Source organism: Sinorhizobium sp. 7-81 (genome assembly GCF_030124405.1).
Classification (GTDB): domain Bacteria; phylum Pseudomonadota; class Alphaproteobacteria; order Rhizobiales; family Rhizobiaceae; genus Sinorhizobium; species Sinorhizobium psoraleae.
This window is the reverse complement of sequence record NZ_JASKLT010000007.1, coordinates 111,990-169,660: the sequence shown is the minus strand read 5'-3', so window position 1 is coordinate 169,660 and position 57,671 is coordinate 111,990. Positions and strand designations below refer to the sequence as shown.

Sequence of the window (57,671 nt, the reverse complement as noted above, 5' to 3'; positions counted from 1 at the left end):
GAAGGGCCAGGAGCCCCTGCCCTTCGACCTGCTTTACTGGAACTCCGATTCAACGCGGATGCCGGCAGCCAACCACTCCTTCTATCTTCGCAACTGCTACCTGGAGAACAAGCTCTCCAAAGGGGAGATGGTCCTGGCAGGCCGGAAAGTATCGCTCGCTGACGTCAAGATCCCGATCTACAATCTGGCGACGAAGGAAGATCATATCGCGCCCGCCAAATCGGTATTCCTCGGCAGCAGCTGCTTCGGCGGCAAGGTCACGTTCGTCCTGTCAGGCTCCGGCCATATCGCCGGTGTCGTCAACCCCCCGGACAGGAGCAAGTATCAATACTGGACCGGTGGGCCCGCCAAGGGCGATATCGACGAGTGGTTGAGCAAGGCGAAGGAAACACCTGGCTCCTGGTGGCCGCATTGGCACAGCTGGGCAGAAAAGCTCGACAGGAAACGCGTTCCGGCCCGAAAGCCCGGCGGCCCGCTTAACTCGCTTGAAGAAGCGCCGGGTTCCTACGTACGCGCCCGCGCCTGATCGGATCACTCGTGAACTTCTCCCGTCCGCTCGTTCCAGCAACGCTTGTGCAGCGCTACAAGCGCTTTCTTTTTGACGCCATTCTTGCCGATGGAACGAAAATTACCGGGTCATGCCCGAACACCGGCTCGATGCGCGGATTGACGACGCCGGGATCGGCGATCTGGCTCTCCGAGCATGACAGTCCGACACGGAAATACCGCCATATGCTGGAGATCGTCGAAGCAGCCGGAACGCTCGTCGGCATCAACACCGGATTGCCGAACCGGCTTGCCGAGGAAGCGATCGCCGCTGGACTCGTCGGCGATCTTCACACTTACGAGACACGTCGGCGCGAGCAGAGATACGGCCGCAATTCCAGGATCGATATCCTTCTCAGCGACCCGACGAAGGGTCTTGCCTATGTTGAGGTCAAGAACGTCCACTTCAGCCGTGACCGGGGTCTCGCCGAATTCCCCGACAGCCCGACTGAGCGCGGCGCCAAGCATCTCGAAGAACTCGGCGACATGGTGGAGGCCGGCCACCGCGCAATCATGCTCTACCTTGTCCAAAGACCTGACTGCGATGTGTTCCGCATATGCCGCGAACTCGATCCGGTCTATGCTCGTGCATTCGAACGGGCGACCGTGCGAGGCGTCGAGGCCTATGCCATCAAATGCGCGATATCGCCCTCGCAAATAGTGCCGACGGGAGCGATGACTGTGGACGAACCCGCCTTCGCTGATTTATGACATGCGCTTGAAACAATGAAAGTTCTGGAATGGTAACTTATATCGAGGCTGGCGCTGCCCCGTACAAGAACACCGGCGTCATCCGGCTCTACGGACCGGATGGTTTCGAAGGCATGCGCAAGGCCTGTCAGGTGACGGCGCGTTGCCTGGACGAACTCGTGCCCCGCGTACGGCCGGGCGTGACGACAGAAGAGATCGATCGTTTCGTCTTCGAATTCGGCATGGATCACGGCGCGCTTCCCGCGACGCTGAACTATCGCGGCTATACGAAATCTTCGTGTACGTCGATCAATCATGTCGTCTGTCATGGCATTCCGAACGAAAAGCCGCTACGCGACGGCGATATCGTCAATATAGACGTCACCTATGTCGTCGATGGCTGGCATGGCGATTCCAGTCGCATGTATCCTGTCGGCGAGGTCAAGCGTGCTGCGGAACGGCTGCTCGACGTCACACACGAATGCCTCATGCGCGGCATCGCGGCCGTGCGGCCCGGCGCACGCACCGGTGCGATCGGCGAGGCCATCCAGGCCTACGCGGAGTCGGAGCGCTGTTCGGTGGTGCGCGACTTCTGCGGCCACGGCGTCGGCCGACTGTTTCACGACGCCCCGAACATCCTCCACTATGGTCGCGCCAACGAAGGCCCCGAACTGCGCGAGGGCATGATCTTTACGATCGAGCCGATGATCAATCTCGGCCGTCCGCATGTGAAGGTTCTCTCTGACGGCTGGACTGCCGTCACGCGCGACCGTTCGCTCTCGGCGCAATATGAGCACACGATCGGCGTCACCGCGGACGGCTGCGAAATCTTCACGCTTTCGCCGGCCGGCCTGTTCAAGCCCGGCGTTGCTGCAGTGGGCAACGCGTGACAAGAACTCCGCCCCTCTCTGACGGCGAGTTGCAGCCGACGGACGAGCGGCAGTTTTTTGCGCAGCCAAAACCGCGCGTCGGCGACGCCGAAGTGAACGCTGCTACGCCCGCAGAAGCACATTATCACGGTCACCGCGATCGTTTGCGAGACCGCTTCCGTGAACATGGCGATGCGGCGCTGGCTGACTACGAGATCCTCGAACTCATTCTGTTCCGGCTCATCCCCCGTCGTGACACGAAGCCGATTGCCAAAGCGCTGCTCAGCCGCTTCGGAACGCTCGCCGGCGTTTTCGGAGCGCCGCTCAACCTGTTGCAGGAGGTCAAGGGCGTTGGAGAATCCGTCGCTCTCGATCTCAAGCTCATCGCCACGGCCAGCCACCGAATGCTGAAGAGCGAACTGCGCGAGAAGCAGGTCCTGTCATCCTGGAGCGCCGTTATCGACTACTGCCATGCGGCGATGGCGCACGAGACCAAGGAGCAGTTTCGCATCCTCTTCCTTGACAAGCGCAACGCGCTGATCGCCGACGAAGTGCAGCAGCGAGGCACGATCGATCACACGCCGGTCTACCCTCGGGAAGTGATCAAGCGTGCACTCGAGCTATCCGCGACCGCGCTCATCCTCGTCCATAACCACCCCTCCGGCGACCCTACGCCTTCTCGTGCGGATATCGAGATGACCAAGCTGATTGCCGAAGCCGCAAAGCCGCTCGGCATTGCCCTGCACGACCATATCATCATCGGCAAGGACGGCCACGCGAGCCTCAAAGGGCTTCGATTGTTCTAGACTTGGCCTACTGCGCGATTCCTTAGGGTCTGCTCACAGCCATCTCGCACGCCGGAAGAACCGGTAGAGAGTGACGCACAGTCCGACGATTATGGCCAGAACGACAAAATAGCCGTAGCGGAACCTGAGTTCGGGCATGTCCTCGAAGTTCATGCCGTAGATTCCGGCGATCGCCGTCGGGACCGCGAGAATGGCGGCCCACGAAGCGAGCTTGCGCGAGATTTCCGTCTGCTCCGACTGGCCGATCATCAGGCTCGCTTCGAACGTGAAGGCAAGCACTTCGCGCAGCGCATCGATGTCTTCCTGCACCCGTCGAACATGATCAGTCACATCCCGGAACAGATGCTGCATCGCCGCGTCCATGCCTGGAAGTTCCAGGTGCTCGTGCCGTCGGCACACGTCCACCAGCGGCACGACCGCATTGCGCAGGCGCAGGAGGTTTCGACGCAACAGGTAGAGCCGTTCTATATCGGCCTTATCCAAGCGGTCGCGCAGCAACCGGTCCTCGAGTTCCTCGACCTCGCTGTGGATTGCCTCGACCACCGGCATATAGTTGTCAACGATGAAGTCGAGGATCGAATAGAGGATGTAATTCTCACCGTGAGCGAGTGCCGCGGGTGATGCCTCGCATCTCTGTCTGACCGCCATATAAGAGGTCGACGCGCCGTGACGAACGGAAATGACGTAGCCGCGTCCGACGAAGAGATGCGTTTCGCCGAATGAAATCTGGTCGTCCGCCATATGGGCGGTGCGCGCCACGACGAAGATCGCATCGCCGTAGATTTCCAGCTTCGGACGCTGATGTGCCTTTCCAGCGTCCTCGATTGCCAGGTCGTGGAGATTGAATTCGGCCTGAATCTGGCGCAACAGCGTCTCATCCGGCTCGTGGAGGCCGATCCAAACAACGACGTCTTCGCGGCCCCGCCATTGTCCCGCCTCTTCGATCTGGATGTCGCGCAGACGCTGCCCGTTCTGGTATACCGCGGCAGCTACGACGCCCGGGCGAGCCGGAATTGCCACTTCCGCTTGGATCGCTCCAGTCACCTGGTGGGGGGTCGCCGTCGCCTCTGATGCCATTTCTAGACTCCACCGCAATTCGCCGCGCGAGAAAACCGAAAGGCGGGTGCCGCCGATACCCGACGCCTAATGCGCCAACATAGCCGTATTTCCGCACAGGCGCATCCACGATAGAACAGTGCGCATCGCGCTTCATCAAACTGCGCAATTGACGCTATAAACGCGTGCGGGTGAAATTTGCCGCATCGCACAACGATTCTCTTTCGCATACGGGAAGCGTTCATGAACCAGTTCGATCTCATCGTCATCGGAAGCGGCCCAGCGGGGCGCAGGGGTGCCATCCAGGCCGCGAAACTCGGCAAGAAAGTACTTGTCATCGAGCAGGGCAAACGCGTCGGCGGCGTCTCCGTCCATACCGGAACTATCCCGTCAAAGACGCTTCGCGAGACTGCGCTTAACCTCTCCGGCTGGCGCGAACGGGGCTTTTACGGCCGCTCCTACCGGGTGAAGCAGGAAATCAGCGCAGAAGATCTGCGCCGTCGCCTCATCATCACCCTCAACCACGAGGTCGAGGTGCTCGAACACCAATTCGCGCGGAACCGTGTCCAGCACATCCGCGGCCGCGCAAGTTTTGTGGATCCGACGACGATCGAGGTCGTCAAGGAAGACGGCGAGAGCATTCCTGTCTCCGCGACGAGCATCTTGCTTGCTGTCGGAACGAAACCGTTCCGCCCGGACTACATCCCGTTTGACGGCAAGACCGTCGTCGACAGCGACGAATTGCTCGACATCGAGGAACTGCCGCGTTCGCTGGTCGTAATCGGCGCAGGCGTCGTCGGTATCGAATATGCCACGATCTTCAGCGCCCTGGACACGCAGGTGACGGTCATCGATCCCAAGACGACTATGCTCGATTTCATCGACAAGGAGATCGTCGAGGACTTCATCTATCAATTGCGCGACCGCAACATGAAGCTCAATCTCGGTCAGAAGGCCGAGAAGGTGGAGCGGCTCGAAGACGGTAAGGTTCTGCTTACACTCGACAATGGCCGCAAGATCACGACGGAGATGGTCTTGTTTGCCGCTGGCCGCATCGGTGCCACCGATGCTCTCAACCTGCCTTCCGCCGGGCTGGAAGCGGACAGCCGCGGGCGACTGAAGGTGAACCCTGAAACATTCCAGACCTCGGCTCCCAACATCTATGCCGCCGGCGACGTCGTCGGTTTCCCGAGCCTGGCTTCGACCTCCATGGAACAGGGGCGTGTCGCCGCCCGCGTCGCCGTCGGCGCGATTGCGAAGGAGCCGCAGAAATATTTCCCCTACGGTATCTATGCCGTGCCGGAAATCTCGACCTGCGGCCTCTCCGAAGAAGAGGTCAAGGAACGCGGCATTCCTTATGAGTGCGGCATTGCGCGGTTCCGGGAAACGTCGCGCGGACACATCATGGGTCTCGATTCCGGTCTACTGAAAATGATCTTCTCACTCAAGACCCGGCGTCTGCTCGGCGTCCATATTATCGGGGAAGGCGCGACCGAACTCGTGCACATCGGCCAGGCAGTTCTCAATCTGAAGGGCACCGTCGAGTATTTCGTTGAAAACACGTTCAACTATCCGACGCTCGCCGAAGCCTACAAAATCGCTGGCCTCGACGCGTGGAACCGAATGGGCGAGATCAAGACGGTTTAAACCGTCCTCCGGGTTCCCATCTCAGCCGCCGTTTCGGCTGTTCCTTCCCAAAGAAAAAGGCCGCCTTGGGAGGCGGCCTCTTAAATTCTGTTCGACGGCAACCGGTTATTCGGCGCTCTCGTCAGCGGCCTTCTTTTTGGCCGGAGCCTTCTTCTTCGGTGCAGCGGCTTCCTCGCCTTCAGCAGCTTCGGCCTTTGCAGCAGCCTTCTTCTTGGCTGACGCCTTCTTGGCGGCCGGCTTGTCTTCGGCTTCCTCGTCGTCAGCCATCAGCTCTTCCTTGGAAACCGACTTGTCGGTTACCGAGATTTCGGAAAGCAGGTGATCTACGACCTTCTCTTCGAACAGCGGTGCGCGCAGCGAAGCGGCGGCGCCGGGGGTGTTCTTGAAATAGTCGAGGATCTGCTTTTCCTGGCCCGGGAACTGGCGCAGCTGTTCGAACAGCGAGCGCTGCATTTCGTCGTCGCTCACCTGAACACCGGCCTTTTCGCCGATTTCGGAGAGAACGAGGCCGAGGCGGACGCGGCGTTCGGCGAGCTTGCGATACTCGGCGCGAGCTTCCTCTTCGGTCGTGTCTTCATCGGCGAAGGTCTTGCCGGCCTGCTGCAGGTCGGTGTTGATCTGGCGCCAGATGTTTTCGAATTCGGCATCGACGAGGCGCTCCGGCGACTCGAACTGGTAGAGTTCGTCGAGTTGGTCGAGGATCTGGCGCTTGACCTTCTGACGGGTAACAGAGCCGTACTGGCTTTCGATCTGGCCGCGAACGATTTCCTTCAGCTTGTCAGCCGATTCGAGGCCAAGCTTGGTGGCGAGTTCGTCGTTGATCTCGAGCGGAGCGGCGGCGGCGACGTCCTTCACTGTGACGTCGAAGGTCGCTTCCTTGCCAGCGAGGTTGGCGGCCGGATAGTCGGCCGGGAAGGTCACGGTGATCGTCTTTTCGTCACCGGCCTTGACGCCGACGAGCTGCTCTTCGAAGCCCGGGATGAAGCGGTTGGAACCGAGCACCAGTTCCGCATCCTCGTCCTTGCCGCCGTCGAAGGCAACGCCGTCGACCTTGCCGAGATAGTCGATGGTGACGCGGTCGCCATTGGCAGCCTTGCCCTTCTTGGATTCGTAGGTGCGGGCGCTTTCGGCGATGCGCAGGATCTGGTCGTTGACTTCGTCTTCGGCGATGTCGACGACTTCGCGGACGACCTTGATGCCGCTCACATCCTTGAGTTCGATCTTCGGGATGACCTCGTAGGCAACCGTGAATTCGAGATCGGCCTCGGCATTGAGGATCTTGTTGGCTTCGGCCTCGTCCTCGGTCATCGCGATTTCCGGCTGCGTTGCCGACTTCTCGCCACGCTCCGTCAGGATTTCGGTCGGCTTGTCACGAACGATCTCGTTGACGAGATCAGCCATGATCGACTTGCCGTAGACCTTCTTCAGATGCGCAACCGGCACCTTGCCCGGGCGGAAGCCGTTGATGCGGACGCGGTCCTTCACTTCGGCCAGGCGCTCATTCATCCGAGCTTCCATGTCCTTGGCCGGGATGACGACCTTGAGTTCGCGCTTCAGCCCTTGAGCGAGCGTTTCGATAACCTGCATGTTCAAACCTTCATTTCACGTTGACAGTGCTCTTGCCTCGAAAGGTTTGGCGAGCACGTGAGCCGATCCATTTGCCGGGAGTGGCTTTACGCAATTCCTTGACCGTTTTGCAAGCAAAATGGCACTCCGCCAACCCTCTTCACCGTCGAATTCCGACGTTTGGCAACCGTATTGTCCTGGTGCGGGTAGAGAGACTTGAACTCCCACGCCTTGCGGCACCAGAACCTAAATCTGGCGTGTCTACCAATTTCACCATACCCGCGTTCAGACAACCACACCGCCTGATCGCATTTCCCGCAAGACAACCAGCGGGAGCACCGCGGATATTCTGGACATGCGAAGGGTTCGGGCTTTCCCGAGCGCGGCGTCTCTATATCACTCGTTTTTGCCGGATCAAAGAGAAAATGCGCGCCAATGCACGCCCGTGTCTTCACCTTCTCCTAATTATTCTGGACCAAGAAGCCGGCAAGAAAATGAAGTTCCTTCATGCTACAGCGCCGCGCGTCTTGTGAGACGCGCAAAGAACGCTGTAGCACTTGATTTGCTGCATGTATTTATCCCCAAATCGGCTACGATTTGAACACGCAGCAGCAAGCACCATCAATATAGCGGCTCCACATAAAGCTGCGCACCATTCACGGAAACCTGCCTGATCTGTGCACGCCCATCCGCGTTCACCCGCACGTTGACCGAAAGCGCATGGGCGTCGCGGGCGGTTTCAAGAACACGGCCCTCGCCTTCCGGCACGTAATAGCGCTCAATGCCGTAGTTCGGCTGCAAGGTTTGCGGCGGTGTTCCAAGTGGCGGATAATAGGAGAACGGCAGCGATCTGATGACGACGCTGTCCGGCGCTTGCGCCAGCGGCCCGAACGATGCCTCGACCGGTCCCCAGAAACCGTCCGCCTGCTCTCTGAGCCGCACGAAAAGCACCGCCCTCGTCGTCTCCTCGGGCAAGTCGCCAGCAACGATATCGGGCGAGATGCGGGAGATGTCGTAGGTCAGGATCACATAGTCGCCACGCAGGAGGTCTCGCGGATCGACCGGCGCACTTCTCAGAAGCACGTCCTTGCCGTTGCGCAGGATCGAAGCGCGGCTTTCGATCATGTATCCGAGCACGGCCGTCTGGAGCGCTGCGACCGCAAGTGCCGCGACAATGGGACTGCGCCAGCGGGCGCCAGGCAAAACAGCGTTCATTGAGAAGCCTCCCCCACTCGTCCAAGCCGTCGTTCAACTCGGATGACGAGCCAAGCCACAAGCGCGACGACCATTCCGGAAATCAGGAAGAAGCCGGATGTGCCGAGGATCGATCCGAGCGTCTCGAAGGCCAAATACAAGATCTCCAGAGCAAACACCGTGTAGCCCAGATAACGAACCGCACCGTTGCGCGCGCCCACAATTCCAATACCCATGAGGGCAACGGCAAGCAGGCCGACGCCAACGGTTGTCTCCGCCAAAACGCCTTCCGCTTCACTTTGCAAGGCGACAAGGCCGATGACAGAAACGGCGAAAGAATAGAACGAAGGCGCGGAACCGGCCTGGCAAGCGAGACCATACAGCGGCGATCGCGGCAGCGACGCGAGGAGAAAGGCGATCAAACCGGCGGCAAAGAAGGAGATTGCGAGCCAGAGTCCCGGGTTGTCGACGTAAAGCGCGCCTAGCCAGGCGACGCAGAGAAGATAAGCCAAATGGCGCGTGCGCCCTGCATTGGTGTAGCGGACCAGCGTGAGCACGATAACCGCCAGCACCGGCACGACCCAGAAATAGGACTCAATCGCCGGAACAAGTCCTCCGCTGTCGAACAGCGTGATCAGAAACGCCCAGGCAAGGCATGCGGCGATCGTCGTGACGGCGGCCGACGCGAAGGCCGCTGCCGACAGGCATGCCCCGGCGAACCAGAGAAGCATCGCATCCGCTGCGTCGCCTGACAGATGATACATTTGGCCGACCAGAGCGATGCCGGCGCCGAAGGACATGGTGCCAAGAATAAGCAGAGCGGCGCCAATCGCCTTGGCTCCGCTCCCGAAGAAATAGGCACCGAGAAAATGGAAGAGCCAGATCAATGCGACGACGCCCGAGACTCTGACGAGGCGCGGCAACACCTCCCAATTCGCCGCGATGAGCAAAAGCAGCGAGGCCGAAAGCAACAGTGCTGCCAGCGCCAACAGGACACGGCCGACGCTGAAAGTGGATTCGCGTGCGTCATATTCCGCCAGCATCGCGCTTGCCGACGACTGGGGAAGCAGGCCGAGGTCCACCCAACGCTTCAGATCCCGCTCAATGCGTCCTCGATACATCTCACCTCCGGACCGTCCTCCCGGCCATATCGGGCCTTCCCGACGCCGCGACCCGGCTTCAGAGAATAGCAAATCAGGAAAAATGGCTACTGCATGTTTCCTTAAGTCGTCGCCGATTCAAGGATAAAAACATCCAGCAATTCAAAGTGCTGCGGCGTCCTTCCCGCGTCTGATACGACACGCGGCGTTTTAGAGAAAAACAACGGGCTTCTTCCGCCCGGTAGCGTGAACGGCTTATCCGCAATGGAAATGCGCCACGGGAGTTGCGCGAGCCGCATATCTTCCATGCGGATATTGCACTGCACAAATCGATTTAAAGCGACTATATTCAAACCATCGAAGGCGACGCGAGGTGACGAACCGAACCGACGCCAGCGGGATTGGTCGCCCGCTTCCGGGACCCCGGAAAGACCCGAGCGGAAGCTCGAAGAATTCGGAGCAGCGTACTCCTCCTCCCAACGCTTCTCCGATAAGATTGGCAACACTCCTCCTCCCGGTTGCCAATCACTTACACGACGCCCGCTGGACCTCCTCCCCCAGCGGGCGTTTTGCTTTCTGCCGCGCTGAACTCGCAAGAGCGCCAGTTGCACAATATTCGAGCAATTTCTCCGCATTTGCCACATGGCCATGCATAATATGCATAGGTGCCATTCGGTATCGCCTCTACACAAAGTGCGTCCCGAGACCTATTTTTCAACCATCGATCGGGGCGGCGCACTCCTCCTCCCAGCGCACCCCGATACGGATTGGCGACACTCCTCCTCCCGGTTGCCAATCAGAACAAAGCAACGCCCGCCGGACCTCCTCCCCCGGCGGGCGTTGCTTTTTGTGCATCTCTGCCCCCAAGCGGATCCATCCTCTCGCCACAGCCGGCACGTATCGGCGACGCGCCGGAAAAGGTTGGAGCTAAAGGTGAATTAACGCGAAGGCGAAGGATTGCACACCATGCATGGGTGCGATGCAGCATTGTCTCTGTATATGCCGATCAAATCGATTATATTTGAGACCATCAGATGACGGCCAGCAAGAGAGATAGAGCGCTGGCAAACGACCCTAGAAAGGATAGGATCATGAACCTCGCACGTTCTTTCACCAACTGGCGCAAGTATCGTCAGACCTGCAACGAACTCGGCCGCATGAGCGACCGTGAGCTGAACGACCTCGGCATCGGCCGCGGCGACATCCCCTACGTTGCTCGTCAGGCGATCAAGTAATCCAAGCAGCGAATACCTGCTTCTGAAAACGCCTTCCAGTCCCGCTGGAGGGCGTTTTTCTGTTTCACAAGCCATCCCGCTCAAGCTCGCGCAGTGCCGTGATTTCGCACCTGCGAAAGCTGTGACCGCACCTGAAGCCGGCGCTCTTCGCCAGGACGTCGTCAGCTCCCAAGTTCGAACGAAAGTTACTGGAATACAACATATTAACGGCAGCCGAGCAGCTCAGCCAATCCTTGACCTGTGGCGAACTTTCGAGCTGCGCTCGCCTTGTGCTTACAAAACTGGCGATGCACTGCACAAATGCATAGCAGATGCATTTTCTTTGCACTCCATCTGCCAATTAGACAAGCGTATAAGAACCTCAACGGCGCAGACAAATCACTGTCGCGACAAACAGATCTTGAGGACACGACCATGAACCCGATTCGCATTGCAAAAAGCTGGATGAACTATCGCCGCACCGTTGCCGAGCTCGGCAGCCTCTCGAACCACGCGCTCAGCGATATTGGGATTACCCGCTACGATATCCGCAACATTGCGGCTCGTTCCTTCCGCTAATCGGAACGAACATCCAAACATTCAAGACGGCGCCTGCTGCATGTTTCCTTAAATCGTTGCCGATTTAAGGATAAAAACATGCAGCAATTCAAAGTGCTACAGCGTCCTTTGCGCGTCTGATAAGACGCGCGGCGCTGTAGTGGCGCCGTTTTCGTTTCTGCAATTGGAACCGGAATGCGCCTGTGATAGGAAGCCGCCCATGACAGCGAACACTTCCTATTCCCCCATTCATGTCGTCGGCGGCGGCCTTGCCGGATCGGAGGCCGCGTGGCAGATCGCCGAAGCCGGCGTGCCAGTCATCCTGCACGAAATGCGCGGCGTGCGCGGAACCGATGCCCACAAGACCGACGGCCTTGCCGAACTCGTCTGCTCCAACTCATTCCGCTCCGACGATGCGACCAGCAATGCTGTTGGCGTGCTGCATGCGGAAATGCGGCTTGCCGGCTCGCTGATCATGCAGGCTGCGGACCGCAACCAGGTGCCCGCCGGTGGAGCGCTCGCCGTGGATCGCGACGGCTTTTCAGCAGCCATCAGCGCCGCGATCGACAATCATCCCTTGATCACGGTCGTCCGTGAGGAGATCACCGGACTGCCGCCGAAGGAATGGGATCTTGCGATCATCGCCACCGGGCCCCTCACCGCGCCGGCGCTCGCTGAGGCGATCCGCGAGGAAACCGGCGCCGACGCCCTCGCCTTTTTCGACGCGATTGCTCCGATCGTCTACACCGACACGATCGACATGGATATCTGCTGGCACCAGTCGCGCTACGACAAGGTCGGCCCGGGTGGCACTGGCAAGGACTACATCAATTGTCCGATGACCGAGGAGCAGTACAACGCCTTTGTCGACGCCCTGATCGCCGGCGACAAGACCGGTTTCAAGGAATGGGAGGGCACGCCTTATTTCGACGGCTGCCTGCCGATCGAGGTGATGGCCGAACGCGGACGCGAAACGCTGCGTCACGGTCCTATGAAGCCGATGGGGCTGACCAATGCGCACAATCCCGCAGTCAAACCCTATGCCGTCGTACAGCTTCGACAGGACAACGCGCTCGGCACGCTCTACAACATGGTCGGCTTCCAGACGAAATTGAAATACGGCGCGCAGGCGGAAGTCTTCCGGATGATCCCTGGACTCGAAAAGGCCGAATTCGCCCGTCTCGGCGGCCTGCATCGCAACACATACATCAATTCGCCGACGCTGCTCGACTCGACCTTGACGCTCAAGTCCCGACCGGGCCTGCGGTTCGCCGGCCAGATCACCGGTTGCGAGGGCTACGTGGAGAGCGCCAGTATCGGCCTGCTTGCCGGCCGCTTCGCTGCGGCCGAGCGCAAGGGCGAAACGCTGGCGCCACCGCCGCCAACAACGGCCTTCGGTGCGCTGCTCAATCACATCACCGGCGGGCACATCGTCTCCGACGACGAGCCGGGCAAGCGCTCATTCCAGCCGATGAACGTCAATTTCGGTTTGTTTCCGCCGCTGGAGCCGGGGGCTTTAGCAAAGCCGGATGGCGCGAAGCGCTTTCGCGGCAAGGAGAAGGCCTTGGCAAAGAAGCAGGCGACAGCGGCGCGGGCTCTCAGCGACTGCGCAAACTGGCTCGGCGTTCCCGCTCAGAAGACGGCGTAGGCTATTCGTTCGCCTGGACTGCCTGCGGCGTCCCGGCTTCGTCGGTGAATTCCGACTTCGGGCTGAAGCTGCCGAGCAGCCAGACCGAGACCTCCGCTGCCTCGGCCGCGGTCCGGAACTCGAATGTGTTGTCCAGATAGGCAAAATCTGGAAAGTGAACGATCAAGCCGCGCCCGCTGTCGGACGTGTTGACCCGCACCTTGCCGGGATGAATGACGTGGCAGACGTAATGCGTGCCGTGCGATTGGATGAAGCCGGCCTTGCCGTCATGCAGACGGAGGAAGATCGCCTTCCTGTCGACGGTTGAATGCAGGGCGCGGATTGCTTCGTCGGGGAAAGCGCGGCCGAATTCGACCATCGCCGAACCCGCGTCGGGATTGTCGAAATCCCGTTCGGCACGGGCGTTCATCCTGATGTAGAACGCGCCGACGGCGACAACCACCATGATGAGCAAAAGCCACAACATCACACGAGCCCCTTTCGGACGGCATGAATCCGGTAGCTCCTGCCTATACGATATGAGACTTGCGCCAGCTTGACCAAATTCAACTCCGGGGCCACTTCGCCTGACGGCGCATCGGATCAGAAGCGCTTGCGCCGGCTCGCGCGCCACATTCGCCACTGCCGCTGCCACTGGGATGGCTGGATGGGTCGCTGAAGGAGGCGCGCTCCCGCCGCCTCCGCCCGGTCGAACACCGGTTCGGCCAGAGCCACGGGGGTAAAGGCGAAGAAATTCGCCGAAGAGATCGAGCCTATGCCTTGACGCGCCTTGGCAAGATGATCCCGGCCCAAGCCACAAAATGCACGGATTGCCCTATCGATGGCTTCAGTGTCGCTGCCGGCAAGCAACGTTTCACGGTCGAGCCCGGTCGCGCGCAGGAGTTCCGCCGGAAGGTAAACCTGCCCACGTCGGCAATGAACAGGCAGCAGCAACAAGAGGCCGGCGATCGTCTGGGCGACGCCGGCATGTCCGGCGGCCTCCGCCGATTTGGCGGCATTCAATGGATCAAGGATCAGCGACGAAAGCTGAATGAGAGCTGACGCGGTTTCACCGGCATAGCCCTCCAGCGCCGACCTGTCCTGCATCGGATCGTCGTAAAGATCGAAAATCCGCGCATCGATCATGTTCTCGAGTACTGTGACGGGCAGATGATGTTCGCGAACACATTGCAGAAGCGCTTCCGCCAGCGGATGCCCCTCGCCGCCCGATTGCTCGTTTCCGAGAAGATCGCGCCACCATTGCAAGCGGATTTCGCCCGGAAGCGGCTCATGTATCAACTCGCGCACGCGGGCGATTTCCGCGTAGAACACATAGAGCGCCGCAAGCGAGCGCCTCTTTTCAGGTGGAGAAAGCAGGCAAGCCAGATATCGATCGCGATCTGTGTCCCGCAATGTTGCGAGGATCTGGGTATCGGCCTCTTGCACGCGCAGTTTCCTTCGAAATCACACCGCGATCAGGGCCGCGGCAACGGCGCGCGATTCGGCGAGCATCACATTATAGGTTCGGACCGCCGCCCCGGTGCTCATCGGATCGGAGGAGATGTTCTGCGCCCTCAAGGCCGCTTTCAGTTCGGCGGGCAGCGGCCGGATTTCGCGCCCTGTCCCCACGAGCAGGACCTCGATATCACGCGCCTCCTCCAGCGCACGTTCGAATTTGTCCACCGAAAGCGGGTCACCCTCGACCACGTCCCATGCGTAAATGCCGGACGGCAGCATCAGGACGGAGCCGCGGTGAGACATATCCGCGAAGCGGAAGCCGCCGTTTCCATAAGCGTCTATCGGCGCCCGTCCGGGAAAATGCGCTTCGCGGATTTCGATGCCTTTTGCCATCGTCAGGCTGTCCCTGTTGCGGTGTTCGCCGGCTTGTCATCACCGCTGGCAGAATCCTGCCCGCCCCTTGCTCGGCCGCCTCTGCGGTTGAAGAGTATGAGAACCGGGCCTGCGATATAAATCGACGAGAGCGTTCCGACAACAACCCCGAAAAGCAACGTCATGCTGAAGGAGCGAATAAGGCCGTTTCCGAACAGATACAGCGCCGCGAGCGCCAATATTGTCGTGACGGCCGTCAACACCGTACGCGAAAGCGTCTGGTTGATCGACGCGTCGATCAGCACCGAGAGGGACATCTTTCGATAGCGCACGTAATTCTCGCGGATGCGATCGTAAACCACGACGGTATCGTTCAGTGAAAAGCAGACGATGGTCAGCAAGGCGGCAATGGTCGCAAGGTTGAACTCCGTGCGCGTGACGACAAGGAAGCCGATGGTCAGCAATACGTCGTGCAGGGTGGCTATCATCGCACCGAGAGCAAATCGCCATTCGAACCGGATCCAGACGTAGAGCAGAATGGCTAGAACCGCTGCGCCGATGCCGAGGCTGCTGGCTCGTATCAACTCGCCGGAAACGGCTGGTCCGACAACCTCCACCCGCCTGAATGTGTACTGGTCCTCCAGTTCGGCGCGCACCAATCCGATCGCTGTCTGCTCGGCATTATCACCCGCCTCCTGGGAAGGAACGCGGACGAGGACGTCTCGTTCCGTGCCGAGTTCTTGCACCTGGACTTCCCCGAGGTTCAACTCGTCGAGGCGAGCGCGGAGATCCGCACTGTCGGCCACACCAGACTTCGCCCTCAATTCGATTATCGACCCGCCCTTGAAGTCCGCGCCGAAGTTAGGTCCCAGGCTGACCAGCAAGATGAGCGAGGCAAGCGACAGCGCCGCCATCAGAATAAAAACCGGATTGCGGATCGCCATGAACCGAATATCCGCCTCGCTGAAGAAGCCGGTGCGAATGCCTCTCGGCAACCGCAAGGGTCGACGACGACGATACCAGCCGCGAACCAGACGGCGTGTCAGGCTGTGCGCCGTCAGGATAGTCGTCACGCTTCCGATCGCCAGCGTCACGGCAAAGCCGCGAAAGGCGCCGGAACCGAAATAGAACAGAATGGCACCGGCGATCGCCATGGTCAGATTGGCATCGACGATGCTGCTGAAGACGCGTGAAAAGCCTGTATCGAGCGCCTTTCGCAACGGTCCAGCGCCGCGCGCCTCCTCGCGAAGGCGCTCGTAGATAAGAACGTTCGAGTCGACTGCGACACCGATCGTGAGAATGATCCCGGCGATTCCCGGCAAGGTCAAAGTCGCGCCGATCAGAGAGAGCGCCGCAATGATCAGCACCACGTTCACAATGACCGCAACCACCGCAATGGCGCCAAAGAAGCCATAGAAAGCGATCATGCACGCTGCGACCGCGAGCGCGGCGATCATACCAGCCTTCCACGCGCTTGCGATGGCGTCGGTTCCGACACCGGGGCCGACCGTGCGCTCCTCGACCACCGTCAGGGTCGCAGGGAGTGGCCCGGCGCGCAGCAAAGCGGCGAGGTTCTTGGCACCGTCCTCGGACAAGTTTCCAGAGATCCGACCAGTGTCGCCGCTAATCGCATCGGCGAGCGCGGGTGTCGACACCACCTGCCCGTCAAGTACAATCGCGAACTGCCTTCTGGAGTCTGCCTCCACAAGCGGCGAGATGCGCGCCAGCGCGTCGGCGTCGAGCTTGAAGCTGACAACAGGCTCGCCGGTTGTGGGGTCGTAATCAGGTTGCGCCTCGACAACATCCCTGACCGCGACGAAGGCTCGCCTTTCGACTAGATACGGAACCGGCGGATCGTCGAGCGAATAAAGCACCTCGCTTGCTGCCGGCGGTTTCGTGTCGACCGCCTGTTGCACCGGCATCGATGGATCGAGCCACCGGAACGTGAGCTCTGCGCGCTGGCTGAGGAGATCCTTCAGCCGCTGCGGATCGTCCAATCCGGGTACTTGAACGACGAGACGATCGTTACCGCTACGGCGTATCGATGGCTCCGCGAAGGCGACTTCACCGATGCGCCGGCGCACCACTTCGATAGCTTCGGTCACCGCCGAGGCCACCCTGAGATCTATACCCTCGTCGGTGAGCCGCAGATGAACCGCCTCGCCCTGCTCCGCTCCTTCCGAAACCAGCTCCTGAACCTGGTTTCGAATGAGACCGGCGCTGTCGACGGGAGCGGTGAGTTCACGCAATGCGTCGCGCGCGGCGGAGACCTTCGTCGCATCACGAACCCGGAACTGAATTGCCTGCCCGCTGCCCGACAGGCCCGTATAGGCGATATCCGCGTCCCTAAGCGCCTTACCGATCGCATCGATCGTGGTCTCGAGCCGCTCGGAGATGATATCGTCGCGGACCAACTTTAGCGTGAAATCGGAACCGCCCTGAAGATCAAGGCCGAGCGGCACCTGCCGCTGCGGCACCCAGGCGGGCCATTCCGCAAGTTCTTCCTTGGAAAAGAGGTTCGGCAGAGCAAGAACAAAACCGGCCAGGACGACGAGCCAGATGATCGCGTTTTTCAGCGGCGAGAACTTGGGCATGCTCTAAATGCTCCATTCGCCGGCTCTGCCGGTTGCGGTTCGTGCCCGAGTTATTCCTTGACCGGTTCGCCCTTCACGCGAACCTCGGAGACCCCGCTGCGGACGACGCGAACCTTGATGCCGTCGGCGATCTCGACCTCGAGTTCCGCATCATCGACCACCTTCGTGACCTTGCCAACGATGCCGCCGCCGGTAACGACCTGATCACCGCGGCGAATGTTCTTCAGCAACTCCTCGCGACGCTTCATCTGCGCGCGCTGCGGGCGGATGATCAGGAAATACATGACAACAAAGATCAGGAGGAAAGGCAGAATAGACATCAAAATGTCTGCACCGCCCGCGCTCGGGGCACCAGTCTGCGCAAAAGCTTCGGTAATGAACATCGATCACTCCTTAAGTTCAAATTGCGCGGATCCCCGCGCGAAATCCGCCGGAATATAGGAATGCGGCGCCGCGACGCAAATCGGCCGCCCCTATCCGTTTCTCCTGCCTCTGACACAAATTCCGCGGGAGGAGAACCCCCCGAGCACTCGCGCCTGGCCTTTTCCAGCGCAAACCGTCGTGCTACCGGAAAAAAGCTGCCGCGCGGCTTTGTCTACGGATAATTCCAGCAGACCAAACCTGCGGCAATTCAAGGAATTACAGATGCACGAAGCGCCAGCGCCGCGCGGTACCGGAGACAAGCAGATGCAGGAAAACAAGATCGATGTTCTGATCAACGAGATGCAGAAGCTTTCGGCGGCTATCGAGCGGATCGCGGGACCGGCGCCTGCCGTGAACGATTGGAGCGAGGCAGAATGCTTCGTCTGGGCGCCGGCCAATCGCCATCTGCAGCCGGTGGCGAAGCCGAACCGAATCGACCTCGCGCTCATTACGGGCGTCGACCACGTGCGCGACATCCTTTTCGACAACACACTTCGTTTCGCGGAAGGCTATCCCGCCAACAACGTGCTTCTTTGGGGCGCGCGCGGCATGGGCAAGTCTTCGCTGGTCAAGGCGGTCCATGCACGAGTCGCACACGAAACCGGCAGTGCATTGAAGCTTGTCGAAGTGCACCGGGAAGACATCGCAAGCCTGCCGGTTCTGATGGAGATCCTTAAAGCGGCGCCGATGCCGGTCATCGTCTTCTGCGACGATCTTTCCTTCGACCATGACGATACGTCTTACAAGTCGCTGAAAGCGGTTCTCGACGGTGGCGTGGAAGGCCGCCCCGCCAACGTTCTGCTCTACGCAACCTCGAACCGCCGGCACCTGCTGCCTCGCAATATGATGGAAAACGAGCAATCGACAGCGATAAATCCATCGGAGGCGGTTGAGGAGAAGGTCTCGCTGTCGGACCGTTTCGGCCTCTGGCTAGGCTTCTACAAGTGCAGCCAGGATGATTATCTGGCGATGGTCGACGGATACGCCCGCTACTACGACCTGCAGGTCGAACGGGAGACGCTGCATGCGGACGCGCTGGAATGGGCAACGACGCGGGGATCGAGATCCGGCCGCGTCGCTTGGCAGTTCATTCAGGATCTGGCCGGCCGTCTCCGCCGGCAACTCGGCGATCCCGCATAATTTCGGAGGCCCAACTCTTTGAAATCACGCAATTCCGGACGGAAAACCGTTACACACTTTTCCTGGAATTGCTCTATTCGAGATAGGTCGCCGGGTTCACCGGGGTAGCGTTCTTGCGCACCTCGAAATGCACCTGCGGCTGGGTCGCCTTGCCGGTCATGCCCGAGGCAGCGAGTGTCTGGCCGCGCTGCACCTTCTGTCCGCGCTGCACCTTGAGCTCGGAGGCATTGCCGTAGACCGTAACAGTGCCGTCGTCGTGGCGGACCAGAACGGCATTGCCCAGTTCCTTCAGGCTGCTGCCGGAATAGATGACCACACCATTTTCGGCCGCCTTGATCGGCGTTCCTTCGGGCGCAGAGATGTTGATGCCGTCGTTGCGGTTGCCGTCGACATTCGCACCGTATCCGGCAACGACCGCGCCGCGCACCGGCCACCGATACTTGCTGATGCCGGTCGACTTCGGCAGGTCCTCGTCGATATCCGACTTGATCGCGACTTCCGAAACGCTCTCCTTCGCGACCGGCGGCTTGTATTCGGCAGGCTTGCCCTGCTCGAGCGAAGCGACCTTGGTCTCTGCCTTCTTGGTCGGCACCGAAGCCGTCGCCAGCGCATCCGTCGCTGTGGGAGCCGCGCCCGGCATCTTCAGCTTTTGGCCGATGCGGATCCCCTCGGCCGTCAGGCCGTTCGCCTGCTTCAAGGCGCTGACCGACACACCGTTCGCCTTGGCAATACGGTTCAACGAGTCGCCCGGCTTGACCGTGTAGAGGCCGTCACCGCCGCTGCCTTCTCCCTTGGACGAAAGCTTGCCTGCGGCGACATCGCTGCGGCTTTCGCTCTTTTCACGCGTCTGCGATTGGCCGGGAAGGATTGCCGCCTCGCGTTTTTCCGTCGGCAACGGCGACGGCCGTTTGTTACCGCCATCGAGATCGGGGATCGAGCTGGAGGCGGCCGCCTTCGCAGCGCTGCTCGCAACACCGAATGTCGGGATCACAAGGCGCTGGCCGGTTTCTACCTGACCTGCCGACTTCAAGCCGTTCGCCTTCAGGATCTCTCTCTCCGGCACTCCGAAACGCTTGGCGAGGGTGGCGACCGTATCTCCCGGACGAACCATGACCGACGGTGCGTTCTGGGTGCCCCAACCACCTTTGCTTGCCGTCTCCCTTGCCGTCGCAGACAGAGTCTCGGCCTTGGCGACAGCCACCGGCTGCGCCTGCCGTTCGGCGGGAAGCGCCTGCGGTTGCGACCGCGGAGCAGCCACGGACGGGTCCGCCAGTACAGTACGCTGAACACTCATCGGCGTTGAGGCGACGCGCGCGCTGGAAACGGGAGCCGGTGCATAAACGGTGTTCTGGCTGGCCACCGGATACGGCTGACCGAAAGTCGCGCCGCCCCCACCAGACGGAGCCGCCGCAAGCTGGCCGGCCGCAACATCGCCCCGCGGGACCGGCATGGTATTTTGCGGGATGGAACTGGTCGTTATATCGTCAGATCTTGAAAAAAGTCCGCTGAAGCGGCTGACATCCGAGCTGCAACCGGTGGCAGCGCCTGCCAGCAAGATCGCCGCACACAGGCGGATCGTGGACTTCCCTGCACTGGGAGATACAAATTTACGCATGACGCTTACCCACTCCGAACGCAACTCGCTGTGGAATGATTAAAGCGCATTAGAGTTACCGGCCGGTTAAGGACGGCACCCAATTTGACGAAACGCTAACCATAGCCGCCTACGTCCTTCCTTGCCTGGCAGGGAAAGGCATGCACCCGGCTAGAAGAGCTCGGAATAGAGCCGCTCGATCTCAGACACGGTTCTCTGCTCAGGCGGTTGATCTTCGTAATTGATATTGGATTTGTCCCAATCAAACGGACCGCCTCCTGTCCGAGAAGACGAGCGCGGGATTTCGGGCTGGGCGACCTTATCCTCGTCCAGGAAAACGCTGACCAGGGTTTGGAAATTGGCCTCGACATCGAGACCGCTTTCAGCGTCGTATTCAAGCGACCGCAAACCGGCGACAGCCGCCTCGCGTGTCCCGAAATAGCGCAGGCTGTGCTGATCCTCTGGACGGAGACTGTCGTAATATTCGATGAAGGCTCTGTAATAAGCCTTGTAGTCGCCGGTCTCGGCGAACCTCCCGAAGGCTTGGTATTCACGTGACGCCAGTTGCGGTGAAAGCTTGTTGTCCCATTCCTCCCTGGTGAGAGGCGGCAATCGCTCCGGCGATTTTTTCGTGCGGCTGAGATAGAGGAGGGCATCGACCGACAGCGAGATGCGCGGTGTCGGATCGAAGAAGCCCGCTTGCGAGGCTTGCGTTCCGCTCTCGTCCTTGCTCCCGGCAACAACCTGGTCGGCCGGACGTCCAGCGAGGTTGCCCAAGCCGTCGCCGGCCGTTGCCGCAGTCAACCTGTTCGCAATCTGCATCCGCCGTCTCCGTCATTTGCACGAGCAAAACGAAAAACGCAGAACACGCGCATACCGCGCCCAAATCCGTCGTGCCTTTCTGGCCTATGGCGACAAGCTTGCGCCAGGCTGGATTCCGTTAAGAATCCATTAACCGTCTGTTTGGGGAAAGCCGGAGATGCAATTCGGCAGTGGCAACTTACAGCACCACGCGTCCTTCCAGACGCGCAACGCTCGCTGTAGCACTTTGAATTCCTGATTATCGTAAGGGCGCGTCAGAGGAATGATGCAAGCTGCGGCACGATTGGAAGGTACGGGGCGTCGAACAGGTCCTCGCGATCGAACCGGCTGCCGGTGCGATTGACGCGAACGATCCGGCATAGCGTCTCGCTCATCATGATCGGGACCAGCAAGGTTCCGCCGGAGACCAGATGGTCGGAAAACATGCGAGGCAGGCTGTTGAATGCCGTCGTGATCAGGATGCGGTCAAACGTGCCCTCGCCCGGCACGCCCGCGCTGCCATCAGCCTGCCGGACGACGACGTTGCGAATGCCGGCTTTTTCCAGGTTTTTCTGCGCCGAACTCACCAGTGTCTGATATCGATCGACCGTCAATACGCGCTCGGCGATACGCCCCATCACGCCCGCTGTGAAGCCGCTGCCGGCGCCGACCTCGAGAATGCGCTGCCCCGGCTTGATGTTCAGGCAATGCAACAGCCGCACGGCGAAATCATAGCCTTCCATGAACGACCCGCAATCGAGCGGTATCAATCGTTGGGAATAGGCCTCGGCCTGGTATTGCGGCGGAGCAAAATGGCTGCGCGGCGTCTGTTCCACCGCCTTCAGCAGATCGTGATTCGCAATTCCTTCGCCGCGCAGTCGCAGCACCATCGCTGCAAATCCCTCCTGCTGGGAAACGCGTCCGTTCAAGCGACAGTCCCTTCTCGCAATGCGCGCGCTATACGATCCTGGACGGTATAGTCGGTCAAATCCAGTTTAAGCGGGGTTACCGAGATCTTGTTCTCGCGCAAAGCGTGAATGTCGGTTCCGTCACGAAAATCGCCGGCGCGCTCGCCGAAGCGCAGCCAGAAATACGGAAAACCGCGGCCGTCGGTGCGCTCGTCGATGGTGAGCCCGAACTCAAGCTTGCCTTGCGAGGTGACTTCCACCCCCGCGACGGCTTCGGCGGCGCAATTCGGAAAGTTCAGGTTGATGAGCGTACCAACCGGCAACTCGACGTCCAGCAAAGTGCGGATCAATGCCGGCGCGTGGGTCTCTGCCACGTCCCACGGAACGTCCCTGCCGAGCGTGTGCTGGTAGGCCTGACTGAGCGCGATCGACCGGATTCCCTGAAGCGTCCCTTCGATGGCGCCGGCCACGGTGCCGGAATAGGTAACGTCATCCGCAAGGTTGGCGCCGACATTGACGCCCGAAAGGACCAGATCCGGCTTGCCGTCGAGAAGCTTCTTGGCCGCCATGATCACACAATCGGTCGGCGTTCCCCTCAGGGCAAAGCGCCGTTCCGAGACCTGGCGCAGACGCAGCGGTTCGGAAAGCGTCAACGAATGGGCAAGGCCGCTTTGGTCCACTTCCGGCGCGACCACCCATACGTCATCCGAAATTGTCCTCGCGATCCGTTCCAGCACCGAAAGTCCTTCGGCATGGATGCCGTCATCGTTCGTCAGCAGGATCCGCATTCCGGTTCTCTTCCGCTTCTCGCGCTCAGGCTGTTTTCTCGATGCGCCGTTGGCCGCCCATGTAGGAAACAAGGACGTCCGGCACCGCGACGGAGCCGTCCTCGTTCAGATAATTCTCGAGAACGGCTATCAGCGCGCGCCCGACGGCAACGCCCGAACCGTTCAACGTGTGAACGAATCTCGTTCCCTTCTCCTCTTTCGTGCGGTAGCGCGCGTTCATGCGGCGTGCCTGGAAATCGCCGCAGACCGAGCAGGACGAGATTTCGCGGTAGGTATCCTGACCCGGCAGCCAGACCTCAAGGTCATAGGTCTTGCGCGCACCGAAGCCCATGTCACCGGTCGAGAGTGTCATGACCCGATAGTGCAGCCCCAGGCGCTTCAACACTTCCTCGGCACAGGCGGTCATGCGCTCATGTTCGTCGATAGAGCTTTCCGCATCGGTGATCGAAACCAGCTCGACCTTATTGAACTGATGCTGACGCAGCATGCCGCGTGTATCGCGTCCGGCGGAACCGGCCTCCGAACGGAAGCTCGGCGTCAAGGCGGTAAAGCGCAGCGGCAGCTTCTCTCCGTCGAGGATCTGCTCGCGAACCATATTCGTCAGCGGAACTTCCGCCGTCGGGATCAGCCAACGTTCGTCCGTGGTGCGGAAGAGGTCTTCCGCAAACTTCGGCAGTTGCCCGGTGCCGTACATCGCGTCGTCACGGACGAGCAGCGGCGGCTGCACCTCGATATATCCGTGCTCCTGCGTGTGCAGATCGAGCATGAACTGGCCAAGCGCTCGTTCGAGGCGGGCAAGTTGCCCCTTCAGGATCGTGAAGCGCGATCCGGCAATCCGCGCGGCGCCTTCGAAATCCATGAGCCCCAACGCCTCGCCAACTTCGAAATGCTCGAGCGGCTTGTGATTCCAGGTCGGCTTCGCGCCGACAACCCGCGTCACAACGTTGGCCGCCTCGTCGGCACCGACCGGGACATCTTCGAGCGGGATATTGGGAATGCGCGAGAGTGCATCCGAAAGCTCAGCTTCTATGCCACGGCTTTCCTCTTCCAGGGGCGGCATGGAATTCTTGAGCTCAGCGACCTCCGCCTTGAGTCTTTCCGCCAGTTCGCCGTTCTTCTGCGCCATCGCCGCGCCAATCTCCTTGGAGGCGGCGTTGCGGCGCGACTGCATGTCCTGCAGCGATTGAAGAATTGACCGGCGGCGCTCATCCAGCGCAATCAACGACGCAGACAACGGCTCCGCGCCCCGTTTCGCCAGGGCATCGTCGAGCACGTCGGCATTATCACGGATCCATTTGATATCGAGCATAATCGTTCCACGCGTTGGTTGCCCCATGCTCCTCAAACCGGCTTCGATCCAAGAAATCATGCAGCGATTCAAAGTGCTACAGCGGCCCTTGCGCGTCTGAACAGACGCGCGGCGCTGCAGGTCACGGCGCGAGAACGTCAGACAGTCAGCCCTTCGCGGGTCCGGTCGTCTCGGAGGAACTTTCCTGCGAAGAGGCGATCTCGCTTGCGAGTGCGTCTCTCGCGCGCTGTCTTTCGACGAGTCGCGCCGTATAGATGGAAATTTCGTAGAGAAGGATGGCTGGCAGTGCAAGACCGATCTGGGAAACCGGGTCGGGCGGCGTCAAAACGGCCGCGACGACAAAGGCGATGACGATCGCATATTTGCGCTTCTCGGCGAGCCCCTGAGCCGTGACGAAACCGACGCGCGCAAGCAGCGTCGTAACCACGGGCAACTGGAAAACCAAGCCGAAGGCGAACACCAGCGACATGATCAGGCTCAGATATTCCGACACCTTCGGCAGGAGCTGGATCGCCACCTGCCCTTCGCCGCCGCCCTGCTCCATGGCCAGGAAGAACCACATGACCATCGGCGTGAAGAAGAAATAGACCAGCGCGCCGCCGAGGAGAAAGAGGACCGGCGAAGCGATCAGGAACGGCAGGAAGGCTGCGCGTTCGTTCTTATAAAGACCGGGCGCAACGAACTTGTAGACCTGCGAGGCGATCACCGGAAAGGCGATCACCAGAGCGCCGAACATCGCAACCTTGATCTGGGTGAAGAAGAACTCCTGCGGAGCAGTGTAGATGAGCTCGACATTCCGATGGCTGAGGCCGGCCCAGCTCACCGCCCATTTGAACGGCAGGACGAGAAAGTTGAACAGCTGCTTGGCAAAATAAAAGCAGACGAGAAAGGCGACGAAAAATGCGCCGACCGCCCACATCAGCCTCGTGCGCAACTCGACGAGATGCTCGATCAGCGGCTGCGGCCGGTCCTCGATATCGCCGCTCATGCGTCACCTTTCTTGCGCGAAGCCGCGCGCGCCTTCTGCGTCTTGGTCTCGGCCTGCCCTTCGGCGGTTGCGGCTGCCTTTTTTGCGGGTGCCCTACCCGCGGTTTTCTTTGCCGTTGCGGCGGCAGGCTTCTTGGCCGGTGCGGCTTTGGCCTTGACGGCGCTCTTCGCCTTCTTCTCTTCTATCTTCGGCTCGCTTGCAGTTGCCGCGGCAACTTCGGCCGGCTTCGCCACGGCCTCCACGGGAGCTTCGGCTTTCACCGGTTCGGCCGCAGGCTGCTCCGGTGCCGGTTGCGCCGGCTTATCGGGCGTCGTCGCCTTCTGCAGATCGGACTTGATCTCGTTTCCGAGCTGGCGCAACGGATTCATAGCGTCCCGCAACGCCGCGGTCGGATTGAGACTTTGCGCATCGCTGATCGTCTTGCGCACTTCATCGAGATCCGCCTCGCGCAAGGCCTCGTCGAATTGATGGCGGAAGTCCGCGGCCATCCCGCGCAACTTCGTCGTCATCCGACCGAAGGCCCGCAGCATCGGCGGCAGATCCTTCGGCCCAACGACGACAATCAAGACGATTGCGATAACAACAAGCTCGGTCCAGCCGATATCAAGCATCCAACGTGCCCTACAACCCGTGACGCGGTCGACCGGGCATGTATCCGCCCGGTCTCGCCAGCTTCTGCTCGTTAGCGGACTTCGTCAGACTTGTGCTCGACGGTCTTGCCGTCGATCGTCTTGTCGGTCGGAGCGGTGTCGTCTTCGCCCATGCCCTTCTTGAAGCTCTTGATGCCCTTGGCCACATCACCCATCAGTTCCGGGATCTTGCCGCGGCCGAACAGCAGCAGGATCACCACCAGGACGATCAGCCAATGCCAGATGCTAAAGGAACCCATGCACTTACTCCCTAGGGCCTCGTTCAACCACAGCCCATTACGTTGTCAATTTTCAGGCGTGCCGTCGGCAAGCCGTCATTCTCGACGGACCCTAAGATGTCGAGACGTCTTTTTCAAACAGCAATATGTCGCGCTCGTTAACCGAAAGCGTGACATCACGCAATCCTTGCGGCAACAGATCGGCGCGGATACGTGCCCGCACTGTACGCTCGAATTGCGGCACAGCAAGCTCCAACAGTTCGACAACGCCCAGAAAGCGTCTCGACAGGATGCGCGCGGGGATGTCGCCGCCCTCCTCCTTGAGGTGAACGCCGGAGAGCCTGACCGCGACGCTCAAGGGCTGCCCCTCCTTGTATTGTCCCGCGGGCACGGCTCCGAGCGGCGTTTCGACGCGGCCGCCCCGCACACGCGCGTCAAAGACATTTATCTCGGAAAAGAACCCGGCCGCAAAAAGATCGCGCGGCTTCCGATAGAGCTCGTCCGCCGTGCCGACCTGAACCAGGCGCCCGTCCTTCAAGAGGGCGATCCTGTCCGCCATGCGCATAGCCTCTTCCGCATCGTGGGTCACGACGATCGCCGTTGCGCGCGTCTCGCGCAGAATGGCGAGCGTATCCGCGCGGATCGAATCCTTCAGGCGAGAGTCGAGGCCCGAAAAAGGTTCGTCCATCAGCAATACCGCCGGACGCGGCGCAAGCGCGCGGGCAAGCGCCACGCGCTGCTGTTCGCCGCCCGAGAGCACATGTGGGTAGCGGTCGGCGTAATGCAATAGGCCGACGCGTTCCAGCGCCGCATCCGCCTGCACCAATGCCTCCTTCTTCGGCAAGGCCGTCAACCCGAAGCAGACATTGTCGCGGATCGTCATGTGGGGGAAAAGGGCGAAATCCTGGAACATCAGCCCGACACCGCGCTTTTCCGGCGGGAGAAAGACGGATGGGCCGGAGATTTCCTGGCCGTTCAGGAGGAGACGGCCGCCGGTCTGCATCTCGATGCCGGCCGCAATGCGAAGCAATGTCGTCTTGCCCGATCCCGAAGGACCGAGCAAACAAAGCACTTCTCCGGCTTTCGCCGTGAGTGAGACACCCTTGATCGTTTCCTTGGAATGATATCGGTGGCTGATATTCTCGAATGCCAGGCTCGCCGCGAACGACACCCCGGACCGTCGCGTTGCCATGACGGCGCCGTTGTGTGGGTCTGAAACCATGCTCAGTCATTCCTCGAACCGAAGGCTTCGCGGCAAAATGCCCGTGCCCGGATCTAAAGCCGATATTCCTAGTCAGGATTTTTAATCGTCTTCTTCAGCCTTCGGTGTCAAGAGGCCGAGTTCTTCGAGGTCCATTTGCGTGATGGGATCCTCGTTCTCGGGGAGCTCATCCTCGCCGGCAGGAACCGGGATGTGCAGGTTCGAGGGAATGCGCCCGGACAGGAGACCGGCACCCTTCAATTCTTCGATACCGGGAAGATCGCGAATTTCCTCCAGGCCGAACTGATCGAGGAAATCCCGCGTCGTCCCGAAAGTGACAGGCCGTCCCGGAGTCCGCCTGCGTCCACGAAAGCGCACCCAGCCGGCCTCCATCAGAACGTCGAGTGTTCCCTTCGATGTCTGTACGCCGCGTATGTCCTCGATTTCCGCGCGCGTGACCGGCTGATGATAAGCGATGATCGCCAGCACCTCGAGGGCTGCCCGCGACAGTTTCTTGACCTCCTGTTCGTCCGTCTGAACGACGAAGGAGAGATCGGCGGCCGTACGGAAGGCCCAGTGGTCTGCGACCTGGACGAGATTGACACCGCGCGGCGCGTAAAGTGCCTTCAGCCGCGACATGATCCGCCCGACGTCGGCACCGCGGGGAAGCCGGCTCGCGATATAGGTTTCGGAAACAGGCTGAGCCGATGCGAAGACCAGCGCCTCAGCGATCCGTTCGGCTTCCCGCTCTAGCCTGGGATCGAGGGTAACCGCTTCGTGCTCCATCTCTTCGTCGGGCATCCCCGGCAAGTACTTCTGCGCTTCAGCCACGCGCTGCCTCCATTTCCGCCAGGGTTGCCGCATCGATCGGCTTTGGTCCACGCCGTAGATAGATGGGCGCGAAGGCACCCTCCTGGCGTATCTCCAGCCTTCCCTCGCGAACCATTTCGAGTGACGCGGCAAAGGAGCTCGCGATCGCCGTTGCGCGTTCTTTCGGGCTCGTCATGTAGCGGAGGAGAAAATGATCAAGCGCCGTCCAATCGTCGAGATTGCCGATCATCCGCGCCAGGATCAGGCGCGCATCGGACAACGACCAGACGTGGCGCTTCTCGATCGTCACCTGCGTTATCGCCTGGCGCTGCCTGAGGCTCGCGTAAGCGGTCAGCAGGTCATAGAGGGACGCGTCGTAACCCGATCTCTTTTCGGCAACGATATGTTCGGGCGCCCCGCGGGGGAAAACGTCGCGGCCGAGGCGGTTCCTGTTGACGAGCCTTGTCGCTGCATCGCGCATGGCTTCAAGGCGTTTCAGCCGAAACGCCAGTGCCGAGGCCATCTCCTCGCCGGAAGGACCTTCATCCTTGGCCTGTTGCGGAAGCAGCAGGCGGGACTTGAGATAGGCAAGCCACGCGGCCATGACGAGGTAGTCGGCCGCGAGCTCTATGCGGATCGAACGGACGCGCTCGATGAAGGCTATGTATTGTTCCGCGAGCGCCAGCACCGAGATGCGAGAAAGATCGACGCGTTGACTGCGCGCGAGATGGAGAAGCAGGTCCAGCGGGCCTTCGAAACCGGCGAGGTCGACGACGAGGGCCTCCTCATGCAATCCGCGATCGGCAGCCTCCTCCTGCCACAACGGCTCCATCGGTGCCTTTGCTCCAGGTTGGCGCTGCCATTCACCCGTATTGCTCACCAAGTCGCCTTTCCGCCGCTTTCTCGCCTAAGCCAGGGCGAACATCGCGTTGAACTCCGTCCTCAATGCTTCCTGGTCCGCATCGTCCGGCTTCCCGAAGGCCGCCTGCGCAGCTCTCGCCCGACGCAGCCGATCGCCCGACAGAACCGGAACCGCATCCGCAACGGCCCTCATTTCTTCCATTATGCCATGACAATGCAAGACGAGATCAAGGCCCGCGCCAATAATCCCGCGGGCGCGAGCGGCCATATCCCCGGCAAGCGCATTCATCGAGACATCGTCCGACATCAAGAGCCCGTCGAAACCGATATGGCCGCGAATGATTTCGCGCACGACCTTTGGCGAGGTCGTGGCCGGATTGTCGGGATCGATCGCGGTAAAGACCATATGCGCCGACATGGCCATGACTTCGTCCTTCATGGCGATGAAGGGGAGGAAATCGCTTCGCCGCAACTCCTCGAGACCGGCTTCCACAACGGGCAGATTGTGGTGCGAATCCACGAACGTGCGGCCATGACCCGGCATGTGCTTCATCACCGGCAGCATGCCGCCTGCCTTCAACCCCTCGCTCATTGCGCGGCCGATCGCGGTCACCGTCTCCGGATCGTGGCCATAGGCCCTGTTGCCGATGACATCATGGCTGCCAGGCACGGGTACATCGAGAACCGGCAGGCAATCGACCGTGATCCCAAACCGCATTAGATCAAAGGCATGGAGACGTCCCATAAGCCATGCGGCGCGCAAGCCTTGCTCCGGGTCCCGGCGATATATCTCACCGATGGCGGCACCGCTCGGGTATTGCTGAACCAGCGGCGGGCGGATGCGCTGGACGCGACCGCCCTCCTGATCGATCAGCACCGGGGCATTCGGATTACCGATGCTGTCGCGCAACTGAGCGACAAGATCGGAGATCTGATTTTCCTCGCCGATGTTGCGGCCAAAGAGGATGAAGCCCCATGGGCGCTCACCGTCGAAGAACCTCCGCTCTTCTTCGGTCAGGGAAAGGCTTTTGCAGCCGGAAATAAATGCTTTTGATTCGCTCATCCCAGAATCATAGTGCGCGCACCGTTCGGCGCGAAGTCACAAAGCCACAGTTCCTCGGTCATTCACAGACAAAGTGTCGTCCCGCAAAAGAAAAGAGCGCGACATTTCTGCCGCGCCCCGTCTTGTTTCATTCCCGGACTTACTTCGTCACGAGGCAGCTTCCGCCTGCGCTCTTGTAACGAGAGCAAAGGGCATTGGCCTCCTCCCGCGTGCCGGCCGGAATACGCACCCGGTAATAGGTGCCCTTGCCGCTGATCTCAGCCTTGCGAATATCAACGCCGCGGCCACCGATCACGCCCGCGAACTTCGCGGAGAGATTGTTGTAGCTCTTCTGCGCTTCTGCTTCCGAGGGCAGCGAGGCGATCTGGATCACGTAGCTGCCTGCGGGCACGGACGCGGTCGCGAGCGGCGCGGCCGGTGCGGCATTCGCCGTTTCCGTCACGGCTTCTTTTTCCGCCGGCGTTTTCGCTGCGTTAGTTGAAGCAGTGGCATCGTCCTGGCCTGTCGGACGCGTCTGCGGCACAGGTGCCAGCTGACTGCCAACCGCTGTCGTCTTCACACTGCGAACCGGAGCGAGCTCCTCAACGGAAGCATCGCTTGGCGCGGCAAGGGCGACCTTTTCGGCTCCGCCGGCCGGTTGTTCCCCGGCGCGCAGTTCAGAGCCCGCATCGGCGACGGTTGCCGCCCCCTTCGAACCGGAGGCCGCGGCCTGACCGGAAGCGGTCGCGGGAATGGATTGATCGTTGCCGCTTGCCGTCACGTCATTCGCCGGCGGAGCCACCGGCTCTTCGCGAGCGACCAGCGTGCCGTCGGGCTTGACGATCATCGTGCGGACCTTGCGCGGCGCAACCGCAGGAGCTTTTTCCTCCTCGGCCGACGCGGCATCGCTTGTTTCTTCGTCAGGCAGCAGGCGCGCCACTTCCTCGTCTTCTGCCGGCAAGGCGGCCGTCAACGCCTCCTCACCCTCGCTGCCTTCCAGCGGCAGAGTCTCCGGCGTCAGCGTTCTTTGGACGACATCCATCGGCTCCTCGGTCGAGGAGACCAAGGCCTCCTGGCGAGGTGCATCCCCCTGCGCTCCGGCGACCCGATCGTAGACGGCCTTGTCCTGGTTGGGTACGGTCTTGCCGCCCTTCACTTCCGGGACGACCTTTACCGGCTCCTTGTCCGCCAGGATGATCTTCGGACCATCTCCGGACAGGACGGCACTGCTCCCACCCATCCAGGCATAGACTCCAGCCCCGCCAAGGATGATGACGCCCGCTACGCTGGCGGCCAGGAGCATCGTACGCTGCGAGCGGCGACCATAGCCCCGCTCGCCGTATTCCGTGGTGCGGTCCAGTCTCGGCGCCGCCAGACGCTCTGTATCCTGCGCCGTGTCTTGACGCTCGGCCATCGACCGCTGGAAGTCTTCTTCCATCGCCTTTTCGAATTCATCGAAATCATCGACCGCCACCGCCTGAGAATGTGGCTTCGCCGCAGGCAGCGCGGTGGCATCAGCGCCGTCATCGTCGACGCGCGTACCGCTCCGTGGCGCAGGTGCGCCAAAAAGCTGCGCCATCTCCGCGTCGATATCCAAATCATAGTCAGTCGGATAGACGACGGGCTTCTCTTCGCCGTCCAGGGCCGGCAGTTGCGGTACGTCGACGTCCGCGATCGGCGCCACGCCGCTTTCCGGCTCGGCAATCATTGCGGGATCGAAAGGCAATACGCTTTCGACCGGAGCTTCCTCATCTGCGATCACCGGCGTCGCTGCCTGCGGCTCGTCGCGGCGGATTTCGGCCTCAACGGGGACCGACAGCGCCTGCAGGAACGGCGGCGCCTCGGGCTCGACCAATGCAGGATGAGCGACAACCGGCTGTTCAGCCGCCGTTTGGACATCGCCCTGCACATCATCTTTCGGCGGGTCGATGTCGAGGGCGATTTCAGACAGTTCCAGTTCGAAATTCTCGATGTCGAAGCTGGGTTCCGACTCGACCGCCTCCAGCTCTTGAACAGGCTCCAACTCCTGAACAGGCTCGGGCGCCAGAACGGGCGCCGGCGTCGCCACCGGCGAAGCGGCGGGCGCTGCGGGCATTTTCGCCACGTTCGGTTCGACGATGGGCGCGGCAAAGGCGCGCTGCTGCGACGCACCAGTCGCAGACGCAACCGGCGTCGCACGGCTGAAGGTCGGCTTGAAAGGATAGCTACTCTTCTTGACGGGCGAAGCAGGGCGCGCATGAACGGCCGGATGGGCCTCCACGGCGGCTGCCACCAAACCTGTCGCGACCGGCACTGGAAAACGCTCAACGTCGGCAAGCAGCTGATCGACATCGTCCTGAGGGCCAGGCGAAGCGGCAACCGGCGCTGCGACGGCAACGTCAGTAGCCGCAGCCGCAGCCGCTTCCTCGTTGCGCCTGGCAAGTTCGTCCGCCATGTCGATAAAGACTGGTTCCGAGCTTACCGAGAGCTTGTCCGCCCCGGCGAAGGCGGCCGCGTGAAAAGCAAGAGGCACATGCAACGCACCAAAAGCGGGCGCGTCGAACGCCTCACGCTGCTCCGAGTGCGACTGAACGCCGGCATTCGAGCGGATATCGTTGGAACCTTGCGCATCCTCAGCAAGCGACAGGTCCTCGTAGCCGAGCGAAAGTTCGAGTTCGCGCTCCAGGTCGACCGCCGGAAACTCGGCGACGTCGACTGCATCGAGTTCGGCCGGCGCCGCGGCGTCGACAACAGGAGCCAGCGAAGCCAAATCGTCATGTCGGTCTTCGATCGGCTCGGAAATCGGAGAAACGCTGTCTTCGACCACCGGGGCGAAGTTCTCGGCAATCGCCTCAGCGGGCGCGAAAGCGCCATCCGGATTGGCGTGATGCTGTTCCGTCACGCCCCCGGCGACCGGATGTTCGACAAGCCCGCTGTCCGGATGAACCGCAACTGCACGCGGAGCGTCATAGCTGTCAAATTCGCGAAGAAGCTCTTCCTCGAGGTCGAAGGCGGGATCCCGCCGGACGGCCTCCTGGTGACGCTGCAGTTCCTGCAATTGCTGAACGGCTGGCCGAGCATCGTAACCGACAATGCGGGCAAGTTCGCTCAACGGATCATCGTCGGCCAATACGTCGAATTCTGCCGGCCCGCTTCGTGCGAATTGTTTGTCTGCCATACTCTCCACTCACAATTGCCTGCGTTCGTTTGCCAGTGCATTGTGGGGAAATGGTGACAATACTTACCGCATCTCTTCCGGCGCTGAAGTGCCTGTAATAGACAGGCCCGACTTCAGTACCGAGGCGACAGCATGCACCAGCCCGAGTCTGGCAATGCTTAATTCTCTGTCCTTATCGTTAACAAAACGTAATTCAGGATTTTCTTTACCTTTGTTCCAGTGTCCGTGGAAGACTGCGGCAAGATCATACAGATAAAAAGCGATTCGGTGGGGCTCCTGCGAGAGTGCCGCCGCCTCGATGACACGGGGATATTCTGCGAGCTTGGCGACAAGCTGCATCTCTGCAGGATCAACAATCGCACCCGTCACTGCTGCGGCAAGATCAAGCGACGGGAGATCAAGGTCAGGAAAGGCTTCCGCCGCCTGGCGGAACACAGAGCAGCAACGCGCATGCGCATACTGCACGTAGAAGACCGGGTTATCCTTCGACTGTTCGGTGACCTTGGCGAAGTCGAAGTCGAGGGGCTCCGAGTTCTTCCGGTAGATCATCATGAAGCGAACCGGGTCGCGGCCGACTTCATCGACTACGTCGCGCAGCGTTAGGAAGTCGCCGGACCGCTTGGACATCTTCACCGGTTCGCCGCCGCGATAGAGCTTGACGAGCTGGCAAAGCAGCACCGTCAGCTTGGCTGTCTCGCCCGACACGGCGCGCGCCAGTGCTTCCAGCCGCTTGACATAGCCGCCGTGATCAGCGCCGAGCACATAGATCATTTCGTTGAAGCCGCGATCGAACTTGTCTTTGAAGTAAGCAACGTCGGCGGCAAAATAGGTATAACTGCCGTCGGACTTGATCAGCGGACGGTCGATGTCGTCGCCGACCTCCGTCGAGCGAAACAGTGTCTGTTCGCGATCTTCCCAATCCTCCGGCAATTGCCCCTTCGGCGGCGGCAGCGTGCCCTTGTAGACGTGCCCCTTGAACGTAAGGTCATTGATTGCCGTACGGATCCGCGTTGCGTTGTTGTCGTGCAGCGTCCGCTCGGAGAAAAACACATCGTGATGGACGTTCAGTGCAGCCAGATCCTCACGGATCATCGCCATCATCGCGTCGATCACGCGCTCCTTGACGAGCGGCATCCACTTGTCATCCGGCATGATCCTGAGGCTTGTGCCGAATTCGTCCGCCAGCGCCTCGCCCACCGGCACCAGATAATCGCCGGGGTAAAGGCCTGGCGGAATCTCGCCGATCTCCTCGCCGAGCGCCTGCCGATAGCGAAGGAATGCGGAACGTGCGAGAACATCGATCTGCGAGCCCGCGTCGTTGATGTAATATTCCTTGGTTACGTCATAGCCGGCAAAGGCGAGAAGATTGGCCAGCGCATCGCCGACAACGGCGCCGCGGCAATGCCCGACATGCATCGGCCCGGTCGGGTTGGCGGAGACGTATTCGACGTTCACCTTGCGCCCGGCACCGACGGTGCTGCGACCGTAGTCGGTCCCGGCCCTCGCCACCGAAGCCAGGAGCTTCTGCCAATAGGGGACCGACAGGCGAACGTTGATGAAACCCGGTCCAGCAACGGAGACTTCGGTGATTTCCGGATCTTGCCGCAGCTTCTCTACGATGAGGTCGGCGAGCGCGCGCGGATTCATGCCCAGCGATTTTGCGAGAACCATCGCCGCATTGGTCGCAACGTCGCCATGGCTCGCATCGCGCGGCGGCTCGATATTGATGCGCCCGAAATCAAGGTCGGCTCGCTTTTCACGCACGATATCAAGCGCTTCTAAAATGTTTTTAATTCTTGATTCGAAGTCCGTGAAAAGGTTCATCTGATCCGTCCGCTTTTTCCAGCCAAACTGGAGAATGGCGCAAAACTCAAAAGGAGGCCGGGTTCGACGAACCTGCAGCCTCCGGGCGGGGCGTCACTACCGCAAATCAGGCGTATGGTCAAACAAGCGCCGATGCGCACTGATCGCAAAAGTGTCCGTCATCCCGGCGAGATAATCTCCAACGTGGCGTGCCCGGGCCGGTTCCGCCATTCCGGCGATCTGGTCGATCCAGTAGTGTTCCTTCATAAGAAGCGGATCGGCCATGAAGGCTCTATAGAGATCGGTGACGATCGAGGCCGCTCCCTGCCGCACCCTCATCACCTCGGGATGGCGGTAGATGCGAGTCATCAGAAGATGCTTGATCTGCCGATCGGTCTCACTCATCTCCTCCGAGAACGTGGCGACCGCCCTGCCCGCCAGCCGCACGTCGCCCGCGCTCTGCGGGCGGATTTCGCGAAGACGCGCCTGCGCGACGCCAATGACGTCTTCCACCATTGCCGTAATCTGGCGCCGCATAATCTCGTGGGTAAACCGGCTGCTTTCCAGCCTCGGATACCGATCATGGACCTCGCGCATCAAAGACGCGAGAAACGGAACCTCCTCCAGCATCTCGAAAGTCAGATATCCCGCGCGCAGGCCGTCATCTATGTCATGGGTATTGTAGGCGATATCGTCGGCAATCGCAGCGACCTGGGCCTCAAGGCTCGCAAAACTCGCGAGTTCGAGATCATGCAGGGCGCAATAGTCCAGGATAGGCTGCGGAACCGGACCGCGCGTACCTTCGCCAGCCGCCGTCATCAGGGGGCCGTTGTGCTTGACGAGGCCTTCGAGGCTCTCCCAGGTGAGATTCAAGCCGTCGAACTCCGCATAGCGCCGTTCCAGCTTGGTGACGATGCGTAGCGATTGCGCATTGTGATCGAAGCCGCCATAGGGCTTCAGCACCTCGTGCAGCGCGTCTTCGCCGGTATGCCCGAAGGGCGTATGGCCGAAGTCATGGACAAGAGCAACGCCCTCCGCAAGGTCCTCATCGAGCTTCAGGGCGCGCGCCAGCGCGCGTGCGATCTGCGCGACTTCGATCGTATGCGTGAGGCGGGTGCGGTAGTGGTCACCATCGGCAGCGATGAAGACCTGCGTCTTGTGTTTCAACCGGCGAAATGCCGTCGTATGGACGATGCGATCGCGGTCACGCTGGAAATCGGAACGGGTCGGGCTGACGGCCTCCGAATAGAGCCTGCCGCGTGTGGCCCAAGGATCCGACGCAAAGACGGCGTGCTCGCCGTAACCGAAGCCGAGGGCCTGTCTGTCGAAAGTCATTTCTCACCTGTGCCGGCCGTCCCATTGACGGGACATTCAAGCCTTCATACCTATAGTGTACGCTACAGGAAAGCCGCGGCGAACTGCCGTGAGAGTCCTGAAGACAGATCAATGGCTTGGCGCCAGGTATTCAAGCCGATTTTCCGGTTTGACCCGTCGGAATGCCAAGCGCGAGGACGAATCTCTCCGGTTCTTGACCCCGGCAGGAGGCAGATATGACACAGGAAACAGTCATCCTTTCCGACGCGGCTGCCAAGCGCATCGCCGCAATTCTCCAGACAGAAAAGGACAAGAGCGCGATGCGCGTCTCCGTCGAAGGCGGCGGGTGTTCCGGTTTTTCCTATAAATTCGATCTGGTCGACGCAGAAAACGATGACGATCTGGTCCTCGAAAAAGGGAACGCCAAGGTCCTGATCGACAGCCTCTCCCTCGTCTACATGGGCGGTTCGGAAATCGATTTCGTCGACAACCTGCTCGGCCAATCCTTCCAGATTAAAAATCCGAATGCCGTCGCAAGCTGCGGCTGCGGGACGAGCTTTTCGATCTGACGAACGCCGGAGTTGAAGCGCTTCGACTTCCCGCGGCCAAGCTCTGGCTAGAGATAGGGTGACCCCAGCCAGAGAAGGCGGTTCGCCAGACGATTCGGAAAAGGTTGTTCACGGAGTCCCGCAAGCGTAACCTCCTCCGCCGTCGTCAATATCGCGCAGATCTTGCTGCTGACTGCGCGCGCAAAGGCGTCGTCAAGAACCTCCAGATCGAATTCGAAATTGAGGCGCAGCGAGCGCGGATCGAGGTTGCTCGAGCCGACATAGGCCCAACGCTCGTCAACGACCATCAGTTTGGAATGGTTGAACGCTCCCTGCGCCCGCCAAACGCGGCAATGGCCCTTTAGAACCTGGTCGAATTGCGCGGTCATTGCCCGGTCGATGAGGGTCAGATTGTTGATCGCGGGCACGACGATGTCCACTTCCACACCCCTTCGGGCGGCGGTCACCAGGGCGCTGATCAGTTCCTTGTCAGGCAGGAAATACGGCGACATCAGGCGGATATGCTGCCGCGCAACCGAGAACGCGCCCATCAGCATTTTGTGGTTGGTCTCATTCGTGCTGTCCGGCCCGGACGGCACGGCGCGCATGAGCACCGGAGGGGCGTCCGGCATGTCCTCGGGCACCCCGATTTTCCAGGCGTCGCCCTCCAGGCTCTCTCCGCTCGAAAATTGCCAATCTTCTGCGGCGACCTGGAAAATGTCGGCGACAACAGGTCCGGTGACACGGAAATGCGTGTCGAAGGAAGCAGCCTTTCCTGCCACTTCCGCACTGAAGCCAGCGCGAATGTTCATACCGCCTGCGAAGGCGACGACGCCATCGACCACCAGGATTTTCCGGTGGGTCCGAAGATTGGCATAGGGTAGTCTCAGCCCCATGATGATGTTGCCGTTGAAGACCGCGGTCGGTACTCCGCCCTCTTTCAGGTAGCTGACCACGCTCGGCACCGAATAACGCGCGCCGACCGCATCGATCAAAACCCTGACACTGACGCCGCGCTTCGCCGCGGCAATCAGCGCATCGGCAAAGCGCAGGCCGATCGGATCCCTGTCGAAGATGTAGCTTTCGATGAGGATGCTGCGCCGTGCGCCGCCGATTTCCTCAAGCATCGCGGCATAGACCGTGTCACCACCTTCCAGCATGGTGATGTGGTTTCCTGTCGACATCGCGTGACGCGCTACCCGGTCGCCAAGCATCTTCATCGCGGCAAAGCGATGGCCGAAGCGGACGGCGACCTCGTCATGCGTCACGTCGTAACGGCCATATTGATCTGCTCCTCGCGGCCGCAGCAGTGAGCGTTGCAGGCCGATGGACGTGCGGCGGATGCGATTGATACCGGCAACTGCGTAAATCGCCGCCCCGATCACCGGCGACAGGAGCACGACGCCGACCCAGCCCACGGCGGCGCGCACATCGTCCTTGGTCATCGCCGCATGGATGATCGCCGGCACGCCCAAAGCGAAGGAAAGCAGCGCCAGAAAATGCGGCCAGTAGTTTTCGACGAACTGGATCATGCGCGGGACTATAGAGCGAGACAGGGCGGAATCAATTCCTGCAACCGTCAGCAGTATTGCCGCGCGCAGAGAGCGAGATTTAGACGCTTTCCGGTGCCGGTTTTCCGTACCCACAGATGTTGCAGGTAACGGATTTGTCAAAAGAATTCGCAGCCGCTACAACGAATCGGCCCCACAGCGCCGCGCGTCCTTCCAGACGCACTAAGTCGCTGTGGCACTTTGAATTGCTGCTTGTTCTGTCCTTAAATCGAAGCCGATCTAAGGAAGCATGCAGTAGGACTCACCGACATGAAAGGCGACGCCGGCCCATGAAGATTGCCACCTGGAACATCAACGGCGTCAAGGCGCGCGTCGACAGCCTTGTCGCCTGGCTTAAGGAGTCGAACCCCGATATCGCCTGCCTGCAGGAAATCAAGTCAGTCGATGAGACCTTTCCGAGAGGCGAGATCGAAGCGCTCGGTTACCACGTGGAAACGCACGGCCAAAAGGGGTTCAATGGCGTCGCGCTCCTCTCGAAACTGCGGCCAGACGAGGTCAATCGCGGCTTACCGGGAGACGATACGGATGAGCAGGCGCGCTTCATCGAGGGCGTTTTCTCCGTCAAACACGGCGCGATCCGCGTGTGCTGCCTCTATCTGCCGAACGGAAATCCCGTCGACAGCGAAAAATACCCCTACAAGCTAAGCTGGATGCAGCGCCTCGCCCAATTCGCTGAGCAAAGGCTGAGGCTCGAAGAGCCGCTCATCCTCGCGGGCGACTACAATGTCATTCCGGAAGCCCACGACTGCTGGGACGTCAGGGTCTGGCAGAACGATGCACTCTTCCTGCCGGAAACGCGGGCCGCTTTTCGGCGGCTTCGCAATCTCGGATTCACGGACGCGGTCCGTGCCACCTCGGACGAGGTACCGCTTTATTCATTCTGGGATTATCAAGCCGGATGCTGGCCGAAAAATTTCGGCATTCGCATCGATCACCTGATGATTTCGCCCGAAGCAGCCGACAAGCTCGTGTCGACGTCCATAGAAAAGCACGTGCGTTCTTGGGAAAAACCGTCCGACCACGTGCCGGTCGCAGGTGAATTCGCGTTCGAACCGGCCTAATCTTGGGACGACAAACAGCTTAGTCGTCGGCCTGGAGGTGCATGTTCTGCGACATGACGATCGCAACACGGCGGTCGTCTTCGGTCGCCAGCGAGAAAGCCTGCTCCTGCATCGCCTGCAACCAGGGCCTGTCCTTCGGCGAACACTGATCGAGCGCTGCCGTCATGTAGGCAAGGCCACGAACGGTCTGGCCTTCCTGGAAGATCACGTTTCCGAAAACGCCCATTGCCCCGGCATGGCCATTCTTGCGCGCACGGTTCAGCCACTTCTTGGCCTGCTGAACGTTGACACTGCCGCCCTCGCCCGAGAGCAGCATCCGCGCGAGTTGGAACTGCGCCTCGGCGACACCAAAAGTGGATGCTGCCTGAAAATACAACTGCCGAGCCTGCGTCAGGTCCATCTTCACGGGGCTGTCCGGAATGCCGCGCCGATAGTAACCGGCAAGCGAAATCAGCGCGTTGACGAAATATCCGGTATCTTCCGATCCGGGTTCGACGCCCTGCTGGGCAATTTCGCTGTAGATCTTGAATGCCTCGAGGTCGTCCTCGGTGACCCCGTCGCCATAGGCGTACATATTGGCGAGCGCCCAGCGCGATCCGGTATGTCCCTTTTCGGCCGCATAACGATAGGCTTCGACCGCCTCATCCTTCCTGCCGTTCTTGTAGGCAGAAAAACCAAACTTGAAGAGCGCGAATGGGCCTGATTCCTTGGAAACGCCCGCCCCCGGATCGAACGCTCGCGCAGGCCCGGCGGCAGTCGCGCCAACCGCCAGCGACACACCCAGCACTGCAACCCTAAGCGACTTGAATTCACCCGCGAGCATCACGATCAATTTCTTCCGTTCCAGCCGGCCACGCCGAACTCATCACCGCTGCAAACATCAACCTGTGCAGGGTCGCTTGCCATTCGAGTGCTCATCGGTTCCCAACGCGGCTACGACCATGGTGCCCACGATGTTTTTCCCGCGCATCTCCGTCCGCGCGGCCGACAGTGGATCGGCAGGGCGTTTGATGCCAGTTGCGAAGGGATGTCATGACAGCACACAAACTCAGTTCACCTTAAACGGCACAGGTACAGCACTCGATCGCACGTTTGTCGGTATCATCGCTGCTCTCATTTTGTGGCGGGAAATGGACATAATCGACCCGGCCGCGATACTAGCAAACCATAGCAGCAAATGTGTTGCTGAATCGTCACATTCATGAACGCTCATAAAGTAGTGGCATCAGCGCCACGACAACGCTCGCTAGACAAAAGAAAGGCCCGGCAAAACCGGGCCTCCAGTGGTCTGATCGATGGAGATCAGAACCTGACCTTCAGCGATGTTGAAATAGCGCCGACGAAATCATTGTCGAAATCGTAAGACACGTCATCGCCAATGTCTTCACCCTCGAACGTGACCTTCCCCGAGCTGCCACTGGTCAGGATCCCGACGACACCGGCAAGGCGGAGCTCGACGTTCTGTGTCGGGGCGTAGGAGACACCGGTGCCCAAAGTCCATGTGTCGGTCTGCGTGCCGTAATCCTGACTGGTACCGCGATCCCAGGTGAGGCTGACCGCTCCGCTCCACTGATCATTGAACTTGTGACCAACGCCGCCGGTAACCGTCCATCCGTCGCGATAGAGCAAGTCAAGGCTCGTCGGGAATCTGCCGGGCGCGGGTTGGTCCGGCACAAAACTCACAACTTGCAGCTGGCTCCAATCGGTCCATTTGACAGAGCCAAAAGCCAACCAACCGGGGGCGATGCCGGTTTGCACTTTGAGTTCCAGCGAGTCCGGCATCGAAGCCGACCCGTGAACGTTGTACTTTTCGAGACCGACCTCACGTAGGTCAATGAAACCCGTCAGATTGTCCAAGTCTACGGCGCTGTTGTAAACAAGGCTTGCCCGCATCGCGTATTCGGGGATTTCATAGGCTATACCCGTGCGCCAGCCCCAACCGCTATCCTCCAGCTCGAGGCGTCCAATGCCCGAAAAACCTAACGGCGCCGGGAATACCGCGGGGTCCTGGACAAGCCGCTCCTTGAAGCCGCCGACTTCCTGGTAGAACGCACCGCCGATGATGCGAACGATACCGGGTCCCATCTCCCACTTATAGGAGCATGTCACCGCGTAGTTGTCGCTTTCGACCTTCGTCTCGATATTCTGGTTGGCACCGGCCCAATTCGTGCCGGGATTGGTGTGGGCGCCCCAAGGCTGAGAGTAGTCCGCCATACAGTCAATACTGTCACCCAAACCAGCCTTTACACCGATGCGGGGCGCCCAATAACTTTCCGTGTCATCCACGCTATTCGGGCGGCCACTCAAATCCCCGCCGCCGAACTCTCCCGTCAACGGGTTTGTATTGGCGGGATTCGTGTCCCGGACATTCTTCAGTTCGCGTTGGGGATTGACGTAGGTTGCCGTCGCTTCGGCGGCATAGTCCGACGGATCGAACAGCAGATCGATGTTATAGCCGCTGCGCTCAAGCCCTCCCGCATGCGCAGTCGACACCACCAGCATTCCAGCCACGACAGCCAAAATGCCCTGCTTCATTCCACTTCGAGCCATCAAGCTCCTCCCCTGCACTTTCAGAATGCGACAATCCACCTCACGTCGCGCTTGGAGAAAGTATCCTCACGATTGCGTGAATGGCAAACTGCCGAGCTGCAGGATTGACCGCCGGACCGGTCATCAAATTTACGTAAGAATTTCACGATCTGGACGCAATTCAGGAATCTCGGAACCGTTTTCCAACCGATGGCGGCTATTCAGGATACTTGAAAATAATATTCCACTTCCAAGTCGAAGTGTGACCAAGGAACAACAATTTCCCTTTTTGCAGCCACTCGGGCGCAGGCACCTTTTGGTACGCGGTCAATGAAACCACTGCGTGTATTGCTGCTTTCAATCGCGTTAAACCGCGTCTGATTCGGATTCAAGCCAGATAATAGAAAATCCGCGGCATTGCTACCGCGGATTGCACCTTGTCTGCGCATTCGGTAAAGCGGCGCCAACGGAAACCGTTGCACGCTCTTCTTCGAAGTGGTCTAGCCCGCTTCCGAGACGCGGCTGAGCGCAACCCCCAGCGAATCCTTTTGCAGGTCCAGTTCGACCAGCCTTTCGCGTTCTGCCTCGACAAGTTCGGCCTTGGCGTTGGCCACGAACTTTTCGTTGGCAAGCTTGCCGAGAATCCTCTCGCGCTCGACCTCGACCTTGGCGATCGCCTTTTCCAGGCGGAGTTTCTCCGCCGCAAGATCGATAAGGTTGCCGAGCGGAAGGCATGCGGTCGCTTCGGCAATGACGATCTGGGCGCTGCCGCGTGGCGCCACGGCCGCATGCTCGATGCTTTCCACTCTTGCCAGGCGTTTTATCGCAGAGACATGGCGGTCAAGCCGCTCGCTCGTCAGTCCATTTGCACCGACGATCACCAGCGGCGCGGTCGCCGCCGGTGGAACGTTCATTTCCGCACGCACCGAGCGAATGCCCGAGACGAGATCGATCAGCCAGTTGATTTCGTCGGCGGCAGCATCATCCGCATAGAAGGCAGACGGCCATTCCGCATGGCACAACAGCGTCTCGCGCTCGCGACCGGGGCCGCCTGTCTTCTCCCAGAGTTCCTCCGTCATGAAAGGCATGAACGGGTGCAAGAGCTTGTAGATCTCGTCCAGGACGTAGGCGACGCAAGCCTGCGACTCCCGCTTGGCCTCCTCGTCATTGCCGTTAAAGACGGGCTTCAGCAGCTCCAGATACCAGTCGCAGAACTGGTTCCAGACAAAGCGGTAGAGACCGCCGGCTGCCTCGTTGAAGCGGTAGCCTTCGATTGCTTCAGTGACGTCGCGGATCGTTCGCGAAAGCTCGGTCAGAATCCAGCGGTTGATCGTCAGCGACGTGGCTTCCGGAATGAAGCCTTCGCTGTTCGTCACACCGTTCATCTCGGCAAAGCGCGTTGCATTCCAAAGCTTGGTGCCGAAGTTGCGATAGCCGGCAATACGGGCCGGGTCGAGCTTCACGTCGCGCCCCTGCGCCGCCATGATCGCCAAGGTGAAGCGCAGCGCGTCAGCGCCGTATTCGTCCATCAGTTCCAACGGGTCGATGACGTTGCCCTTCGACTTCGACATCTTCTGGCCGTTCTTGTCGCGAACGAGCGCGTGGACGTAAACGGTGTGGAACGGCTCGACGGGCGTGCCGTCGGCATCCTTCATGAAATGAAGGCCCATCATCATCATGCGGGCGACCCAGAAGAAGATGATGTCAAAGCCGGTCACCAGAACATCGGTCTGGTAGTATTTTTCGAGTTCCGGCGTTTCGTTCGGCCAGCCGAGCGTAGAGAACGGCCAGAGCGCGGACGAGAACCAGGTGTCGAGCACGTCCTCGTCACGCGTCAGGATTTCGCCCGGCTTGAAGTTTTCGAGAAGGTCTTCGACATAGGCCTTCATCGGCCCTTCATGTGCGAGATAATGCTGGATCGCGGCATGCAACGCTTCTTCCTCGGTCCTCTCGACGAAGACCTGGCCGTCGGGACCGTGCCAGGCGGGGATCTGATGTCCCCACCAGAGCTGGCGCGAAATGCACCAGGGCTGGATATTCTCCATCCACTCGAAATAGGTCTTTTCCCAGTTCTTCGGAACGAAACTGGTCCGCCCCTCCCTGACCGCAGCGATCGCGGGCTTGGCCAGCGTCTTGGCGTCGACATACCACTGCTCGGTCAGGCGCGGCTCGATCGGCACCCCGCCGCGATCGCCGTGTGGCACCGTATGCCTGTGCGGCTCGATGTGATCGATGAGCCCGGCTTCCTCTAGAATCTCGACGATCAGCTTGCGCGCCTCGAAGCGATCCTTGCCCTCGAGCTGATCCCAGGCGCCGTGGAGCGCGGCCGGATGATCGAGCCCCTCGAGGAAGTCCTCATTGTTCTTGATCGTGATCCGTCCGTCCGCAGTCAGCACATTGACCTGGCGAAGTCCTCTCCGCTTGCCGACGTCGAAATCGTTGAAGTCGTGGGCCGGAGTCATCTTGACGGCGCCGGTACCGGTCGCCGGATCGGGGTATTCGTCGGCAACGATCGGAATCCGTCTCCCGACGATCGGCAGGATCACGTGCTTGCCGACAATGCCCTTGTAGCGCGCGTCGTCGGGATGGACCGCAACGCCGGTATCGCCGAGCATTGTTTCCGGACGTGTCGTGGCGACGACGAGATAGTCGCGGGTTTCCCATTCCGTGGCATTGCCGTCGTCATCGAAGGCCACCGGATGCTGATAGGTGACGCCCTCTTCCAACGGGTATCGCAGGTGCCAGAGATGGCCATTGACCTCGACCTGCTCGACTTCGATATCGGAAATCGCCGTCTGCAGTTTCGGATCCCAATTGACTAGGCGCTTGTCGCGATAGATCAAGCCTTCCTTATAAAGGCTTACAAAAACTTCGAGAACGGCATCGGACAGTCCGTCATCCATAGTGAAGCGTTCGCGCGACCAGTCACAGGACGCTCCAAGGCGTTTCAACTGGTTGAAGATCAAACCACCGGATTCGGCCTTCCACTCCCACACCTTCTCGACGAAGGCTTCACGCCCCATCTCGCGCCGGCCGGGCAGCTGTCTTTGTGCGAGTTGACGCTCGACAACCATCTGCGTGGCGATGCCGGCGTGATCCATGCCTGGCTGCCAGAGCACATCCTTGCCGCGCATACGTTCGAAGCGCACCATGATGTCCTGAAGCGTATTGTTCAGCGCGTGGCCCATATGCAGCGAGCCCGTCACGTTAGGCGGCGGGATCACGATGCAGAAGCTCTCGGCGCCGGGCTTTGCACCGGCGCCTGCACGAAACGCGTTTTCTTCGTCCCACTTTTTGGCGATGCGCGGGTCGACGGATGCGGAATCGTAGGTCTTATCAAGCATTTTTTGCGCCAGTTTTGGAGATTGATGATCAGCGTTTTGTAAACCGGAAGGGGCAACGCAAGTCAACACAAACGGCGAAAAAGCCGCAAGCGGTGACGCCCGCGGCTTCCACTCTCCGTCGAAGCGCCCGTCAGCGGCGAGGACCGCGCGCCACGCGCTCGATTTCCTCACGCACCAGACGCTCGACCAAGGTGGGCAGATTATCATCCAGCCACTCCTGAAGCATCGGCCGAAGCATCGCTTCGGCAATCTCGTCGAACGAGCGTCTTGGTCCTTGTTCGACTGCATGGGCAAGGTCTTCGAACGAGCGCGCCACCTGACGGCTGACGGCTGGCGAAACGATCGCGCCCGGCGCTTCCTCGGCGACGGCTGCTTTCTCCTGAGGAGCCGTCTGCGGCGATCCATGAGGCTCGAGCACTGCAGATTTCCGTTCTGCGGCGATATCCAGCCGAGTGGACTCATCCTCCGCTTCTGTCCCGGCGGCCGCGCTTGCCGGATTGGCCGGCGAGGAGACTGCCGCCATTCGCGAGGTGATCACAGGACTATTCTGCACCGGGAGCGGCGACGCCGGGCCGACCTGATCCTTGGAAACATAATTCACGGCATGACGCTCTGACGCGGCCCTCACTCTTGCCGCGACGTCGGCAAGGGAAAGCGGCGGCTGCGGCGACGCCTGCGTTTCTGCTGGATTGTCGGTCGTTTCGCCGGCCGACACATACGACCGCGTCTTGGACGGAGAGAGGGGCTCGTCGGATGGGCCGAATGCGACGGACTCGATTTCCGAGTCGATCGTCAGCTCGATCTCGTTCGCGGATTCGTCTTCGAATTCCTGCTGGACAGAGGATCCTGCCTGCCCAGGCTCGTTGTTCTCGATGATCTTGCGAATGGACGCCAGAATCTCGTCCATCGAAGGTTCACGCGCGACATTGAGCTGTGCCATTTCCATCCTCGTTTGGTGCGGCCAAACACGGGCTTGGAACACCCCGTGTGCCGATTTCAAACAGACCTTAAGTGAGTTCGCGGACGAAACAAACGCCGCGAATCAACCGGGGGAATTCTTGCACAGATTTGTTTTTCGGGGCAGATACTGCCTGCCTCGCCTACTGCATGTTTCCTAAACCGTAGCCGACTTAGGATCAAAACATGCAGCAATTCAAAGTGCTACAGCGTCCATCGCGCGTCTGATCAAGACGCGCGACGCTGTAGTTTCATGTGTCAGCGGCCGTCGACGGTCCGCAGGCCGAACCACTTGTCCTTGACGGCTTCGTAGTGCTCTTCGGAGCGATATTCGGCAACGGCGAGACCCTGGGTCTTGACGGTCAGCCGGCCCATGGCGGCGAGCAGCGAATAGCTCGCCACTACGGCGTCGCGCTGTGCGCCGGCGAGCGCCTCCTGCGCGTCCAGAACGTCCTGCTGCGAATCGAGCACGTCGAGGGTCGTGCGCTGGCCCACTTTGCGCTCTTCGATGACACCCTCGAGCGCCAGGTTGGCGGCGGAAATTTGCGACCGGCTTGCGGTGATGCGGGCGAGCGCGGAATCAAGCTGCGCGTAGGCCGAGACGACGGTCTGCTGAACCGAAGCGCGCGCGGAATCGACGAGGATCCGCTGTTGGCCCAAGATTTCCTTCGCCTGACGTATCTGGCCATATTCGGCGCCGCCCTGATAGATCGGCACCTCCACCCGCGCCGTTATGCTCGCGGTCGTATCGTCCAAACCGGTGCCGACATTGCCGGTGTTGCGCGTCACCGCGCCTTGAAGAACGACACCCGGCAACATCGTGCCTTCTGCCGACTTCACCTGGAACCCGGCCGTATCAACCGCATACTGCGCTGCCAGAATCTGCGGATTTTCACGCAGTCCCGTCGCCACCGCCTGATCCAGCGATCTCGGCATGGCCTTGTTCGCCGGCGCCGGCTGCCTGATACCCGTAGGCGCTGCGCCCACGATCTGAACGTATACTGCTTCGCTCTGCTTGAGTTGAGCGATCGCGCTCACAAGCAACGACTGGGCATTGGCGAGTTCCGCCTCCGCCTGACTCACATCCGTCCGCGTTCCTTCACCCACCTCGAGGCGAGCCTGCGAGGCATTCAACTGCTCTCTCAAGAAGGCCAGGTTCTGCCTGCGAATTGAAACGACCTGCTGGTCGCGCGCGATATTGGCATAAGCCTGCGCAGCGGCCAGAAGTATCTGGATCTCGTTGGCCTTCAGCGTTTCACGACTGGAAAAGACATTCGATTCAGCGGCCCTGACGTTATTCAACGTCTGAAAACCATCGAAGATCATCTGCGTAATGCTGATGCCAATCTGCCCGCTGTGAAAATCGCGGGTGCCGGTTCTCTCGGCGTCTACACGAGTCAGCGTACCGGTTGCTGACGCCGAAACCTGAGGCCGGTAACCGGCCTTGGCGATTGGGACCCCCTCATCGGTGGCCCGAAGGCCAGCGCGGGCGGCGTTGAGATCCGGGTTGTTGGCATAGGCCTTCGCCATTGCGCCGGAGATCGTCTCAGCGAGCGTTGCGTGCGGCGCGATCAGCACACTGGTCGAGACAGCCGCCCACAAGGCTGCTTTGCGGACAATCGACACCATCTTCCCTCCGATCAGCCGAGGCAGCGGCGCCGCCTCGCAATTTCCAGCAGGTCCGCTTCCGTTACGGGCGACCTGCACCATTTACCGTGGTAACGTGCTCGTGCCACCCACTGGCGAGCAAATCACCACCTCTGTGCTCTTTGAAACCCGGATTCGGTCTCGCGACAACTATCCACTGACGCTATGCGCAGCCATTTCCAAAAGAAACAAAGGGTACGTTGCCAATTGGCAACATTGCGATTTTCGCGCCGACACTTCTATGTTGAGTAACCTCAACATGTGGTACTTCAAAAAACAAACGAACGCTCGCGCCGAAATCCGGGAAGAGGTTTAACGGCCGCGTTGAAGTCAGATCGCTCCGAGATCTTGCCGAATCCGCGCACATAAAGTTTCGCACGAGATGCGTTACCAAATCCTTCCACCGCCACGAGACGCCCGCCGTCGCGGAGTTGTTCGAGAAGGCCGGCAGGTATCGTTTCCACGGCACCGTTGATGAAAATCACGTCATAGGGCGATTCTGCAGCGTACCCTTCGGCAAGATTGCCGGTCACCACCGCAATATTGTCATAGCCGAGGCGCGCCAGCGTCGCCGTCGCCGTCGCGGCCAGCCCTTCGTCGCTTTCCAAAGCGACGACGGAGCCAGCAATCAGAGATAGCAATGCCGAGGCGTAACCCGTACCGCAACCGATCTCCAGCACGACGTCTGACTTGGAAATTCCGGCAAGCTGCAACAGCTTCGCAAGCGGCGACGGCTCCATCAGGTAACGCGGCTCGAGGCCGCCGACGAGCTCGATATCGGCATCGATATAGGCCAGCTCCTTCATTTTCGCAGGCACGAACTCTTCGCGCGGCACGGAAAGGAAGGCAGACAGCACCGAATGGGAGGTCACATCCGTGGTCCGGATCTGATTGTCCACCATCTTAATACGCGCTGCTTCGAAGTTCATGATACTGCCCTCGTGTCCCGGATAGGCGCGGTGCCGGTGTCCTGGAAATCCGCGCGATCTTGCATCTGGCTGCCGAAGCGCAGCCCGTTGCCTAAGCTCATAAATCGCCGCACCGCCGGTTTCAAGCGACAGCGACGTTTCGGCAAGCAAAAAGGAAAACGGCAACGGCAGGCCGCAGCACAGCGGCAGCGAAAGAAGGGCAATGAAACGTGACGGATCCGCCAGCCAAGAGCGGATCGGTCCTCAGGCAGCCCGTCAAAGCATCAGCAGATTTTCGAAAGCCGCGACGCAGCCAGCCGATTGTTAGCGTCCAGGCTCGGCCTCGAGGCCGACAAGAGCGATCTTGCCGTAGCCTGCGCTTTGAATGAGGTTCATCACCGTCATTAGCTCGCCATAGTCGACCAAACGATCGGCACGCAGGAGCACCCGTGTTTCCGTGTTCCCGTTCGTTATCCGATTGAGCTCGGAAACGAAGCTTTCGCGAGCCGTTTCGTCGTTGCCGATCGCCAGAGTAAGGTCTGCCTTGAGGGTCACGAAAACAGGCTTGTCGTCTCGCGGCGCGGGCTTCGCCACGGATTGCGGCAGATCGACCTTCATGTCGACCGTCGCCAAAGGTGCGGCAACCATGAAGATAATCAGCAAGACCAGCATGACGTCGATGAAGGGCGTAACGTTGATCTCGCTGTTCTCATCAAGATCACCACCGCTTTCGGATATCCTTCCCGCCATGCCCTATCCTATCCTAGCTATCGAACCGTCGGCATAGCCATCGCGCCTGTGCGGCTGCGCCTTGCGCGCGTATCGATGGTCGAGGTCGCGGCTCACCAAGCGCTCCACCGCTGCCGCGGCATCCGCCAGAATGAGCTTGTATCCACCCACGGACCGGGCGAAGTAGTTGTAAATCACCACGGCCGGGATGGCCGCCACCAAGCCGATTGCGGTCGCCAGCAAGGCCTCGGCGATACCTGGCGCGACGATGGCCAGATTGGTCGTCTGCGCTTTGCTGATGCCGATAAACGAATTCATGATTCCCCAAACCGTACCGAACAGGCCGACGAAGGGACCGACCGAGCCGATCGAGGCCAGAATGCCGGTGCCGCCACTCATCCGCTTGCCGGCTCGAATCTCGATGCGGCCGAGCAGCGACGACACGCGCTCCTTGATGCCTGCGGCCGGCGCATAATCCAGAACCGCTTCCGAGCGGACCATTTCGTCGATCGCCGCAGCGACCATTTCCGCAGCAACGCCGGTCTTGCGATCAAGTCCGGTCTTGACCTCGGCGAGGCCGTTCGCTGCGGTGAGTACTTGGACCGCACGCTTCAGCCGCGATTTTGCGCCAACGAGTTCCACCGTCTTTACCAAGAAGATCGCCCAGGTGACGACAGATGCCAGCGCCAGGCCGATCATTACGCCCTTGACGACGATATCGGCCGCGAGAAACATGCCGATCGGCGACAGATCGTGAGGAAGAACCGGATTAACCTCTGCGGCCGGTGTCGCAGCAGCGGTAGTTGCCGACGGCGCTGGCGGAGGTGCGACATTCGCTTGGCCGCCCGAACCTACCGGCGCCGTGACGGCGGGCGCGGGCGCATCCTGTGATTGCCTGGCGGCCGCGGCGGAGGGGTTCTGCTGCACCGCTTGGGCGAAGCCGGTCGCGGCCGCCCCGACAAACGAAATGGCGAGTGTTGCCGCAAACAACACGTTTAATTTCCGCCGGATCCGGTTTGACATCTCGTTCCTCACATATAGTGCGCCTGTCTTGCCGCCATGGGTGCGATGCAACCCCTGGGTACGAACAAGCCCGCGTGCGTTCGCAGGCTCTTTACGACGAACTATGACCGAATGGCAAGAATTTGTGGAGTAAAATAATCAAGAATAATGCAGCCGAGTCGCATTTTTCCTGTCGGACGAATTTAGAAGGTGCCTTCCTCGGTCGAGAAGTCATTGCTGCGCCAATTGTACCGGCGGTGACGTTGCCACGGTCTCTCCGTGGAGGTGAACGACTTCGCGATGCGCATGCGCGGCGGCGCTGCGGACTGTGTCCGATCAGCATAAATTTCGATCGCGCCGCTCCCCCGCAGGGTCTCGGCCGTGACGATCAGCGCGCGGCTCGATTTGCAGGTGGGCAACTGCCGACGTGTGGCTGCAATGACGAGATCTGCTGCTTCGCACAAAACTGGGAAGAGTTCAGGCTCTTCGACAATGATGATCGTCCAGCCCTCCTGGCTTCGGCCGACGCACCATTCGCCCTTGCGGCAGACAAAGCCGCCCGTTTCTGCCGATGAAAGGACTTCAGCCACCCTCGCCGTACCTGCCTGTCGGTCGCGCGGTTCCGATTTGGCGACTGAAGCGGGAGCACCTTCGATGGTAGGTGCAACATGATTGGCGGCGGGAAGCGCCCGTTGCCATTGCGAAAAGATAAAGTCCGGCGGCCGGGTCCGGTTTGTGGCGATCGCATCTTCGGTGATCAGCCCGACAAGTTGACCATCCTCCGATATCGTGACCGAGGGGCGTTGCGCGCGCTGCTCCAAGGCGATCGCCGCTCCGCCGAACACGATCAACACGGCGCCCGCGAGCGCGAGCCGCGTTCGCAGCACACACAGGATGATGCCGCCGAACGCTGCCAGCACAAAACCGCCCGTGCCCACCCGTCCCGTCACCCATTCGCCGTTGAACGAAGCCACATAGCGCGCCACCGCAAGCACCCAGTCCAGTCCCTGCCCCATCACCACCAATGGATAATGTTCGAGCCCGAATGGCATAAGCAGCATGGCGAACAAGCCGAACGGCATAATGAGGATGCTGATCAATGGCGTGGCAAGGACGTTGGCGATCAATCCATAGGCCGGCAGTCGATGAAAATAGGCGGCTGCGTAAACTGCCGTCGCCAATCCGCCGATAAGAGAGGTGGCGACGCTGCCGATGGCAAAATTGGACGCGAGCTCCCAGCGGTGCCTGCCAGCCACTCTCTCCTGCTCCCGCATCCGATATTCGCGCCAGCGAGCGTAGCCTGCCACCAGCGCCAGCGTGGCCGCGAAGGACATTTGGAAGCCCGGCCCGGCAACCGCCGACGGTGTCCAGACGATAATGATGATCCCTGCCAGAGCGACGTTCCGCAGGCTGATCGGGACGCGGTCAAAGAAGACCGCGACGAGCATGATGGAAATCATGATCCAGGACCGAAGCGCCGAGACTGCGCCGCCGGAAATCAGGATGTAAAGCAGGACCATCACCAAGGCCCCGGCCGCCGCGATCTTCTTGACCGGCAGCCGCTCGGCAAAACCCGGAACCAGACTTAACAGCGTGCGCGCTCCAACAAGAAAGGTCCCCGCTGCGAGAACCATGTTGAGCCCCGAAATTGCCAGAACATGCGAAAGCCCGGCCGCTCGCAGGGTTTCGACGGTTTCGCGGCTGATGGCCCGTTCTTCGGCGGTGATGAGTGCCGCCGCGATGGCACCCGTATCGCCGCCCACCGTCTCCCTGATCCGCGCGCCGACGGTTTCACGCGCCGCAGCAAGAAGCGCCTTGCCCTGCGCAAACAGAGACGTGTCGGCGCGAGACTCGGCCGCGCCCGGCGCTTGCCTAGGCGAGCCGTAGAAAAACCCGACCGCTCCAACGCCCTTGAAGAAGGCGTCGAAGGCAAAGTCGTTCAAGTCGGGTAACGCAGGTCCCGAAGGCGGAGAAAGGCGCGCTTTTCCTTCGATGCTCGCCCCGACCGGAAATCCTTCGTGGCGACTTCGCGCCAGCAGCGTTGCTTTGTGAGGCGGTCTGCGCAGCCGCGGCCTGGACGTTTCATCGACCTCGACCAGATACCGCCAGCGCCCCCTGTCATCCTGCTCGCGCGACAAAATGGTTCCGCGAAGGTTCGTGGTCACCGGTCCATCGAGAATGACCGTGTCGAGACGTGCGGTCTCGACCGCGGCCAGCAACATGCCGCCGACGAAGATGAAGGGCGCGACCGCGAGCGGTCGCCAAGGCGCAAACCGCCCTCGGCACAGGAGCGCCGATATGCCGAAAACGCAAAGCAGCGGTGCAAGTTTGGCGATTCCGACGTCATATGGCAGCGCGAACCAAACGAGCGAGCCTAGCGCCAGAAGCACCGAGATCAGCACGAAACCGTGCCCGAAGTCGGCTTCCTCCTCCACGGCCGTGCGAAAACGTCGGAAAATCGAAGACGCGGCAGCATGGATCCTATAATCCACTGACGAGCCGTTCGGTAGCCACGGCAAACGGCCGCTGGGCCGGACTACCGGCGCGTTGACGGCAAGAACGGAGACCTGACTGCCGATGAAAGACGGCGCATGGTCCACCGCATCGCGCGTTATCCGCCCTCGCTCTTCCGTACCCATTCTCCTCCGCTCTGCCCCTCTGCGGCTGTCGGACCGGATCCTGCAACCAAGGTCGTGATATTGCAACCAGAAGCTCAATTGCACAAAAAATCGGCAGCTATATAGAATGGTACCGCATTATCAGATTAACGATCATTGATCTGATTGGACATCTCGCCATAACGTGCGATTATTGCGTTGCCATATGCACATTTTCGCATCGCACCATTTGCCTTTCGTACAGCTTGGCAGTCGAAAATAAATCATATAGCAAATTCGCAACGTTCACTTTCGTGGCATATCTCTATGCCACGTTGCCATAAGACGGAGGGTCCCATGTCAGAAAAAAGCGCGGTCGTAACATTCGATGGAAAATCGGCGGAACTGCCAGTGCGATCGGGATCCATTGGGCCGGCCGTCGTCGATATCGGATCGCTCTACAAGCAGACGCACATGTTCACCTACGATCCCGGCTTCACGTCGACGGCGTCGTGTGAATCCAAGATCACCTATATCGACGGCGACGAGGGCGTGCTGCTCCATCGCGGCTATCCGATCGAGCAGCTTGCCGAACACGGCGACTTCCTCGAAGTGTGCTACCTGCTCCTCTACGGTGAACTGCCGACCAAGGCTCAGAAGGACGACTTCGACTACCGGGTGACCCATCACACGATGGTCCACGAACAGATGTCGCGCTTCTTCACCGGTTTCCGCCGTGACGCGCACCCGATGGCCGTCATGTGCGGCTGCGTCGGCGCCTTGTCGGCCTTCTATCACGACTCGACCGACATCACCGATCCGCACCAGCGCATGGTCGCGTCGCTGCGCATGATCGCGAAGATGCCGACGATTGCCGCGATGGCTTACAAATATCATATCGGCCAGCCGTTCGTTTACCCGAAGAACGACCTCGACTACGCCTCTAACTTCCTGCGCATGTGCTTTGCGGTCCCCTGCGAGGAATATGTCGTGAACCCGGTTCTCGCACGCGCGATGGATCGGATCTTCATCCTGCACGCCGATCACGAGCAGAATGCGTCGACCTCTACCGTCCGCCTCGCCGGATCGTCGGGCGCAAACCCGTTTGCATGTATTGCGGCCGGCATCGCCTGCCTCTGGGGACCAGCTCACGGTGGTGCCAACGAGGCGGCACTCAATATGCTCGCCGAGATCGGCACGGTCGACCGCATTCCGGAATATATCGCCAAGGCCAAGGACAAGAACGATCCGTTCCGCCTGATGGGCTTCGGCCATCGCGTTTACAAGAACTACGATCCGCGCGCGAAGATCATGCAGAAGACGACGCATGAGGTTCTCGCCGAGCTCGGCCACAAGGACGATCCGCTGCTCGAAGTCGCGATGGAACTCGAGCGCATTGCGCTGACCGACGAGTATTTCATCGAAAAGAAGCTTTATCCGAACATCGACTTCTATTCCGGCATCACGCTGAAGGCGCTGGGCTTCCCCACCACCATGTTCACCGTGCTCTTCGCGCTGGCCCGCACCGTCGGCTGGATCGCGCAGTGGAATGAAATGATCGAGGATCCGGAACAGCGCATCGGCCGCCCGCGTCAGCTCTATGTCGGCGCTCCGCAGCGCGACTACCTCCCTGTCTCGAAGCGCTGAGCAGACACCGGTGAAATCGAAAAAGCCCGGTCAGAAATGGCCGGGCTTTTTTCTTTGGAGATAGTCGAAGACGATTTCCGCCGCCTTGTCGCCAGGTGGACGGTCGGTTGCCATGCGCTGTTGCACAAGGGCGAAACCGTCAAGCATGGCACGGCGTTGTGGCGTGTCGATCGAAAGCCGCTCGAACCAGCGCGTCAGCGCCGCCGGCCGGATCGCCTTGTTGAAATACTCCGGCACGATCGGAAAATCAGCAATCAGGTTCGGAAGTGCGGCAGTCCATATCCCGATTCGCGAGTGCAGGAAACTGACAAGCCAATCGGCCTTGTAGGTCGAAACGACGGGGATCCCGGCAAGCGCGAGTTCGAGGATGACGGTCCCGGAAGCGGCGAGCGCGGCGTCGGCCTCGGCAAAAGCCTCCCACTTCCTGTCCGCCGCGACGGAGATTTCAGGCCGGACCTTCCACGATGCCGTCAATTCCTTTACGCGCCGCTCCTGGCGAGGAACTGTCGGCAGCAGAAAGCGCATGCCTTCGTGACGCGCCGCGAGTTCCTCGACAGTCTCGCGAAAAATCGGCAGCAAGCGGCTGACCTCGCTCCCGCGTGACCCCGGAAGCAGGAGACAGGTCGCGGGCTCTTGCTGCCGCTCCAGCCGCTGCTTCTCGTGCTGGCGCGCACGAACCGCCAGGACATTCGCGTCGGACGCAAGGCGATGCCCGACATAGGTGGTCGGCGGGCCACCAAGTGTACGCATCACCTCCGGCTCGAACGGCAGAACCGCAAGCACATGATCGACATAGGCACGCATGCGCGGTGCGCGCTCAGGCTTCCATGCCCAAACGCTCGGACAGACATAATTGATCACCGGCAAGTGCGGTAGCGCGGCACGCACGTGCCGAGCCACGCGGTGGGTAAAATCCGGGCTGTCGATAATCAGCAATGCATCGGGCCGCGCCGAGATGATCGCACGGGCGGTCTGGCGGATGCGCAGGAGCAACTTCGGCAAACGCGCAAGCACCTGCGAAAAACCCATGATCGACAGCTCGGAATAGTCGAACAGCGATGTCAGCCCCTCGGCTTCAAGCGCCTCGCCGCCTACGCCGACCAGTTCGAGCGAACCTTCAAGACGAGACCGAAGCGCGCGCACCAGATCGGCGCCGAGCAGGTCTCCGGAGACTTCTCCGGCTATTACGGCCAGTTTGTAGCCTGTGCCGGTCATCAACGGCTCCCATAGCCGCCGCGTTCAACACCCAGAATGAACAGGCCGCTCTTGTCGGCCATTTCGACGACCTGCGAGCGCTCAAGGACAAGTGCCCTGCCCGCCTCGACTGCGATGCCTGCGAGCCCCGCTGCCTCGGCGCCGGCGACCGTGGAAGGACCAATCGAGGGCAGGTCCGCGCGTTCGTCCTGTTGCGGTTTGCAGAGCTTGACAAGAACCCCGCGGCGGCGGGCAGAGACCCGGCCTTCCGCCTTGAGTGCGGCAACACGAGCCAGCATGGCGTCTGTGCCTTCGGCGCCCTCGAGCGCGATCACCCTGCCGCCGACGGCGACGGCGCCCTGCCCGACATCGAGCGCTCCCAATGCATTGGCGGCGGCGATCCCAGCTTCCACGTCCCGGCGATCGTCATCGGTAGGCATGTGGGTTCCGAGTGGGCCGGCATCTGCGAGAAGATTGGGGACGACGTCCTGCACACCGATGACACGGGCGCCGCTTGCTTCGATGAGATCCATCGCCATTCGCAGGACCGCATCGTCGCCGCCGGACATCAGAGTCCGAAGGACGCTCGGCACTTTAGCGAGCGTTCTGAGCGTGGGGCGGATATCACGCCATTCCGGTCGCCGCCGGACACCTCCGGAGAGCACGACACGATCGATCCCCTCTGCCTCGAAGGTCCGGCTGATTGCGGCGAAATCACCGATGGCGAGGATGGAGTGGTCGAATCCCGTCCAGTCGGCGTCCGCTTCGCGCGACAGTGCAATGATGAACGGGTCCTCGCCCTGCCGCCGCGCCGCCTCCGCCACGTGATGTGGCAGCGCGCCAGCGCCAGCAATAATCGCCAACCTGCCCCCTGTACCCGGCAGGCGGTGGGCCGCCACTGCGGTCAACCTCTGGCGCCGCGGTTCGGCGACGACAGCGCGCGATCGCTCTCTGCGGCAATGAAATCGAGGATCTCGAGCGCCGGCGGGCAATCGAGATACTCCTGCCGGATCGCCGCAGCATTGGCGCGGATCGATTCCGGTCCGTCGAAAATCTGCTTGTACGCCCGCCGCACCGCATGGATCGTCGCGCGCTCTATGCCCGCGCGCGTCATGCCGACGACGTTGAGGCCGCTCAGAACGCCGGGGTTGCCGTTGAGCATGCCATACGGAATGACGTCGTAGCTGACCGCCGAAAGGCCGCCGATAAAGGCCTGCCTGCCGATGCGCGTGAACTGGTGAACGGCCGATCCGCCGCCAAGAATGGCGCGGTCGCCAACGGTCACATGCCCCGCCAGCATGACGTTGTTGGACAGGATGATATTGTTCCCAAGGCGGCAATCGTGTGCGACGTGAGAATTGGCAAGAAAAAGATTGTTGTTGCCGACGACCGTGGTGCCGCCGTGCTCGACGGTGCCGGTGTTCATCGTCACACCTTCACGGATGGTGCAGTTCTCGCCGATCACCAGCGTCGTGTTGAGGGCGCTATGATGCATGCTTTGCGAGTCGCCGCCTATGACGGCCGACGGAAAGATCTTCGAACCCTTGCCGACCGTCGTGCGCCCAATCACCACGACATGGCTTATGAGCTCGACGTCGTCGCCCAGAACGACATTCGGCCCGATATGGCAAAA

General features: G+C 60.6%; 52 protein-coding genes and 1 tRNA gene (2 of these 53 cut by a window edge). 13 read left to right on the top strand and 40 right to left on the bottom strand.

What is annotated here, in order from left to right; translation table 11 throughout:
• The 4 genes in view from phaC to radC are tightly spaced (at most 29 nt apart) and all read left to right on the top strand, a layout consistent with a single transcriptional unit that may run on beyond the window.
• Positions 1-526, top strand: the 3' portion of a protein-coding gene (phaC, locus tag QN224_RS22510) for a poly(3-hydroxyalkanoate) polymerase subunit PhaC (protein ID WP_283978432.1). The gene continues 1,322 nt to the left of window position 1, outside the view; 526 of the gene's 1,848 nt are visible here — the last part of the coding sequence; the start codon falls outside the window, past its left edge; it ends in the stop codon at positions 524-526.
• 11 nt (positions 527-537) lie between these two features.
• Positions 538-1,257 carry a DNA/RNA nuclease SfsA gene (gene sfsA / locus QN224_RS22505; protein ID WP_283978431.1) on the top strand — a complete coding sequence of 240 codons (720 nt, stop codon included), beginning with the start codon at positions 538-540 and terminating at the stop codon, positions 1,255-1,257.
• Between the two features lie 29 nt (positions 1,258-1,286).
• The gene (map, locus tag QN224_RS22500) at positions 1,287-2,126 is read left to right on the top strand and encodes a type I methionyl aminopeptidase (RefSeq protein ID WP_269276003.1); all 840 of its coding nucleotides are present in this window, start codon (positions 1,287-1,289) and stop codon (positions 2,124-2,126) included.
• Positions 2,123-2,911, top strand: coding sequence for a DNA repair protein RadC (gene radC, locus QN224_RS22495; RefSeq protein ID WP_283978430.1), 789 nt, complete (start codon positions 2,123-2,125; stop codon positions 2,909-2,911). The genes map and radC overlap by 4 nt, the downstream gene beginning before the upstream one ends.
• Before the next feature lie 33 nt (positions 2,912-2,944).
• Here the strand turns inward: radC and QN224_RS22490 are convergent, their stop codons facing one another.
• Positions 2,945-3,988: a magnesium and cobalt transport protein CorA gene (locus QN224_RS22490; protein ID WP_283978429.1), complete on the bottom strand. Its 1,044-nt coding sequence runs from the start codon at positions 3,986-3,988 to the stop codon at positions 2,945-2,947.
• A gap of 222 nt (positions 3,989-4,210) precedes the next feature.
• On the opposite strand from QN224_RS22490, the gene sthA reads away from it, so the two are divergent.
• Positions 4,211-5,614, top strand: a complete 1,404-nt coding sequence (gene sthA / locus QN224_RS22485) for a Si-specific NAD(P)(+) transhydrogenase (protein ID WP_283978428.1) — start codon at positions 4,211-4,213, stop codon at positions 5,612-5,614.
• A gap of 105 nt (positions 5,615-5,719) precedes the next feature.
• Here sthA and tig read toward each other — a convergent pair whose 3' ends face one another.
• The 5 genes from tig to QN224_RS22460 all read right to left on the bottom strand — a co-directional run bounded on the left by tig (position 5,720) and on the right by QN224_RS22460 (position 9,980).
• Positions 5,720-7,201 carry a trigger factor gene (tig, locus tag QN224_RS22480; protein ID WP_283978427.1) on the bottom strand — a complete coding sequence of 494 codons (1,482 nt, stop codon included), beginning with the start codon at positions 7,199-7,201 and terminating at the stop codon, positions 5,720-5,722.
• Between the two features lie 177 nt (positions 7,202-7,378).
• Positions 7,379-7,463 (bottom strand) — tRNA-Leu (locus tag QN224_RS22475).
• Between the two features lie 338 nt (positions 7,464-7,801).
• Positions 7,802-8,395 carry a GDYXXLXY domain-containing protein gene (locus QN224_RS22470; protein WP_173512772.1) on the bottom strand — a complete coding sequence of 198 codons (594 nt, stop codon included), beginning with the start codon at positions 8,393-8,395 and terminating at the stop codon, positions 7,802-7,804.
• Complete coding sequence (locus QN224_RS22465; protein ID WP_283978426.1) at positions 8,392-9,495, bottom strand: DUF2157 domain-containing protein; 1,104 nt, start codon at positions 9,493-9,495, stop codon at positions 8,392-8,394. The genes QN224_RS22470 and QN224_RS22465 overlap by 4 nt, the downstream gene beginning before the upstream one ends.
• A gap of 101 nt (positions 9,496-9,596) precedes the next feature.
• Positions 9,597-9,980 (bottom strand): hypothetical protein, encoded by a 384-nt coding sequence (locus tag QN224_RS22460; protein ID WP_283978425.1) that lies wholly within the window; start codon positions 9,978-9,980, stop codon positions 9,597-9,599.
• A gap of 585 nt (positions 9,981-10,565) precedes the next feature.
• Here QN224_RS22460 and QN224_RS22455 point away from each other — a divergent pair.
• The 3 genes from QN224_RS22455 (at position 10,566) to trmFO (ending at position 12,894) form a co-directional block, all read left to right on the top strand.
• The gene (locus QN224_RS22455; protein WP_283978424.1) at positions 10,566-10,709 is read left to right on the top strand and encodes a DUF1127 domain-containing protein; all 144 of its coding nucleotides are present in this window, start codon (positions 10,566-10,568) and stop codon (positions 10,707-10,709) included.
• A 414-nt stretch (positions 10,710-11,123) separates the two neighbouring features.
• Positions 11,124-11,267, top strand: a complete 144-nt coding sequence (locus QN224_RS34070) for a DUF1127 domain-containing protein (RefSeq protein WP_173512770.1) — start codon at positions 11,124-11,126, stop codon at positions 11,265-11,267.
• Positions 11,268-11,466: 199 nt separating this feature from the next.
• Positions 11,467-12,894: a methylenetetrahydrofolate--tRNA-(uracil(54)-C(5))-methyltransferase (FADH(2)-oxidizing) TrmFO gene (trmFO, locus tag QN224_RS22445; protein ID WP_283978423.1), complete on the top strand. Its 1,428-nt coding sequence runs from the start codon at positions 11,467-11,469 to the stop codon at positions 12,892-12,894.
• A 1-nt stretch (position 12,895) separates the two neighbouring features.
• On the opposite strand, the gene QN224_RS22440 is transcribed toward trmFO, so the two are convergent.
• From QN224_RS22440 to yajC, 5 genes are all read right to left on the bottom strand, one after another.
• Positions 12,896-13,360, bottom strand: coding sequence for a hypothetical protein (locus QN224_RS22440; protein ID WP_283978422.1), 465 nt, complete (start codon positions 13,358-13,360; stop codon positions 12,896-12,898).
• 116 nt (positions 13,361-13,476) lie between these two features.
• On the bottom strand, positions 13,477-14,319 hold the full coding sequence (locus QN224_RS22435; RefSeq protein ID WP_283978421.1) for a phytoene/squalene synthase family protein: 843 nt from the start codon (positions 14,317-14,319) through the stop codon (positions 13,477-13,479).
• A gap of 18 nt (positions 14,320-14,337) precedes the next feature.
• Positions 14,338-14,724, bottom strand: a complete 387-nt coding sequence (locus QN224_RS22430) for an Mth938-like domain-containing protein (RefSeq protein WP_173512766.1) — start codon at positions 14,722-14,724, stop codon at positions 14,338-14,340.
• Between the two features lie 2 nt (positions 14,725-14,726).
• The gene (secDF, locus tag QN224_RS22425) at positions 14,727-17,297 is read right to left on the bottom strand and encodes a protein translocase subunit SecDF (RefSeq protein WP_283978420.1); all 2,571 of its coding nucleotides are present in this window, start codon (positions 17,295-17,297) and stop codon (positions 14,727-14,729) included.
• Between the two features lie 50 nt (positions 17,298-17,347).
• Positions 17,348-17,680, bottom strand: a complete 333-nt coding sequence (gene yajC, locus QN224_RS22420) for a preprotein translocase subunit YajC (protein WP_153442401.1) — start codon at positions 17,678-17,680, stop codon at positions 17,348-17,350.
• 304 nt (positions 17,681-17,984) lie between these two features.
• Here yajC and QN224_RS22415 point away from each other — a divergent pair, with 304 nt between their 5' ends.
• Positions 17,985-18,860 carry an ATP-binding protein gene (locus QN224_RS22415; RefSeq protein WP_269276031.1) on the top strand — a complete coding sequence of 292 codons (876 nt, stop codon included), beginning with the start codon at positions 17,985-17,987 and terminating at the stop codon, positions 18,858-18,860.
• A gap of 73 nt (positions 18,861-18,933) precedes the next feature.
• Here QN224_RS22415 and QN224_RS22410 read toward each other — a convergent pair whose 3' ends face one another.
• Entirely contained in the window at positions 18,934-20,310 is a 1,377-nt protein-coding gene (locus QN224_RS22410; RefSeq protein WP_283978419.1) for a peptidoglycan DD-metalloendopeptidase family protein, read from the bottom strand.
• 13 nt (positions 20,311-20,323) lie between these two features.
• Here QN224_RS22410 and QN224_RS22405 point away from each other — a divergent pair, with 13 nt between their 5' ends.
• Positions 20,324-20,518, top strand: coding sequence for a hypothetical protein (locus QN224_RS22405; protein WP_246299733.1), 195 nt, complete (start codon positions 20,324-20,326; stop codon positions 20,516-20,518).
• Positions 20,519-20,625: 107 nt separating this feature from the next.
• Here QN224_RS22405 and QN224_RS22400 read toward each other — a convergent pair whose 3' ends face one another.
• From QN224_RS22400 to QN224_RS22335, 14 genes are all read right to left on the bottom strand, one after another.
• Positions 20,626-21,276 (bottom strand): biotin biosynthesis protein BioC, encoded by a 651-nt coding sequence (locus tag QN224_RS22400; protein WP_283978418.1) that lies wholly within the window; start codon positions 21,274-21,276, stop codon positions 20,626-20,628.
• 254 nt (positions 21,277-21,530) lie between these two features.
• Positions 21,531-22,184, bottom strand: coding sequence for a protein-L-isoaspartate(D-aspartate) O-methyltransferase (locus QN224_RS22395; RefSeq protein WP_283978417.1), 654 nt, complete (start codon positions 22,182-22,184; stop codon positions 21,531-21,533).
• A complete protein-coding gene (gene surE / locus QN224_RS22390; RefSeq protein ID WP_173512760.1) occupies positions 22,181-22,951 on the bottom strand; it encodes a 5'/3'-nucleotidase SurE in 771 nt (256 codons plus the stop codon). Before surE ends, QN224_RS22395 begins: the two co-directional genes overlap by 4 nt.
• Before the next feature lie 25 nt (positions 22,952-22,976).
• Positions 22,977-24,260 carry a serine--tRNA ligase gene (gene serS, locus QN224_RS22385; RefSeq protein WP_283978416.1) on the bottom strand — a complete coding sequence of 428 codons (1,284 nt, stop codon included), beginning with the start codon at positions 24,258-24,260 and terminating at the stop codon, positions 22,977-22,979.
• A 145-nt stretch (positions 24,261-24,405) separates the two neighbouring features.
• On the bottom strand, positions 24,406-25,248 hold the full coding sequence (tatC, locus tag QN224_RS22380; RefSeq protein ID WP_173512758.1) for a twin-arginine translocase subunit TatC: 843 nt from the start codon (positions 25,246-25,248) through the stop codon (positions 24,406-24,408).
• Complete coding sequence (tatB, locus tag QN224_RS22375) at positions 25,245-25,859, bottom strand: Sec-independent protein translocase protein TatB (protein WP_283978415.1); 615 nt, start codon at positions 25,857-25,859, stop codon at positions 25,245-25,247. Before tatB ends, tatC begins: the two co-directional genes overlap by 4 nt.
• 71 nt (positions 25,860-25,930) lie before the next feature.
• A complete protein-coding gene (locus QN224_RS22370) occupies positions 25,931-26,137 on the bottom strand; it encodes a twin-arginine translocase TatA/TatE family subunit (protein WP_173512756.1) in 207 nt (68 codons plus the stop codon).
• A gap of 91 nt (positions 26,138-26,228) precedes the next feature.
• Positions 26,229-27,338, bottom strand: a complete 1,110-nt coding sequence (locus tag QN224_RS22365; protein WP_173512755.1) for an ABC transporter ATP-binding protein — start codon at positions 27,336-27,338, stop codon at positions 26,229-26,231.
• 81 nt (positions 27,339-27,419) lie between these two features.
• A complete protein-coding gene (gene scpB, locus QN224_RS22360) occupies positions 27,420-28,148 on the bottom strand; it encodes an SMC-Scp complex subunit ScpB (protein WP_283978414.1) in 729 nt (242 codons plus the stop codon).
• Positions 28,141-28,959 (bottom strand): ScpA family protein, encoded by an 819-nt coding sequence (locus QN224_RS22355; protein ID WP_283978530.1) that lies wholly within the window; start codon positions 28,957-28,959, stop codon positions 28,141-28,143. The genes scpB and QN224_RS22355 overlap by 8 nt, the downstream gene beginning before the upstream one ends.
• A gap of 75 nt (positions 28,960-29,034) precedes the next feature.
• Positions 29,035-30,051 carry a beta-N-acetylhexosaminidase gene (nagZ, locus tag QN224_RS22350; protein ID WP_283978413.1) on the bottom strand — a complete coding sequence of 339 codons (1,017 nt, stop codon included), beginning with the start codon at positions 30,049-30,051 and terminating at the stop codon, positions 29,035-29,037.
• 139 nt (positions 30,052-30,190) lie between these two features.
• Entirely contained in the window at positions 30,191-33,187 is a 2,997-nt protein-coding gene (locus QN224_RS22345; RefSeq protein ID WP_283978411.1) for an SPOR domain-containing protein, read from the bottom strand.
• 63 nt (positions 33,188-33,250) lie between these two features.
• Entirely contained in the window at positions 33,251-35,011 is a 1,761-nt protein-coding gene (gene argS, locus QN224_RS22340; protein ID WP_283978410.1) for an arginine--tRNA ligase, read from the bottom strand.
• A gap of 96 nt (positions 35,012-35,107) precedes the next feature.
• Positions 35,108-36,325, bottom strand: coding sequence for a deoxyguanosinetriphosphate triphosphohydrolase (locus QN224_RS22335; RefSeq protein WP_283978409.1), 1,218 nt, complete (start codon positions 36,323-36,325; stop codon positions 35,108-35,110).
• 215 nt (positions 36,326-36,540) lie between these two features.
• Here QN224_RS22335 and erpA point away from each other — a divergent pair, with 215 nt between their 5' ends.
• A complete protein-coding gene (erpA, locus tag QN224_RS22330) occupies positions 36,541-36,873 on the top strand; it encodes an iron-sulfur cluster insertion protein ErpA (RefSeq protein ID WP_173512749.1) in 333 nt (110 codons plus the stop codon).
• A gap of 47 nt (positions 36,874-36,920) precedes the next feature.
• Here the strand turns inward: erpA and QN224_RS22325 are convergent, their stop codons facing one another.
• Positions 36,921-38,384: a phosphatidylserine/phosphatidylglycerophosphate/cardiolipin synthase family protein gene (locus QN224_RS22325; protein WP_283978408.1), complete on the bottom strand. Its 1,464-nt coding sequence runs from the start codon at positions 38,382-38,384 to the stop codon at positions 36,921-36,923.
• A 308-nt stretch (positions 38,385-38,692) separates the two neighbouring features.
• On the opposite strand from QN224_RS22325, the gene xth reads away from it, so the two are divergent.
• Positions 38,693-39,484 (top strand): exodeoxyribonuclease III, encoded by a 792-nt coding sequence (xth, locus tag QN224_RS22320; RefSeq protein ID WP_173512747.1) that lies wholly within the window; start codon positions 38,693-38,695, stop codon positions 39,482-39,484.
• 19 nt (positions 39,485-39,503) lie between these two features.
• Here the strand turns inward: xth and exoR are convergent, their stop codons facing one another.
• From exoR to QN224_RS22270, 10 genes are all read right to left on the bottom strand, one after another.
• A complete protein-coding gene (gene exoR, locus QN224_RS22315; RefSeq protein WP_173513323.1) occupies positions 39,504-40,307 on the bottom strand; it encodes a two-component system ChvIG regulator ExoR in 804 nt (267 codons plus the stop codon).
• A 479-nt stretch (positions 40,308-40,786) separates the two neighbouring features.
• Entirely contained in the window at positions 40,787-42,034 is a 1,248-nt protein-coding gene (locus tag QN224_RS22310; protein ID WP_283978407.1) for an OmpP1/FadL family transporter, read from the bottom strand.
• Positions 42,035-42,234: 200 nt separating this feature from the next.
• Positions 42,235-42,495: a hypothetical protein gene (locus QN224_RS22305; RefSeq protein WP_283978406.1), complete on the bottom strand. Its 261-nt coding sequence runs from the start codon at positions 42,493-42,495 to the stop codon at positions 42,235-42,237.
• 18 nt (positions 42,496-42,513) lie between these two features.
• A complete protein-coding gene (locus QN224_RS22300) occupies positions 42,514-45,357 on the bottom strand; it encodes a valine--tRNA ligase (protein ID WP_283978405.1) in 2,844 nt (947 codons plus the stop codon).
• 130 nt (positions 45,358-45,487) lie between these two features.
• Positions 45,488-46,297: a PopZ family protein gene (locus QN224_RS22295; protein WP_173512743.1), complete on the bottom strand. Its 810-nt coding sequence runs from the start codon at positions 46,295-46,297 to the stop codon at positions 45,488-45,490.
• 275 nt (positions 46,298-46,572) lie between these two features.
• A complete protein-coding gene (tolC, locus tag QN224_RS22290) occupies positions 46,573-47,943 on the bottom strand; it encodes an outer membrane channel protein TolC (RefSeq protein ID WP_283978404.1) in 1,371 nt (456 codons plus the stop codon).
• Positions 47,944-48,230: 287 nt separating this feature from the next.
• Positions 48,231-48,890, bottom strand: coding sequence for a protein-L-isoaspartate O-methyltransferase (locus tag QN224_RS22285; protein WP_173512741.1), 660 nt, complete (start codon positions 48,888-48,890; stop codon positions 48,231-48,233).
• Positions 48,891-49,193: 303 nt separating this feature from the next.
• Positions 49,194-49,619: a TonB system transport protein ExbD gene (exbD, locus tag QN224_RS22280; RefSeq protein ID WP_283978403.1), complete on the bottom strand. Its 426-nt coding sequence runs from the start codon at positions 49,617-49,619 to the stop codon at positions 49,194-49,196.
• A gap of 3 nt (positions 49,620-49,622) precedes the next feature.
• Positions 49,623-50,621 (bottom strand): tonB-system energizer ExbB, encoded by a 999-nt coding sequence (exbB, locus tag QN224_RS22275; RefSeq protein WP_283978402.1) that lies wholly within the window; start codon positions 50,619-50,621, stop codon positions 49,623-49,625.
• A gap of 182 nt (positions 50,622-50,803) precedes the next feature.
• Positions 50,804-53,239, bottom strand: coding sequence for a ComEC/Rec2 family competence protein (locus QN224_RS22270; protein WP_283978401.1), 2,436 nt, complete (start codon positions 53,237-53,239; stop codon positions 50,804-50,806).
• 315 nt (positions 53,240-53,554) lie between these two features.
• Here QN224_RS22270 and gltA point away from each other — a divergent pair, with 315 nt between their 5' ends.
• Positions 53,555-54,844 carry a citrate synthase gene (gltA, locus tag QN224_RS22265; protein WP_173512737.1) on the top strand — a complete coding sequence of 430 codons (1,290 nt, stop codon included), beginning with the start codon at positions 53,555-53,557 and terminating at the stop codon, positions 54,842-54,844.
• A gap of 30 nt (positions 54,845-54,874) precedes the next feature.
• On the opposite strand, the gene lpxB is transcribed toward gltA, so the two are convergent.
• The 3 genes in view from lpxB to lpxA are tightly spaced (at most 5 nt apart) and all read right to left on the bottom strand, a layout consistent with a single transcriptional unit that may run on beyond the window.
• Entirely contained in the window at positions 54,875-56,059 is a 1,185-nt protein-coding gene (lpxB, locus tag QN224_RS22260) for a lipid-A-disaccharide synthase (RefSeq protein WP_283978400.1), read from the bottom strand.
• Entirely contained in the window at positions 56,059-56,937 is an 879-nt protein-coding gene (locus QN224_RS22255; RefSeq protein WP_283978399.1) for an LpxI family protein, read from the bottom strand. The genes lpxB and QN224_RS22255 overlap by 1 nt, the downstream gene beginning before the upstream one ends.
• A gap of 5 nt (positions 56,938-56,942) precedes the next feature.
• On the bottom strand, positions 56,943-57,671 hold the 3' portion of the coding sequence (lpxA, locus tag QN224_RS22250) for an acyl-ACP--UDP-N-acetylglucosamine O-acyltransferase (RefSeq protein ID WP_283978529.1). Its footprint extends 90 nt past the window's final position; the window shows 729 of its 819 coding nt (coding positions 91-819); the start codon falls outside the window, past its right edge — the gene reads right to left on this strand; the stop codon is at positions 56,943-56,945.

Coding starts and splice junctions, on each gene's coding strand:
- map (WP_269276003.1), top strand. CDS start 1,287: ATGGTAACTTATATCGAGGCTGGCGCTGCCCCGTACAAGAACACCGGC.
- QN224_RS22490 (WP_283978429.1), bottom strand. CDS start 3,988: ATGGCATCAGAGGCGACGGCGACCCCCCACCAGGTGACTGGAGCGATC.
- sthA (WP_283978428.1), top strand. CDS start 4,211: ATGAACCAGTTCGATCTCATCGTCATCGGAAGCGGCCCAGCGGGGCGC.
- tig (WP_283978427.1), bottom strand. CDS start 7,201: ATGCAGGTTATCGAAACGCTCGCTCAAGGGCTGAAGCGCGAACTCAAG.
- QN224_RS22470 (WP_173512772.1), bottom strand. CDS start 8,395: ATGAACGCTGTTTTGCCTGGCGCCCGCTGGCGCAGTCCCATTGTCGCG.
- QN224_RS22465 (WP_283978426.1), bottom strand. CDS start 9,495: ATGTATCGAGGACGCATTGAGCGGGATCTGAAGCGTTGGGTGGACCTC.
- QN224_RS22455 (WP_283978424.1), top strand. CDS start 10,566: ATGAACCTCGCACGTTCTTTCACCAACTGGCGCAAGTATCGTCAGACC.
- QN224_RS34070 (WP_173512770.1), top strand. CDS start 11,124: ATGAACCCGATTCGCATTGCAAAAAGCTGGATGAACTATCGCCGCACC.
- trmFO (WP_283978423.1), top strand. CDS start 11,467: ATGACAGCGAACACTTCCTATTCCCCCATTCATGTCGTCGGCGGCGGC.
- QN224_RS22440 (WP_283978422.1), bottom strand. CDS start 13,360: ATGTTGTGGCTTTTGCTCATCATGGTGGTTGTCGCCGTCGGCGCGTTC.
- QN224_RS22430 (WP_173512766.1), bottom strand. CDS start 14,724: ATGGCAAAAGGCATCGAAATCCGCGAAGCGCATTTTCCCGGACGGGCG.
- secDF (WP_283978420.1), bottom strand. CDS start 17,297: ATGCCCAAGTTCTCGCCGCTGAAAAACGCGATCATCTGGCTCGTCGTC.
- yajC (WP_153442401.1), bottom strand. CDS start 17,680: ATGTTCATTACCGAAGCTTTTGCGCAGACTGGTGCCCCGAGCGCGGGC.
- QN224_RS22415 (WP_269276031.1), top strand. CDS start 17,985: ATGCAGGAAAACAAGATCGATGTTCTGATCAACGAGATGCAGAAGCTT.
- QN224_RS22410 (WP_283978419.1), bottom strand. CDS start 20,310: ATGCCGGTCCCGCGGGGCGATGTTGCGGCCGGCCAGCTTGCGGCGGCT.
- QN224_RS22405 (WP_246299733.1), top strand. CDS start 20,324: ATGGAACTGGTCGTTATATCGTCAGATCTTGAAAAAAGTCCGCTGAAG.
- QN224_RS22400 (WP_283978418.1), bottom strand. CDS start 21,276: ATGCAGATTGCGAACAGGTTGACTGCGGCAACGGCCGGCGACGGCTTG.
- surE (WP_173512760.1), bottom strand. CDS start 22,951: ATGCGGATCCTGCTGACGAACGATGACGGCATCCATGCCGAAGGACTT.
- serS (WP_283978416.1), bottom strand. CDS start 24,260: ATGCTCGATATCAAATGGATCCGTGATAATGCCGACGTGCTCGACGAT.
- tatC (WP_173512758.1), bottom strand. CDS start 25,248: ATGAGCGGCGATATCGAGGACCGGCCGCAGCCGCTGATCGAGCATCTC.
- tatB (WP_283978415.1), bottom strand. CDS start 25,859: ATGCTTGATATCGGCTGGACCGAGCTTGTTGTTATCGCAATCGTCTTG.
- QN224_RS22370 (WP_173512756.1), bottom strand. CDS start 26,137: ATGGGTTCCTTTAGCATCTGGCATTGGCTGATCGTCCTGGTGGTGATC.
- QN224_RS22365 (WP_173512755.1), bottom strand. CDS start 27,338: ATGGTTTCAGACCCACACAACGGCGCCGTCATGGCAACGCGACGGTCC.
- QN224_RS22355 (WP_283978530.1), bottom strand. CDS start 28,959: ATGGAGCCGTTGTGGCAGGAGGAGGCTGCCGATCGCGGATTGCATGAG.
- nagZ (WP_283978413.1), bottom strand. CDS start 30,051: ATGAGCGAATCAAAAGCATTTATTTCCGGCTGCAAAAGCCTTTCCCTG.
- QN224_RS22345 (WP_283978411.1), bottom strand. CDS start 33,187: ATGGCAGACAAACAATTCGCACGAAGCGGGCCGGCAGAATTCGACGTA.
- argS (WP_283978410.1), bottom strand. CDS start 35,011: ATGAACCTTTTCACGGACTTCGAATCAAGAATTAAAAACATTTTAGAA.
- QN224_RS22335 (WP_283978409.1), bottom strand. CDS start 36,325: ATGACTTTCGACAGACAGGCCCTCGGCTTCGGTTACGGCGAGCACGCC.
- erpA (WP_173512749.1), top strand. CDS start 36,541: ATGACACAGGAAACAGTCATCCTTTCCGACGCGGCTGCCAAGCGCATC.
- QN224_RS22325 (WP_283978408.1), bottom strand. CDS start 38,384: ATGATCCAGTTCGTCGAAAACTACTGGCCGCATTTTCTGGCGCTGCTT.
- xth (WP_173512747.1), top strand. CDS start 38,693: ATGAAGATTGCCACCTGGAACATCAACGGCGTCAAGGCGCGCGTCGAC.
- exoR (WP_173513323.1), bottom strand. CDS start 40,307: ATGCTCGCGGGTGAATTCAAGTCGCTTAGGGTTGCAGTGCTGGGTGTG.
- QN224_RS22310 (WP_283978407.1), bottom strand. CDS start 42,034: ATGGCTCGAAGTGGAATGAAGCAGGGCATTTTGGCTGTCGTGGCTGGA.
- QN224_RS22300 (WP_283978405.1), bottom strand. CDS start 45,357: ATGCTTGATAAGACCTACGATTCCGCATCCGTCGACCCGCGCATCGCC.
- QN224_RS22295 (WP_173512743.1), bottom strand. CDS start 46,297: ATGGCACAGCTCAATGTCGCGCGTGAACCTTCGATGGACGAGATTCTG.
- tolC (WP_283978404.1), bottom strand. CDS start 47,943: ATGGTGTCGATTGTCCGCAAAGCAGCCTTGTGGGCGGCTGTCTCGACC.
- QN224_RS22285 (WP_173512741.1), bottom strand. CDS start 48,890: ATGAACTTCGAAGCAGCGCGTATTAAGATGGTGGACAATCAGATCCGG.
- exbD (WP_283978403.1), bottom strand. CDS start 49,619: ATGGCGGGAAGGATATCCGAAAGCGGTGGTGATCTTGATGAGAACAGC.
- exbB (WP_283978402.1), bottom strand. CDS start 50,621: ATGTCAAACCGGATCCGGCGGAAATTAAACGTGTTGTTTGCGGCAACA.
- QN224_RS22270 (WP_283978401.1), bottom strand. CDS start 53,239: ATGGGTACGGAAGAGCGAGGGCGGATAACGCGCGATGCGGTGGACCAT.
- gltA (WP_173512737.1), top strand. CDS start 53,555: ATGTCAGAAAAAAGCGCGGTCGTAACATTCGATGGAAAATCGGCGGAA.
- lpxB (WP_283978400.1), bottom strand. CDS start 56,059: ATGACCGGCACAGGCTACAAACTGGCCGTAATAGCCGGAGAAGTCTCC.